This is a genomic window from Klebsiella sp. CN_Kp106 (assembly GCF_040064575.1).
GTDB classification, from domain to species: domain Bacteria; phylum Pseudomonadota; class Gammaproteobacteria; order Enterobacterales; family Enterobacteriaceae; genus Klebsiella; species Klebsiella michiganensis.
In genome coordinates, this window is record NZ_JBEAIG010000044.1 from 1 (window position 1) to 57,671 (window position 57,671).

At 56.6% G+C, this 57,671-nt stretch carries 52 protein-coding genes and 1 other RNA gene (1 of these 53 running past the window's edge); 33 read left to right on the top strand and 20 right to left on the bottom strand.

Going from position 1 to position 57,671, the window contains the following annotated elements; all coding sequences use genetic code 11:
• The first annotated feature begins 214 nt into the window (after positions 1-214).
• The 6 genes from ebgA (at position 215) to ygjK (ending at position 10,413) form a co-directional block, all read left to right on the top strand.
• On the top strand, positions 215-3,307 hold the full coding sequence (gene ebgA / locus ABLU96_RS11555) for a beta-galactosidase subunit alpha (protein WP_064404286.1): 3,093 nt from the start codon (positions 215-217) through the stop codon (positions 3,305-3,307).
• A complete protein-coding gene (locus ABLU96_RS11560) occupies positions 3,304-3,753 on the top strand; it encodes a beta-galactosidase subunit beta (protein WP_014226912.1) in 450 nt (149 codons plus the stop codon). The genes ebgA and ABLU96_RS11560 overlap by 4 nt, the downstream gene beginning before the upstream one ends.
• Positions 3,754-3,846: 93 nt before the next feature.
• Entirely contained in the window at positions 3,847-5,280 is a 1,434-nt protein-coding gene (locus ABLU96_RS11565) for an amino acid permease (protein WP_014226913.1), read from the top strand.
• A 228-nt stretch (positions 5,281-5,508) separates the two neighbouring features.
• Entirely contained in the window at positions 5,509-6,942 is a 1,434-nt protein-coding gene (locus ABLU96_RS11570; protein WP_004854403.1) for an amino acid permease, read from the top strand.
• A 46-nt stretch (positions 6,943-6,988) separates the two neighbouring features.
• Positions 6,989-8,047, top strand: a complete 1,059-nt coding sequence (ygjJ, locus tag ABLU96_RS11575) for a protein YgjJ (RefSeq protein WP_064404288.1) — start codon at positions 6,989-6,991, stop codon at positions 8,045-8,047.
• 17 nt (positions 8,048-8,064) lie between these two features.
• Positions 8,065-10,413, top strand: coding sequence for an alpha-glucosidase (ygjK, locus tag ABLU96_RS11580; protein ID WP_032751967.1), 2,349 nt, complete (start codon positions 8,065-8,067; stop codon positions 10,411-10,413).
• Positions 10,414-10,452: 39 nt separating this feature from the next.
• On the opposite strand, the gene lsrG is transcribed toward ygjK, so the two are convergent.
• The 6 genes from lsrG to lsrA are packed head-to-tail and all read right to left on the bottom strand — an operon-like array spanning position 10,453 to position 16,159.
• Entirely contained in the window at positions 10,453-10,749 is a 297-nt protein-coding gene (lsrG, locus tag ABLU96_RS11585) for a (4S)-4-hydroxy-5-phosphonooxypentane-2,3-dione isomerase (protein ID WP_004854408.1), read from the bottom strand.
• Positions 10,746-11,633, bottom strand: a complete 888-nt coding sequence (gene lsrF / locus ABLU96_RS11590) for a 3-hydroxy-5-phosphonooxypentane-2,4-dione thiolase (protein WP_004125444.1) — start codon at positions 11,631-11,633, stop codon at positions 10,746-10,748. The genes lsrG and lsrF overlap by 4 nt, the downstream gene beginning before the upstream one ends.
• A gap of 11 nt (positions 11,634-11,644) precedes the next feature.
• Positions 11,645-12,646: an autoinducer 2 ABC transporter substrate-binding protein LsrB gene (gene lsrB / locus ABLU96_RS11595; protein WP_064404290.1), complete on the bottom strand. Its 1,002-nt coding sequence runs from the start codon at positions 12,644-12,646 to the stop codon at positions 11,645-11,647.
• 1 nt (position 12,647) lies between these two features.
• Positions 12,648-13,640 (bottom strand): autoinducer 2 ABC transporter permease LsrD, encoded by a 993-nt coding sequence (lsrD, locus tag ABLU96_RS11600; RefSeq protein ID WP_064404294.1) that lies wholly within the window; start codon positions 13,638-13,640, stop codon positions 12,648-12,650.
• A complete protein-coding gene (gene lsrC / locus ABLU96_RS11605) occupies positions 13,641-14,675 on the bottom strand; it encodes an autoinducer 2 ABC transporter permease LsrC (protein ID WP_014226924.1) in 1,035 nt (344 codons plus the stop codon). It lies immediately after the preceding gene.
• Positions 14,672-16,159, bottom strand: coding sequence for an autoinducer 2 ABC transporter ATP-binding protein LsrA (gene lsrA, locus ABLU96_RS11610; protein ID WP_014226925.1), 1,488 nt, complete (start codon positions 16,157-16,159; stop codon positions 14,672-14,674). Before lsrA ends, lsrC begins: the two co-directional genes overlap by 4 nt.
• Before the next feature lie 219 nt (positions 16,160-16,378).
• On the opposite strand from lsrA, the gene lsrR reads away from it, so the two are divergent.
• The 3 genes from lsrR to ABLU96_RS11625 all read left to right on the top strand — a co-directional run bounded on the left by lsrR (position 16,379) and on the right by ABLU96_RS11625 (position 21,225).
• Entirely contained in the window at positions 16,379-17,350 is a 972-nt protein-coding gene (gene lsrR / locus ABLU96_RS11615; RefSeq protein ID WP_004105944.1) for a transcriptional regulator LsrR, read from the top strand.
• A 37-nt stretch (positions 17,351-17,387) separates the two neighbouring features.
• Positions 17,388-18,980, top strand: a complete 1,593-nt coding sequence (gene lsrK / locus ABLU96_RS11620) for an autoinducer-2 kinase (protein ID WP_064404296.1) — start codon at positions 17,388-17,390, stop codon at positions 18,978-18,980.
• 223 nt (positions 18,981-19,203) lie between these two features.
• Positions 19,204-21,225, top strand: a complete 2,022-nt coding sequence (locus ABLU96_RS11625) for an NADPH-dependent 2,4-dienoyl-CoA reductase (protein WP_064404298.1) — start codon at positions 19,204-19,206, stop codon at positions 21,223-21,225.
• A gap of 50 nt (positions 21,226-21,275) precedes the next feature.
• Here ABLU96_RS11625 and rlmG read toward each other — a convergent pair whose 3' ends face one another.
• Complete coding sequence (gene rlmG, locus ABLU96_RS11630) at positions 21,276-22,406, bottom strand: 23S rRNA (guanine(1835)-N(2))-methyltransferase RlmG (RefSeq protein WP_014839608.1); 1,131 nt, start codon at positions 22,404-22,406, stop codon at positions 21,276-21,278.
• A gap of 104 nt (positions 22,407-22,510) precedes the next feature.
• Positions 22,511-23,854, bottom strand: coding sequence for a glycoside-pentoside-hexuronide (GPH):cation symporter (locus ABLU96_RS11635; protein ID WP_046878299.1), 1,344 nt, complete (start codon positions 23,852-23,854; stop codon positions 22,511-22,513).
• A gap of 107 nt (positions 23,855-23,961) precedes the next feature.
• On the opposite strand from ABLU96_RS11635, the gene ABLU96_RS11640 reads away from it, so the two are divergent.
• From ABLU96_RS11640 to sstT, 6 genes are all read left to right on the top strand, one after another.
• The gene (locus tag ABLU96_RS11640; RefSeq protein WP_048260480.1) at positions 23,962-24,828 is read left to right on the top strand and encodes a helix-turn-helix transcriptional regulator; all 867 of its coding nucleotides are present in this window, start codon (positions 23,962-23,964) and stop codon (positions 24,826-24,828) included.
• A 128-nt stretch (positions 24,829-24,956) separates the two neighbouring features.
• Complete coding sequence (locus ABLU96_RS11645; protein ID WP_064404300.1) at positions 24,957-26,600, top strand: glycoside hydrolase family 43 protein; 1,644 nt, start codon at positions 24,957-24,959, stop codon at positions 26,598-26,600.
• A 78-nt stretch (positions 26,601-26,678) separates the two neighbouring features.
• Positions 26,679-27,182: a M48 family metallopeptidase gene (locus tag ABLU96_RS11650; protein ID WP_014839612.1), complete on the top strand. Its 504-nt coding sequence runs from the start codon at positions 26,679-26,681 to the stop codon at positions 27,180-27,182.
• A gap of 69 nt (positions 27,183-27,251) precedes the next feature.
• Positions 27,252-28,241: a Gfo/Idh/MocA family oxidoreductase gene (locus ABLU96_RS11655; RefSeq protein ID WP_064404302.1), complete on the top strand. Its 990-nt coding sequence runs from the start codon at positions 27,252-27,254 to the stop codon at positions 28,239-28,241.
• Positions 28,242-28,491: 250 nt separating this feature from the next.
• A complete protein-coding gene (locus ABLU96_RS11660; RefSeq protein ID WP_048260487.1) occupies positions 28,492-29,460 on the top strand; it encodes a TerC family protein in 969 nt (322 codons plus the stop codon).
• Positions 29,461-29,714: 254 nt separating this feature from the next.
• Positions 29,715-30,962, top strand: coding sequence for a serine/threonine transporter SstT (gene sstT, locus ABLU96_RS11665; RefSeq protein WP_004105963.1), 1,248 nt, complete (start codon positions 29,715-29,717; stop codon positions 30,960-30,962).
• An 18-nt stretch (positions 30,963-30,980) separates the two neighbouring features.
• On the opposite strand, the gene ABLU96_RS11670 is transcribed toward sstT, so the two are convergent.
• The 3 genes from ABLU96_RS11670 to uxaC all read right to left on the bottom strand — a co-directional run bounded on the left by ABLU96_RS11670 (position 30,981) and on the right by uxaC (position 34,698).
• On the bottom strand, positions 30,981-31,535 hold the full coding sequence (locus ABLU96_RS11670) for a YgjV family protein (protein ID WP_014226934.1): 555 nt from the start codon (positions 31,533-31,535) through the stop codon (positions 30,981-30,983).
• Positions 31,536-31,779: 244 nt separating this feature from the next.
• Positions 31,780-33,267 (bottom strand): altronate dehydratase family protein, encoded by a 1,488-nt coding sequence (locus ABLU96_RS11675; RefSeq protein WP_014226935.1) that lies wholly within the window; start codon positions 33,265-33,267, stop codon positions 31,780-31,782.
• A gap of 18 nt (positions 33,268-33,285) precedes the next feature.
• Entirely contained in the window at positions 33,286-34,698 is a 1,413-nt protein-coding gene (uxaC, locus tag ABLU96_RS11680; protein ID WP_348862529.1) for a glucuronate isomerase, read from the bottom strand.
• 481 nt (positions 34,699-35,179) lie between these two features.
• Between uxaC and ABLU96_RS11685 the strand changes: the two genes are divergently transcribed.
• The 11 genes from ABLU96_RS11685 to ABLU96_RS11735 all read left to right on the top strand — a co-directional run bounded on the left by ABLU96_RS11685 (position 35,180) and on the right by ABLU96_RS11735 (position 42,624).
• Entirely contained in the window at positions 35,180-36,481 is a 1,302-nt protein-coding gene (locus tag ABLU96_RS11685) for an MFS transporter (protein WP_004854445.1), read from the top strand.
• Between the two features lie 127 nt (positions 36,482-36,608).
• Positions 36,609-37,385, top strand: coding sequence for a transcriptional regulator ExuR (gene exuR / locus ABLU96_RS11690; RefSeq protein ID WP_004854448.1), 777 nt, complete (start codon positions 36,609-36,611; stop codon positions 37,383-37,385).
• A gap of 336 nt (positions 37,386-37,721) precedes the next feature.
• Complete coding sequence (yqjA, locus tag ABLU96_RS11695; RefSeq protein WP_004125499.1) at positions 37,722-38,384, top strand: DedA family general envelope maintenance protein YqjA; 663 nt, start codon at positions 37,722-37,724, stop codon at positions 38,382-38,384.
• Between the two features lie 8 nt (positions 38,385-38,392).
• Positions 38,393-38,770 (top strand): EnvZ/OmpR regulon moderator MzrA, encoded by a 378-nt coding sequence (gene mzrA / locus ABLU96_RS11700; protein ID WP_161506366.1) that lies wholly within the window; start codon positions 38,393-38,395, stop codon positions 38,768-38,770.
• Positions 38,771-38,919: 149 nt separating this feature from the next.
• The gene (locus tag ABLU96_RS11705) at positions 38,920-39,288 is read left to right on the top strand and encodes a DUF1090 domain-containing protein (protein ID WP_014226939.1); all 369 of its coding nucleotides are present in this window, start codon (positions 38,920-38,922) and stop codon (positions 39,286-39,288) included.
• A gap of 45 nt (positions 39,289-39,333) precedes the next feature.
• A complete protein-coding gene (locus ABLU96_RS11710; protein WP_004854453.1) occupies positions 39,334-39,639 on the top strand; it encodes a YqjD family protein in 306 nt (101 codons plus the stop codon).
• Positions 39,640-39,641: 2 nt separating this feature from the next.
• Positions 39,642-40,040: a phage holin family protein gene (locus ABLU96_RS11715; RefSeq protein ID WP_004854455.1), complete on the top strand. Its 399-nt coding sequence runs from the start codon at positions 39,642-39,644 to the stop codon at positions 40,038-40,040.
• Positions 40,037-40,336, top strand: coding sequence for a YqjK family protein (locus tag ABLU96_RS11720; RefSeq protein WP_004854457.1), 300 nt, complete (start codon positions 40,037-40,039; stop codon positions 40,334-40,336). The genes ABLU96_RS11715 and ABLU96_RS11720 overlap by 4 nt, the downstream gene beginning before the upstream one ends.
• A 344-nt stretch (positions 40,337-40,680) precedes the next feature.
• Positions 40,681-41,073 carry a DoxX family protein gene (locus tag ABLU96_RS11725; protein ID WP_004125512.1) on the top strand — a complete coding sequence of 131 codons (393 nt, stop codon included), beginning with the start codon at positions 40,681-40,683 and terminating at the stop codon, positions 41,071-41,073.
• Between the two features lie 69 nt (positions 41,074-41,142).
• A complete protein-coding gene (locus ABLU96_RS11730; protein WP_064404304.1) occupies positions 41,143-42,129 on the top strand; it encodes a glutathione S-transferase family protein in 987 nt (328 codons plus the stop codon).
• Positions 42,130-42,255: 126 nt separating this feature from the next.
• Positions 42,256-42,624 carry a DUF805 domain-containing protein gene (locus ABLU96_RS11735; protein ID WP_004105984.1) on the top strand — a complete coding sequence of 123 codons (369 nt, stop codon included), beginning with the start codon at positions 42,256-42,258 and terminating at the stop codon, positions 42,622-42,624.
• A gap of 36 nt (positions 42,625-42,660) precedes the next feature.
• Here the strand turns inward: ABLU96_RS11735 and ABLU96_RS11740 are convergent, their stop codons facing one another.
• Positions 42,661-43,557, bottom strand: a complete 897-nt coding sequence (locus ABLU96_RS11740) for a LysR family transcriptional regulator (protein ID WP_014226944.1) — start codon at positions 43,555-43,557, stop codon at positions 42,661-42,663.
• 104 nt (positions 43,558-43,661) lie between these two features.
• Between ABLU96_RS11740 and ABLU96_RS11745 the strand changes: the two genes are divergently transcribed.
• Both ABLU96_RS11745 and ABLU96_RS11750 read left to right on the top strand, forming a co-directional pair.
• Positions 43,662-44,363: a pirin family protein gene (locus ABLU96_RS11745; RefSeq protein ID WP_064404305.1), complete on the top strand. Its 702-nt coding sequence runs from the start codon at positions 43,662-43,664 to the stop codon at positions 44,361-44,363.
• 24 nt (positions 44,364-44,387) lie between these two features.
• Complete coding sequence (locus ABLU96_RS11750; RefSeq protein ID WP_162934508.1) at positions 44,388-44,549, top strand: hypothetical protein; 162 nt, start codon at positions 44,388-44,390, stop codon at positions 44,547-44,549.
• Between the two features lie 33 nt (positions 44,550-44,582).
• Here ABLU96_RS11750 and ABLU96_RS11755 read toward each other — a convergent pair whose 3' ends face one another.
• From ABLU96_RS11755 to garP, 6 genes are all read right to left on the bottom strand, one after another.
• Positions 44,583-44,993, bottom strand: coding sequence for a Spy/CpxP family protein refolding chaperone (locus ABLU96_RS11755; protein ID WP_014226947.1), 411 nt, complete (start codon positions 44,991-44,993; stop codon positions 44,583-44,585).
• Positions 44,994-45,463: 470 nt separating this feature from the next.
• Positions 45,464-45,842: RNase P RNA component class A (rnpB, locus tag ABLU96_RS11760), an RNA gene on the bottom strand.
• A gap of 32 nt (positions 45,843-45,874) precedes the next feature.
• Positions 45,875-47,020: a glycerate 2-kinase gene (garK, locus tag ABLU96_RS11765; protein ID WP_025108329.1), complete on the bottom strand. Its 1,146-nt coding sequence runs from the start codon at positions 47,018-47,020 to the stop codon at positions 45,875-45,877.
• Positions 47,021-47,085: 65 nt separating this feature from the next.
• The gene (gene garR / locus ABLU96_RS11770) at positions 47,086-47,976 is read right to left on the bottom strand and encodes a 2-hydroxy-3-oxopropionate reductase (RefSeq protein ID WP_004105999.1); all 891 of its coding nucleotides are present in this window, start codon (positions 47,974-47,976) and stop codon (positions 47,086-47,088) included.
• A 28-nt stretch (positions 47,977-48,004) separates the two neighbouring features.
• Positions 48,005-48,775: a 2-dehydro-3-deoxyglucarate aldolase gene (garL, locus tag ABLU96_RS11775; protein ID WP_025108328.1), complete on the bottom strand. Its 771-nt coding sequence runs from the start codon at positions 48,773-48,775 to the stop codon at positions 48,005-48,007.
• A 28-nt stretch (positions 48,776-48,803) separates the two neighbouring features.
• Positions 48,804-50,138: a galactarate/glucarate/glycerate transporter GarP gene (garP, locus tag ABLU96_RS11780; RefSeq protein WP_032751391.1), complete on the bottom strand. Its 1,335-nt coding sequence runs from the start codon at positions 50,136-50,138 to the stop codon at positions 48,804-48,806.
• A gap of 518 nt (positions 50,139-50,656) precedes the next feature.
• Here garP and garD point away from each other — a divergent pair.
• On the top strand, positions 50,657-52,228 hold the full coding sequence (garD, locus tag ABLU96_RS11785) for a galactarate dehydratase (protein WP_014226951.1): 1,572 nt from the start codon (positions 50,657-50,659) through the stop codon (positions 52,226-52,228).
• Between the two features lie 51 nt (positions 52,229-52,279).
• Here garD and ABLU96_RS11790 read toward each other — a convergent pair whose 3' ends face one another.
• Both ABLU96_RS11790 and ABLU96_RS11795 read right to left on the bottom strand, forming a co-directional pair.
• A complete protein-coding gene (locus tag ABLU96_RS11790; protein ID WP_064380295.1) occupies positions 52,280-53,227 on the bottom strand; it encodes a sugar kinase in 948 nt (315 codons plus the stop codon).
• 10 nt (positions 53,228-53,237) lie between these two features.
• Positions 53,238-54,032 carry a DeoR/GlpR family DNA-binding transcription regulator gene (locus tag ABLU96_RS11795; RefSeq protein ID WP_162097181.1) on the bottom strand — a complete coding sequence of 265 codons (795 nt, stop codon included), beginning with the start codon at positions 54,030-54,032 and terminating at the stop codon, positions 53,238-53,240.
• A gap of 352 nt (positions 54,033-54,384) precedes the next feature.
• Between ABLU96_RS11795 and ABLU96_RS11800 the strand changes: the two genes are divergently transcribed.
• The 4 genes in view from ABLU96_RS11800 to ABLU96_RS11815 are tightly spaced (at most 24 nt apart) and all read left to right on the top strand, a layout consistent with a single transcriptional unit that may run on beyond the window.
• Positions 54,385-55,239: a tagatose bisphosphate family class II aldolase gene (locus tag ABLU96_RS11800; protein ID WP_014839619.1), complete on the top strand. Its 855-nt coding sequence runs from the start codon at positions 54,385-54,387 to the stop codon at positions 55,237-55,239.
• Between the two features lie 24 nt (positions 55,240-55,263).
• Positions 55,264-56,178, top strand: coding sequence for a 1-phosphofructokinase (pfkB, locus tag ABLU96_RS11805; RefSeq protein ID WP_064404307.1), 915 nt, complete (start codon positions 55,264-55,266; stop codon positions 56,176-56,178).
• A 10-nt stretch (positions 56,179-56,188) separates the two neighbouring features.
• Positions 56,189-57,601, top strand: a complete 1,413-nt coding sequence (locus ABLU96_RS11810) for a PTS fructose transporter subunit IIBC (protein WP_032720221.1) — start codon at positions 56,189-56,191, stop codon at positions 57,599-57,601.
• A 10-nt stretch (positions 57,602-57,611) separates the two neighbouring features.
• Positions 57,612-57,671, top strand: partial view of an HPr family phosphocarrier protein gene (locus ABLU96_RS11815; RefSeq protein WP_064404309.1) — the 5' end (the start) only. Its footprint extends 756 nt past the window's final position; 60 of the gene's 816 nt are visible here — the first part of the coding sequence; the start codon lies at positions 57,612-57,614; its stop codon lies off the right edge, out of view.

Genomic DNA, 57,671 nt, shown 5'->3' on the forward strand with positions numbered 1-57,671 from the left:
TGCCCGGGCTACGGGTTCACCGCCGTCTGCCAAACGGTAGCCCGGACAGATGCGCAGCATCGCCTCCGGGAATGTCCCCTTCCCGACGCTAACCGCAGGCGTCCGGTAACGCTCATTTTGTGATCGAGTTAAAGTAAATCGCTCCCGGCGGTTTTATTTAGTAAAAGTTTTACTAAAATAAACTCCATCCGTTTAGTCCGTTCAGGGAGGCGATATGAATCGCTGGGAAAATCTTCAACTCACTCATGAAAACCGGCTGCCTCCGCGCGCCTATTTCTTCTCTTACGATTCGCAGGCCCAGGCGCGAACCTTCGCCCGTGAAACCAGCAGCCGCTTTTTGTCCCTTAGCGGACAGTGGAACTTCTGCTTCTTTAACAACCCGCTGCGGGTGCCGGAAGCGTTCACCTCGCAATACATGAGCGACTGGGGGCCGATTACCGTACCGGGAATGTGGCAGATGGAAGGCCACGGCCAGCTACAGTACACCGACGAAGGCTTTCCTTTCCCGATTGACGTTCCCTACGTGCCGACCGACAACCCTACCGGCGCCTATCAGCGTATCTTCACCCTCAGCGAGGGCTGGCAGGGCCAGCAGACCCTGATTAAATTTGATGGCGTCGAAACCTATTTTGAAGTGTACGTTAACGGTCAGTACATCGGTTTCAGCAAAGGCAGCCGCCTGACGGCGGAGTTTGATATTAGTCACGCGGTAAAAACCGGCGACAACCTGCTTTGCGTGCGCGTCATGCAGTGGGCGGACTCCACCTATATAGAAGATCAGGATATGTGGTGGTCGGCGGGTATCTTCCGCGACGTGTATCTGATGGGCAAAAACCCGCTTCACGTCCAGGACTTCACTCTGCGCACCGATTTTAACGATGACTACGTCGACGCCACGCTCTCCTGCCAGCTGGTGCTGGAAAATCTCGCCGCGCAGCCGGACGCAGCGACGCTGGAATACGCACTGTTCGACGGCGAAAAGGCGCTGTATGAAGGCGCAACGCCGCGCCTGAGCGTCAGCCAGCTGCTGAACGTCGACTTTGCGATCGACGTGAAGGCGCCGCAGCAGTGGTCGGTGGAAAACCCGTACCTCTATCACCTGGTGATGACGCTGAAAAACGCCGCCGGGGAGATTATCGAAGTTATCCCGCAGCGCGTCGGTTTTCGCGATATCAAAGTGCGCAACGGCCTGTTCTATATCAATAACCGCTACGTGATGCTCCACGGCGTTAACCGTCACGACAACGACCATCTGAAGGGCCGCGCCGTAGGGATGGATCGCGTTGAGAAAGATCTGCTGCTGATGAAGCAGCACAATATCAACTCGGTACGTACCGCCCACTACCCCAACGACCCGCGTTTCTATGAGATGTGCGACATTTACGGCCTGTTCGTGATGGCGGAAACCGATGTCGAATCCCACGGCTTCGCCAACGTCGGCAACCTGAGCGCCATCACCGATGACCCGGCATGGGAGCATATTTACGTTGAGCGGATCGTGCGCCACGTCCACGCGCAGAAAAACCATCCGTCGATCGTCATCTGGTCGCTGGGCAACGAGTCCGGCTACGGCTGCAACATTCGCGCGATGTATCACGCCGCTAAGGCGATCGATGATACCCGGCTGGTGCATTACGAAGAGGATCGCGACGCGGAGGTGGTGGATATCATCTCCACCATGTATACCCGCGTGCCGCTGATGAACGAATTCGGGGAATATCCGCATGCCAAGCCGCGGATTATCTGCGAATACGCCCATGCGATGGGCAACGGTCCCGGCGGGCTGAGCGAATACCAGAACGTGTTCTATCAGCATGACAGTATTCAGGGCCACTACGTATGGGAGTGGTGCGATCACGGAATCCAGGCCACCGACGACAGCGGCGCGGTATGGTACAAATTCGGCGGCGACTACGGCGACTATCCCAATAACTACAACTTCTGCCTCGACGGGCTGATTTTCTCCGACCAGACGCCTGGACCCGGGCTCAGAGAGTACAAGCAGGTTATCGCCCCGGTAAAAGTTCAGGCGATCGACATCACCCGCGGCGAGCTGCGCATCGACAATAAGCTCTGGTTCTCGACGCTGGATGACTACACCCTGCGCGTGGAAGTGCGCGCCGAAGGGACTACGCTTGCCAGCCAGCAGCTTAAGGTGCGCGATCTTGCGCCAAACAGCGGCCGCGATATCACTATCGACCTGCCGGAGCTGGACGATCGCGAAACCTTCGTCAACATCATGGTAACCAAAGATTCCCGTACGCCGTACAGCGAGGCTAACCATCCGATCGCCATTTACCAGTTCCGGCTAAAAGAACAGACGGCAACGAAATCGCCGCTGATAAATGCCAGCGCAACCCCGCTACGGATAGTTGATGAACGACTGAGCTACAGCATCACCGGGCATAACTTCCGCGTGGTGTTCTCGAAAGTCAGCGGCAAACTGAGCGAATGGCAGGTGAACGGCGTAGACCAGGTGACCCGTGAGCCGAAGATTAACTTCTTCAAGCCAATGATTGATAACCACAAGCAGGAATACGAAGGGCTGTGGCAGCCAAATCATCTGCAAATCATGCAGGAGCATCTGCGCGAATTCAGCGCCGAGCAGCGCGGCGATACGGTGATTATCACCGCCCGCAGCATCATCGCCCCGCCGGTTTTCGATTTCGGCATGCGCTGCACCTACCGCTGGCAGATTACCCCACAGGGGCATATTAACGTTGAGCTTGCGGGCGAACGTTACGGCGACTATCCGCACATCGTGCCGTGCATCGGTTTTATGCTGGGCATTAACGGCCAGTTTGAACAGGTGGATTACTACGGGCGCGGTCCCGGCGAAAACTACGCCGACAGCCAGCAGAGCAACATCATTGACCTCTGGCGCACCACCGTGGACGACATGTTCGTGAACTATCCGTTCCCACAGAACAACGGCAACCGCCAGCACGTCCGCTGGGCCGCGTTTACCGACCGTCACGGCAGCGGTCTGATGGTGGTCCCGCGCGATCCGCTCAACATCAGCGCCTGGCACTATACGGCGGAGAATCTGCACGCCGCGCAGCACTGTAACGAACTGCGTCGCAGCGATGACATCACCCTGAATATCGACGCCCAACTGCTCGGCCTGGGCTCTAACTCCTGGGGGAGCGAGGTGCTGGATAGCTGGCGGGTGTGGCTCAAACCGTTCAACTATGGCTTTACGCTGCTGCCGCTGGAAGGCGGGAGCGCTTCCTCGCAGACGCTGGCGAATCATAGCTTTGGCGCCGGTTTCTTTTCCTCCGATTCACACAGCGAGGCTGAAAAATGAGAATTCTCGATAACTTAGAACAGTTTAAGCAAATTTATCACAGTGGGCGTAAATGGCAGCGCTGCGTAGAAGCGATTAATAACATCGACAATATTCGGCCCGGGGTGGCCCACTCTATCGGCGATTCGCTCTCCTATCGCGTGGCAAGCGACAGCACCACGGATGCGCTGTTCGTTGGCAACCGCCGCTATTTCGAGGTGCATTACTACCTTCAGGGTCAGCAAAAAATTGAGTTTGCCGCCAAAGAGCAGCTGCAGACCGTGGCCTGCTATCGCGATGAAACCGACCGTGAATATTTGAAAGGCATTGGTGAAACCGTGCAGGTTCACGAAGGACAAATGGTGATTTGCGACACCCATGAAGCCTATCGCTTTATCTGCGACTCGCCGGTCAAAAAGGTGGTGCTCAGAGTAACTATCGAAGACGGCTACTTCCTGAATAAGTAAGCCCGCGTGAAGCAAGATGAGGCCAGCGGATCGACTCGCTGGCCTTCCCGGCCCTAACCCTCAATGCGGGCCAGATAATTTTTCGGAGGACTTATGTCCGAATCAGTTCGCGCCAAAATAGGTAAATTCGCCCTGCTGTCGATGGCGTTTGCCGCCGTATTTAACGTACGAAATATTGTTAATAACAACATCGAGTTAGGGCTCAGCTCCGCCCCTATCTTTCTGTTTGCGACGGTGGTCTATTTTATTCCGTTTGTGTTTATCATCGCCGAATTCGTGTCAGCGAATAAGAATTCCGAATCAGGTATGTACGCCTGGCTGAAGCAGCCTTTAGGTACCCGCGCGGCCTATCTCGGCTCGTTCCTGTACTGGTTTGTGAACCTGTTCTTTTTCCTGTCGCTGCTGCCGAACGTGGTGGCCTACGCCTCGTACGCCATTATGGGTTACGCCATTCCTTTCTCGCCGATGGTCACGTCGCTGATCTCTATCGTCCTGTTCGCCATGGCCACCCACATTTCCACTAAAGGCGCGACCTGGCTGGGGAAAATCTCCGAATGCGTGGCGTATGGCGTCTTCGCGCTATTTGCGATTTACGTGGTCGGCGCTTTTACCGCGCTGGGCGCGGGCCATGTCCCCGCGCAGCCGATTACGCTGCACGCCATGGCGCCTACCATCAACTGGGCGACGCTGGGGATCATGTGCTGGATTTTCCAGGCGGCAGGCGGGGCTGAAACCGTCGCCGCGTACCTGAACGACACCAAAGGTGGGCAGAAATCGTTTATTAAAGTCATCATCACCGCCGGGATCCTGATTGGCGGCATGTACGCGCTGGGCTCTTTGCTGGTCAACGTCTTTGTGGCACGTGAAGATCTGACCTATGCGGCCGGCATGGTGGAAATCTTCACCGGCCTCGGCGCCTATTTCCATATTTCAGAAGCGCTGATGGGCCGCTTCGTCGGCATCATTCTGTTTATCGCCATTTTCGGCAGCATGATGATGTGGACCGCCGCACCGGTAAAAATTCACTTCTCTGAAATTCCTGCCGGCATCTATGGCAAAAAAACCACCGAGCTGAACGTCCACGGCGTGCCGGTGCGCGCCGCCTGGTGGCAATTTGTCTTCGTCTTTCTGATGCTCATCGTGAACGGTTTCGGCTCCGCCAGCGTTCAGCAAATGATGAACACCGCTATCAACCTGACCGCGGGTACCGCGATGCTACCGCCGCTGTTTATCATGGCCGCCTACTTTGTTTTCCGCTGGAAACACGACGACACGCCGCGCGACTTCCGCATGGGGTCACGAAAGGTTGGGATGGCCGTGGTGTCGATGCTAATGGTGATTTTCCTGGTCAGCATGACCGCCTCGGCTTTCCCACCGGGGGTCGATCTGGTGAATGCCTTCTTCATTAACGTCTTTATGACCGCAGTCTTCTCCGGACTCGCGTGGTGGTGGATAACCCGCTTTGAGAAAAAACAGCGCAAGAGCCAACCATCGGTGCTGAAATCAGCGGTAAATCCGGTGAAATAAGCGACCGTTCCTCCCGCCAGCGTTAAATCGCCCGGCGGGATTTTTTTACCCGCCAGCCAGGATCTCGCGCTCAACCATTTTCGTGATCGAGTTAAAGCAATTCATTTTTACCGCTTTTATTTACTAAAATTTTTACTAAAATTAACCGCAATACTTAACTACCTCTACCCTACAAACAACACAATCCCCTTCTGCCATTCTCTGAAGGACAATGTGTGGAGATGTGTTATGTCTGATATCAAACGTAATACCATCGGCAAGTTTGGCCTGCTGTCGCTAACCTTCGCCGCCGTCTTCAGTTTTAATAACGTGATCAATAACAATATTGAGTTGGGACTAGCGTCGGCGCCGATGTTCTTCCTTGCAACCCTGCTCTACTTTGTTCCTTTCTGTCTGATCATCGCGGAATTCGTTTCGCTGAATAAAAACTCCGAAGCGGGCGTTTATGCCTGGGTGAAAAGCTCGCTAGGGGGGCGCTGGGCCTTTATTACCGCCTATACCTACTGGTTCGTGAATCTGTTCTTTTTCACCTCGCTGCTGCCGAGAGTCATCGCGTATGCCTCCTACGCCTTCCTCGGCTACGAGTACATTCTGACGCCCGTCGCTACCACGATGTTGAGCATGGCGCTGTTCGCCCTGTCGACCTGGGTGTCCACCAACGGCGCAAAAATGCTGGGTCCAATCACCTCGGTCACTTCATCGTTAATGCTGCTGCTGACGCTCTCCTACATTCTGCTTTCCGGCAGCGCGCTGGTGGGCGGTATTCAGCCAGCGGATCCGATTACCGTGGATGCAATGATCCCGAACTTTAACTGGGCGTTCCTCGGCATCACCACCTGGATCTTTATGGCGGCCGGCGGGGCCGAGTCCGTCGCGGTGTACGTCAATGACGTGAAAGGCGGATCGAAATCATTCGTTAAGGTCATTATCCTCGCCGGGATCGTGATTGGCGTGCTGTACTCCATTTCCTCGGTGCTGATTAACGTGTTTATCAGCAGTAAAGAGCTGAAATATACCGGCGGATCGGTACAGGTCTTCCACGGCATGGCGGTCTGGTTTGGCCTGCCGGAAATCGTGGTCAACCGTTTTGTCGGCCTGGTCTCCTTTACCGCCATGTTTGGTTCGTTATTAATGTGGACCGCGACGCCGGTCAAAATCTTTTTCTCCGAAATCCCGGCCGGCATATTTGGTAAAAAAACCGTCGAGCTCAATCAAAACGGCGTACCGGCGCGCGCGGCGTGGATCCAGTTCCTGATTGTGATTCCGCTGATGATTATCCCTATGATGGGCTCCAGCACCGTGCAGGATTTAATGAACACCATCATCAATATGACCGCCGCCGCCTCGATGCTGCCGCCGCTGTTTATCATGCTGGCGTATCTCAACCTGCGCCGCAGGCTCGATCATCTGCCGCGCGATTTTAAAATGGGCTCACGCACCACCGGTATTACGGTGGTCTCGATGCTGATTGTTATTTTCGCTATCGGCTTCGTCGCCTCAACCTTTCCCACCGGCGGCAATATTCTGACCATTATTTTCTATAACGTCGGCGGCATTGTTATCTTCCTCGGATTTGCGTGGTGGAAATACAGCAAATACGTGAAGGGATTAACGGTAGAAGAAAAAAGAATTGAAGCGGCGCCGGCTTCCGACGCGTCATAAGCCATTTTCCCTAAAATAATAAATTACAATATCTCTTAATAATGCGATGAAAAAGAATAACTTGATTTACGGGGCGCTTGCCGCCCTGGCCTTCTGCACACCTGCCGTAGCGGCTGATGTTGCTCATCCGGCGGAACATGATGACATGAAAACGCCTCAACTGAGCGCCACTTCCTATCGTTTTTACGGTGAACTGGGGGTCGGCGGATATATGGATTTAGAAGGCGAGGATAAACATAAATATAGCGATGGCACCTATATTGAAGGCGGGCTGGAAATAAAGCACGGCAGCTGGTTTGGCTTAATTTATGGCGAAGGCTGGACGGTTCAGGCCGATCGTCAGGGGAATGCCTGGGTACCGGATCACGGCTGGGGCGGATTCGAAGGTGGAATAAACCGCCTCTACGGCGGATATAAAACCGATAGCAGCACCGAGATTATGCTCAGCCTGCGCCAGGATTCATCGCTCGACGATCTGCAGTGGTGGGGCGATTTCACACCCGACCTCGGCTACGTGATCCCCAATACGCGCGATATTATGTACGCGCTCAAGGTGCAGAACCTGGCGGGAGATTTTCGCTACAGCGTGACCGCCACGCCCGCCGGGCACCACGATGAAAGCAAAGCGTGGCTCCATTTCGGCAAATACGACCGCTACGACGATAAATATACCTACCCGGCGATGATCAACGGCTACGTCCAGTACGATATTGCCGAAAAGGTCACCTGGATGAACGGTCTTGAGCTGACCGACGGTACCGGTCAGCTCTTGTTAACCGGTATTCTCACCCCCAACCTCGCCGCCCGCGCCTGGCACCATACCGGGCGCGCCAGGGGGCAAAACGTGCCGGGAACGGAGACCGGCTTTATGGCCAGCGCCATGTATGAAGCGCTCAAGGGCGTGTATCTCTCTACCGCCTATAGCTACGCCAAACACCGCCCGGATCGCGCCGCCGAGGAAACCACCTCGTTTATGCAGTTCGGCATCTGGTACGAATATGGCGGCGGACGGTTCGCGACCGCCGCGGACAGCCGCTTCTACATGAAAAACGCCTCCGGAGACCCGAGCGACCAGGTTTTCCTGATGCAATATTTCTATTGGTAAAAAGGGATATCAATACCGTGAAAATCATCACCACTCTGACGCCGCTGGCCTGCGCCCTGCTGCTAAGCTTTTCCGCTCACGCGCTGACCGCGGATGACTTTAAAAATGTTATCAACCGCAGCGGCGCGCCGCAGGCGATGCAGGATTTCGATGGCGACGACCACCAGCGTTTCAACCCGTTTTTCGATTTGGGCGCATGGCATGGGCATCTGCTGCCGGACGGTCCAGCCACCATGGGCAGCTTTCCGGGGCCCGCGCTGCTCACCGAGGAGTACATCAACTTTATGGCGACCCATTTCGATCGCCTGACGGTGTACCAGAACGGCAAAAAAGTCGCCTTCACCATGCAGGCCTGGAGCCTGCCCGGGGCGCTGGTGCAAACGCTCTCCGCGCCCGGCGTACAGATCGAGATGACCCTGCGTTTTGCCAGCGCGCACACGTCTTTACTGGAGACTAAAATCACCAGCAGCGGTCCGCTTAAGCTGGTCTGGGACGGCGAGCTGCTGGAGACGCTCTCCGCCAAAGAGGGGAAACCGCAGTCAACGCAAACCATCGACCAGGCCTTCCCGGACTATCATCGCCGCCTGAGCGCGACCCACGACGGAGTGACGGTCAGCTTCGGTAAAGTCCGTTCCGCATCGGATTTAATGACCTCCGGCGAATCGCAGTATCAGATCCATCGCTCCCTGCCGACGGTCACCCAAATCGATGGCCATCGATTCACCAGCAGCGCGCAAATCAACGGCTCGACCACGCTCTATACCACCTATTCGCACCTGCTGAACGCCGAGCAGGTGCGCCTTGAGAAAGCGCAAATCCGCGATATTCTGGCGCGACCGGCGCACTATCTGCGCGCTTCCGAGGCGCGCTGGAACGGCTATCTGCAAAAGGGGCTGACCAATCCTGATGCCACGGCGCAGCAAACCCGGGTGGCGGTGAAAGCGATCGAAACCCTTAACGGCAACTGGCGCGCGCCGGGCGGCGCCGTTAAGCACAACACAGTCACGCCGTCGGTAACCGGGCGCTGGTTCTCCGGCAACCAGACCTGGCCGTGGGATACCTGGAAGCAGGCCTACGCCATGGCCCACTTCAACCCGGAGATCGCGAAAGAGAACATCCGCGCCGTCTTCTCCTGGCAGATTGCCGCCGACGATAAAGTGCGGCCGCAGGATGCCGGGTTCATTCCGGATCTGATCGCCTGGAACCTGAGCCCGGAGCGCGGCGGCGACGGCAGCAACTGGAACGAGCGGAATACCAAACCGAGCCTGGCGGCCTGGTCGGTGATGGAAGTCTATAACGTCACGAAAGATAAAGCCTGGCTGGCGGAAATGTACCCGAAGCTGGTGGCCTACCATGACTGGTGGCTGCGCAACCGCGACCACAACGGTAACGGCGTGCCGGAGTACGGTGCGACCCGCGATAAAGCGCACAACACCGCCGATGGCGCGATGCTGTTTACCGTGAAAAAGGGCGATAAAGAACGGACGCTTTCCGGCCTGAAAACCTACGAGCAGGTGACGGCGAAGGGCGATTACGACAGCCTGGAGATCCCGGCACAGGTGGCCGCCTCCTGGGAGTCGGGGCGCGACGACGCGGCGGTCTTCGGCTTTATCGATAAAGATCAGCTGGATAAATACATCGCCGACGGCGGCAAACGCAGCGACTGGACGGTGAAATTTGCTGAAAACCGGGATAAAAGCGGCAATCTGCTCGGCTATTCGCTGCTGCAGGAGTCGGTCGATCAGGCCAGCTATATGTACAGCGACAACCACTATCTGGCGGAAATGGCGACCCTTCTCGGCAAGCCGGAGGAGGCAAAACGCTACCGGGCGCTGGCGCAAAAGCTCGCCGACTATATCAACACCTGCATGTTCGACCCGCAGAGCAAATTCTATTACGACATTCGCATTGAAGCACAGCCGCTGGCAAACGGCTGTGCCGGTAAGCCGATCGTCGAGCGCGGCAAAGGGCCGGAGGGCTGGTCGCCGCTGTTCAACGGCGCGGCCACTCAGGCGCATGCCGATGACGTCATTTCGGTGATGCTGGACAACAAAGAGTTCAATACTTTCGTACCGCTGGGTACCGCCGCATTAACGAATCCGGCGTTTGGCGCGGATATTTACTGGCGCGGCCGCGTGTGGGTGGACCAGTTCTGGTTCGGCCTGAAAGGGATGGAGCGCTACGGCCACCGCGAAGAGGCGCTGCAGCTGGCGGACGCCTTCTTCAGGCACGCCCGGGGGTTAACCTCCGATGGCCCGATTCAGGAGAATTACAATCCGCTCACCGGCGCTCAGCAGGGCGCACCGAACTTCTCCTGGAGCGCGGCGCATCTGTACATGCTGTATAACGAGTTTTTCCGTAAGTAGTTACGATGTCCCATCACCCCGCCGGGGTGAGGGCTCGTCTTACACCTCCGGCAGCAGGCCGATAAAGCTGCGCTTCTGCCGCGGCTGCGACATCAACGCCTCCAGCTTCGCCACGCAGGCCAGATAGTGCGGGGTTTTCTTGTGCGCCAGCACCGCGTCATCGTCGATATAGGCTTCATAGATAAAAAAGCGCGTCTTCACCTCCGGGTCCTGCAGGACGTCAAAGCGCAGATTGCCCGGCTCCTGCAGCGCCCCTTCGTGGTTGGCGCGGAACACCTCAAGAAACTCGTCGACCCGTTCCGGTTTGATATTGATTTCTACCAGCGTTACGTTCATTGCAGCTCTCCCTGTTTTTCCTCCTGCCAGAACTGATACGCCTCGCGGGCGCTCAGGTTCTCATGCACCACTTTTTTCACCGCCTTCAGCATCGCGCGCGGCGCGCTGGACTGGAAGATATTCCGCCCCATATCCACGCCGGAAGCCCCCTGGTCGATCGCCCGCCAGCACATCTCCAGCGCCTCCTGCTCCGGCAGCTTTTTGCCCCCGGCGATGACGATCGGCACCGGGCAGCTGGCGGTGACTTTCTCAAAGCCTTCCTCAACAAAGTAGGTTTTCACGAACTGCGCCCCCATTTCGGCGGCAATGCGGCTGGCCAGCGAGAAGTAGCGGGCGTCGCGGGTCATCTCTTTGCCCACGCCGGTTACCGCCAGCACCGGCATACCGTAGCGGTTGCCGGCGTCCACCAGCTTGATAATGTTGTTGATCGACTGATGCTCATGCTCGCTGCCGATATAGACCTGCGCCGCCACCGCGCAGACGTTCAGGCGCAGCGCGTCCTCCATCGCCACCGCCACGCACTCGTTGGAAAGCTCGCTAAGGATCGAGTTGCCGCCGGAAGCGCGCAGCACCACCGGTTTGTTGGTCGCCGCCGGCACCTGACTGCGCAGCACGCCGCGGGTGCACATCAGCACGTCGGTCTCTTCGAACAGCGGCGCAATAGAGAGATCGATACGCTCCAGCCCGGTGGTCGGCCCCTGAAAATAGCCGTGGTCGAACGCCAGCATCACCGTACGGTTGCTCTGCGGGTTGAAGATACGCGCCAGCCGCGACTGCATCCCCCACTCCAGCGACCCGCAGCCCTTCAGCGTATAGAGCGTATTCTGCTGCGGACGGTCTAAGCCGAAGTTTTTTCCCTCTTTGATATCGTCTAAATCAGCCATCTCATTCTCCATCAGAAATCGTAGTTATTGATATTCTCTTTGGTGAACACCACCCGCTCCGGCAGCAGCACGATGCCGTTGCCTTTCGCTTCATACTGATAGCCCTGTACGCTGTTGGGCTCGACTTTCAGGACGCCGAGATCTTTCACATCAACGCTGTCGCCGACGTTAAGATCGCCCTTTTTCAGCAGACGATCGGCGACGTTAACCGCGATCTTGCCCTGCTGCACCACGTCCCACAGGCCGAAGGCTTTTACCGTGCCGCGCTCCACGTAGGGGCGCATCACGTTCGGAGTACTAAAGCCGACAATCGCCACGCCCTGGCGCTTGAGGTTCTCTGCCGCCTGGGCGGCCGCCGGAAGCGCGTTGGCGTCCGGGGCGATAATGGCGTCGAGATCCGGGTACGCTTTTAAGATCCCCTCGGCGGTTTGCAGCGATTTAGTGGCGTCGTTATAGCCAAACTGCGTGGTCACCACTTCCCACTGCGGATGCGCTTTTTCGATTTTGGCCTTCGCCTCTTTTACCCACTGGTTCTGGTCGGTCACCGTCGGGCTGGAGTAGAAAAACGCCACTTTGGCGGCAGGCTTCGTCACCTGCTTTTCCGCCATCTCCACCAGCAGGCCGCCGAGCTGCTGCGGCGTCCCTTGGTTGATATAAATGCTGCGGCACTCTGGTTTGGTATCGGAGTCCCAGGTCAGGACCTTCACCCCGCGCTGCATCGCCCGCTTCAGCGCCGGGCACAGCCCGTCCGGCGATACGGCGGAGACGATAATCGCGTTGTAGCCCTGGTTGACGAAGTTGTTGATCAGCTGCACCTGGCCGGAGACGCTCGGTTCGGTCGGGCCGTCGTAGGTGACGTCCACGCCGAGCGCTTTGCCCGCCTCTTTCGCGCCGTTACCGCCGCTGGTAAAGAAGCCGACGCCAACCAGCTTAGGAATAAAGGCGATACGGTCCGCCGCCTGGGCCGATGCCATACCCAGCGCCATCGCCAGCACGATCAGTTTTGTTTTCATTTTATGCTCCGATTGTTTTACGCGAGAAAAGACGCCGCCAGCTCATCCGCACCCATTCACGGTGCAGGCTCAGCGAACGCCCCATCACCACCACAACCAACAGCGCCCCTGACAGCGCGCTCGACACCTGGTTGGGGATGCCGACCATTTGCAAACCTTGTTGTAAATAGCCCACCAGCAGCGCGGCCAGCGCCGTGCCGACGATCGAGCCGGAACCGCCGTAGATATTGGCCCCGCCGAGCACCGCGGCGGTCAACGCCGGCATCAGCAGGTCGCGGCCTAAGTCCGAGCGCGCCGAGCCGAAATAGGAGACCATCACCAGCGCCGCTACCGCCGACGTCACGCCCACCAGGCCATACAGCGCGTAGGGCATCCCGTTAACGGAAAGCGCGGCGTAGCGCGCGGCGCGCGGGTTCTGCCCGAGCAGAAAAAGATGCCGCCCAAAGCGCCCGCGGTGGGCCAGCAGCCAGAAGAAAAAGGTGATAACGGCGAACAGCACCAGCGGTATCGGCAGGCCGAACAGGGTCAGGTTGGCGAAGGCGGTAAAGCTATCCGGGAATCCGCCGATGCCTTCGTAGCCGGTTGCCCCGGCCATGCCAGAAAGCAGCAGCGCGCCGCCGCCGTAGAGGTACAGGGTGCCGAGCGTAATCACCAGCGGGCTAATGCCGGTGTAATGAATCAGCGCCGCGTTCAGCAACCCGCACAGCAGGCCGAGCAGCAGCGTCAGGGGGATCGCGAGGCTCATGGGCCAGCCCGCCTGCATCATCACCCCCAGCGCGATGGCGCACAGGCCGATGGTGGAACCGAGCGAAATATCAATCCCGCCGCTGATAATTACCAGCGTCAGCGGCAGCGCCACGATGCCAATGCAGATAAAGTCGCTGGTGCTGAACAGCAGCATATTGAGATCCAGCATGCGCGGATTCAGGGCGCCAAACAGCAGGATCTCCAGCACCAGTAGCGCCAGCAGCGCGCTTTCCCAGTTGAGCTTCATTTACGCCACCTCTTTGTTTTTGCGTTCGGGAAACGGGGCCACTCGCTTGCCCCCTTTATTACCGGGCTGAAAGCGGCTGTACTTCAGCGCCCGCTGATGGCGGGCCAGCGCCTGACGCAGCCGCCCGTCGAGCACCAGTACGCCGAGCAGCACCAGGCCGGCGATGAAGTCGTTCCACCACGCCGGGAGACGGAACAGCACCAGCACGGTGTCAATTTGGGTGAGGAAGAAGGCGCCGAGAAAAGCGCCCAGCAGCGTGCCGGTACCGCCAAGCAGCGAGATCCCGCCGAGCACGCAGGCGGCGATGGCCTTCATCTCCAGGCCGCTGCCGGTCTGATTGGGCACAAAGCCAATCTGCGCGGCGAACACAATCCCGGCGCAGGCCGCCAGCATGCCGTTAAGGGTAAATGCCAGCATCCGCGTGCGGTTCACCGCCACCCCGAGCTGGCGGGCCGCGGCGAGGTTATCGCCGACGGCGTAAAAATCACGGCCAAAGGCGGTGCGCGACAGTATCCAGCCGCCCGCCAGCAGCAGCGCCAGCACCAGCCAGCCCAGCGGCGAAATACCGATGAACGCCGGCTCCGACAGCGCCTTCAGGCTGTTCGGTAAACCTTCAATCCACTTACCGCCGGTCCACAGCAGCATCACCCCGCGATAGAGCCCGAGGGTGCCGAGGGTGGCGACAATCGCCGGGATGCGCAGCCCCACCACCAGCAGGCCGTTAAAGGCGCCGGCCAGCGCGCCGATCGCCAGCGCGAAGGCGATGGCGGTCATCAGGCCATACCCGCTATTCAGCGCCACGCCTGTCGCGATAGCGCTCAGGCCGACGGTGGAGCCTACCGAAACGTCGATATTGCGAGTGAGCATCACCAGCGTTGCCCCCAGCGCCAGCAGGCAAAGGATTTGCGCGCTGGCAAAGATCATGGCCAGGGTTTGCAAACTGAAATAAGCCGGGTTGAGCGCCACCAGCCCGGCAAACAGCACCACGATGGCGAGAAAGGCGCTCAGTTCACGATTCTTTAATAACGTTTTCATGCCTGTCCTCCGAAGGCCAGGGTCATCATCCGGTCAACGCTGACCGCCTGCTGCGCCAGCTCGCCGCTCTGCCTGCCCTGATGCATCACCAGCACCCGATCGGCCAGGCCAACGAACTCGTCGAGATCGCTGGAGATCATCAATACCGCCACGTTCTGCGCGGCGACGCTTTTCAACAGCTGATAGATGTCGGCGCGGGCGGAAACGTCCACGCCGCGGGTCGGCTCATCGACGATCAGCAGCAGCGGGTTAGCCTCCAGGCAGCGCGCCAGCAGTACCTTCTGCTGGTTACCGCCGGAGAGCGTGCGCACCGGGCGATCGCCATCGGCCATTTTGATCCCCAGCGCCCGGTGATAGCGCTCCACCACCGCCGCTTCGCGCCTGTTCTGCTGCCACAGCGACGGCTGGTTAAACATCACCGTGTTCCAGCGCACCGGCGCATCGAGAAACAGCCCGGAAACCTGCCTGTCCTCCGGCAGATAGACCAGCCCGCAGGCCAGCCTGGCGCGCGTACTGTCGCGGCTGATATCGCGGTTTTCCAGCCATACCCGCCCGGCGCGCGCCGGTCGCAGACCGTAGAGCGTTTCGGCAAATTCGGTGCGCCCGGATCCGACCAGCCCGGCGAGGCCGACGATCTCCCCGGCGCGGATCTCCAGGTTGAGATCGATAAAACCTTCTCCGGTCAGATCTTCAACCCTAAGGACCGGGAAATCCTGCGCCTGAGTGCGGCGATTGCCCGGCAGCGCCAGCCACAGCTTTTGCGTGTCGCTCAGCGCACGATCGCGGCTGACGGGCGTCATTGCGCCGATCAGCTGATTGTCGCCGTAGTGCGCGGTTTCCCCGCTCAGCACCACCGCGCCGTCGCGCATCACCGAGACGTGGCTGGCGACCTGGCGGATCTCCGGCAGCTTGTGCGAGATAAACACGATCCCGACGCCGAGCGCCTGCAAAGAGCGGATCTGGCGAAACAGGCGCTCGGTTTCCCCCGGCGTCAATGAGGCGGTGGGTTCATCGAGGATCAGGATCTGCGCGTCGCGCATCAGCCCGCGCAGGATCTCCACCATTTGTTGGTCGGCGACTTCCAGGGTGCTGGCCGCCGCCTCAAGGTTAAGCTGGCAGCTAAGCTGCTGAAGCTTTTCCTGCAGGCGGGCCTCGGTATCCGCCCGCTTTGGCAGACGAAAAAGAATATTTTCCCGCACCGTCAGATTGGGGAATAACATCGGTTCCTGCGGCACCAGATACACGCCCTGCTGATGGGCCTGGGCGGGAGTAAGGCGCGCAAATGTACGTTCGCCGAGGATGAGCTCACCGCTGTCGGGGGTCTCTACCCCGGCGATAATCTTCATCAGCGTCGATTTTCCGGCGCCGTTACCGCCCATCAGCGCGTGCACCTGGCCGGAAAGCAGCGTGAAATCAATCTGCTTCAGCACGGTGACGCCGGAGAACTGTTTGCCGATTTGGCGAGCTTCAAGCAGTGGCTTCATCATCGCGCCTCATTTTGAACAAAAGATTTTTTAAATTAATAATGTTCAAAAGCGTAGACGGTGAACTATATTTACAACCGTGCAACGATCACAGTTTTATGCTTTCGATCGTTTGAAGAAAACCAGCGGACAACGAAAGATCCGTTTTGCCAGTCGGCTCACATTTTCCGACCGCGCAATAACGAACATATGATCTAAATTTTTATAAGAGTTCAATTTATGAGCGAAAAACGCATTACGGAAGAGAGCCGCTACGCCGGGCTGGCGTTAGCCGAGGAGGAGCTGGTGGCGCGGGTGGCGTGGTGTTACTACCACGACGGCCTGACGCAGAACGACATCGGCGAGCGTTTAGGGCTGCCGCGGTTAAAGATCTCCCGCCTGCTGGAGAAGGGCCGCCAGTCGGGGGTGATCCGCGTCCAGATTAATTCGCGCTATGAGGGCTGCCTGGCGCTGGAAACCGAACTTCAGCAGCGTTTCGGTCTGAAAATTGCCCGCGTGCTGCCGGCGCTGAATACCCCGCCGATGAACACCCGTCTGGGGATTGGCGCGGCGCAATCGTTAATGGGCGTGCTGGAGCCGGGACAGCTGCTGGCGGTGGGCTTTGGCGAAGCCACCATGAGCTGCCTGCAGCATCTGAGCGGGTTTATCGGCTCCCAGCAGGTTCGGCTGGTGACGCTTTCCGGCGGCGTGGGCCCGTATATGACCGGCATTGGCCAGCTGGATGCCGCCTGTAGCGTCAGTATGATCCCCGCGCCGCTGAGGGTGTCATCGGCGGATGTGGCGGAGATCCTGCGCCGGGAATCGAGCGTCCGCGACGTGATCCTCGCCGCGACGGCGGCGGATGCGGCGGTGGTAGGTATCGGCGCCATTGACCAGCGCCGGGACGCCACCATCCTGCGCTCCGGCTATATCAGCGAAGGCGAACAGCTGATGTACGCCCGCAAAGGCGCGGTCGGCGACATTTTAGGTTATTTCCTGCAGGCCGACGGCAAACCGGTTGAAGGGCTGGAGATCCATCGGGAACTGCTCGGCGTCACCCTTGATGAGCTGGCGCAGCTGCCGACCATCGTGGGCGTCGCCGGGGGCACAGAAAAAGCGCAGGCGATTTACGCGGCCCTTATCGGCAAGCGGATTAATGGCCTGGTAACGGAAGAGACAACAGCACGCGCGGTGCTGACGCTGGCCTCATAACGGCCCTGCGCCGCGCAACACGAGCGAGGCGCATGTCATGAGTTACCTGTTAGCGTTAGATGCCGGGACCGGCAGCATTCGGGCGGTCGTATTCGATCTCCAGGGCCGCCAGATAGCGGTCGGCCAGGCCGAATGGAAGCACCTGAGCGTGGACAATGTCCCCGGCTCGATGGAGTTCGACCTTGGCACCAACTGGCAGCTGGCCTGTCAGTGTATCCGTCAGGCGCTGGCCGCCGCCCATCTCTCTGCGGCGGATATTCAGTCCGTGGCCTGCTGCTCGATGCGTGAAGGCATCGTGCTTTACGACCGCAACGGCGAGGCCATCTGGGCCTGCGCCAACGTTGACGCCCGCGCCAGCCGCGAGGTGGCGGAGCTCAAAGAGATCCACGACGACCGTTTTGAATCCGAAGTGTACGGCGTGTCCGGGCAGACCCTGGCACTGAGCGCCATGCCGCGCCTGCTGTGGCTGGCCCATCATCGCCCGGATATCTACCGCAAAGCGGCGACCATCACCATGATCAGCGACTGGCTGGCGGCAAAGCTTTCCGGCGAACTGGCGGTTGACCCTTCTAACGCCGGAACCACCGGGATGCTCGACCTCTTCAGCCGCGATTGGCGCCCGGCGCTGCTGGATATGGCCGGGCTGCGGGCCGATATTCTCTCGCCGGTCAAAGAGACCGGCAGCGTACTGGGAGCGGTGACCGACGCGGCGGCGGCGCAAAGCGGGCTGCGCGCGGGCACGCCGGTGGTGATGGGCGGCGGCGACGTCCAGCTCGGCTGCCTGGGCCTCGGCGTGGTGCGCGCCGGGCAGACGGCGGTGCTCGGCGGCACTTTCTGGCAGCAGGTGGTTAATCTGCCGGAAGTCCGAACTGATCCGGAGATGAATATTCGCGTTAACCCGCACGTCATTCCCGGCATGGCGCAGGCGGAATCCATCAGCTTCTTCACCGGCCTGACCATGCGCTGGTTCCGCGACGCGTTCTGCGCGGAAGAGAAGCTGATTGCCGGGCGCCTCGGCGTCGACGCCTATAGCCTGCTCGAAGAGATGGCCAGCCGCGTGCCGGCGGGTTCCCACGGGGTGATGCCGATCTTCTCTGACGCCATGCACTTTAAGCAGTGGTACCACGCCGCGCCGTCGTTTATTAACCTCTCCATCGACCCGGAAAAATGCAATAAGGCCACCCTCTTCCGCGCGCTGGAAGAGAACGCGGCGATTGTCTCTGCCTGTAATCTGGCGCAAATTTCGCAGTTTTCCGGCGTGCGGTTTGACAGCCTGGTCTTTGCGGGCGGGGGCTCAAAAGGCGCGCTGTGGAGCCAGATCCTCAGCGATGTCACCGGCCTCCCGGTGCGGGTGCCGGAGGTCCGCGAGGCGACGGCGCTGGGCTGCGCGATCGCCGCCGGCGCCGGCGCCGGGCTGTACGGCGATATGGCGGCGACGGGCGAGAAGCTGGTGAGCTGGCACCGGGAATTTACGCCTAATCCGGCGCATCGCGAGCTGTATCACGAGATGATGATCAAATGGCAGTCGGTGTACGCCGAGCAGCTCGGTCTGGTGGACAGCGGATTAACGACCTCGATGTGGCAGGCGCCGGGGCTGACGCGCCGTGCCCCTGTTGCCCCCTCACCCTAAGCCTCTCCCCTACAGGAGAAGAAACCGTCCGGGCATAACTGGCCCCAGCGCCATTCCGCCCTTCTCCCTCTCCCGGAGGGAGAGGGCCGGGGTAAGGGAGAACCTTCCGCCGTTCTTTGAATCCCATCACAATCGCCGCACTCCCCTTTTCCCTTTTCGCCCGCGGCGGCTAAATTAGTAACTCATCCGACCACATAACAATAATTTTACACTGGAAGAGATTATGAGCCGCTACCCGTCGCTTTTCGCCCCGCTTGACCTGGGGTTCACAACGCTCAAAAACCGCGTGTTGATGGGCTCGATGCACACTGGCCTGGAGGAGCTGCCGGACGGCGCACAGCGGCTGGCGGCGTTTTACGCCGAGCGCGCCCGCCACGGGGTGGCGCTGATCGTCACCGGCGGGATTGCCCCGGCGCCTTCCGGCGTCACCATGGCGGGCGGCGCGGTGCTTAACGACGCCAGCCATCTCGCTCATCACCGCCATATCACCGATGCGGTACACGAGGAGGGCGGCAAAATCGCGCTGCAGATCCTGCATACCGGGCGCTACAGCTACCAGCCGCAGCTGGTGGCCCCTTCCGCGCTGCAGGCGCCGATCAACCCCTTTACGCCTCACGAACTGAGCCACGAAGAGATCTTACAGCTGATCGATGATTTTGCCCGCTGCGCCCAGCTGGCGCGGGAAGCCGGGTACGACGGCGTCGAAGTGATGGGCTCGGAAGGCTATCTGATTAACGAATTTCTTGCCGCGCGCACCAACCTGCGCGACGACCAGTGGGGCGGCGACTACGCCCGACGCATGCGTTTTGCCGTAGAGGTGGTCAGAGCCGTGCGGGAGCGCGCGGGCAGCGATTTTATTATTGTCTACCGCCTGTCGATGCTCGACCTGGTCAGCGGCGGCAGCACCCTGGCGGAGGTCACCGCGCTGGCGAAAGCGATTGAGGCCGCCGGGGCCACGATTATCAATACCGGCATCGGCTGGCACGAGGCGCGCATTCCCACCATCGCCACTCCGGTACCGCGCGGCGCGTTTAGCTGGGTCACCCGCAAGCTGAAAGGCGCGGTGTCGATCCCGCTGGTCACCACCAACCGGATTAACGATCCCGCCGTGGCGGAGGCGATCCTGGCCCGCGGAGACGCCGACATGGTATCGATGGCCCGCCCTTTCCTCGCCGACAGCGAATTTCTCTCTAAAGCACAGAGCGGGCGGGCGGATGAGATCAATACCTGTATTGGCTGCAACCAGGCCTGCCTCGATCGGATCTTCGCCGGTAAAGTCACCTCGTGTCTGGTCAACCCGCGCGCCTGCCATGAAACCCTGATGCCGATAGCGCCCGCGACCGCACCGAAGCGGCTGGCGGTAGTCGGCGCCGGTCCTGCCGGCCTGGCCTTTGCAGTTAACGCCGCCTCGCGCGGGCATCAGGTGACGCTCTTTGACGGGCACCATGAGATTGGCGGCCAGTTTACTATCGCCAAACAGATCCCCGGCAAAGAGGAGTTCCATGAAACTCTGCGTTATTACCGCCGGATGCTGGATCTTACCGGCGTCGCGCTGCGGCTTGAAACCCGGGTGACGGCCGACGATCTGCGGGCATTTGATGAGATTATCCTCGCCACCGGGATCGCCCCGCGGATGCCGGATATCGCCGGGATCGATCATCCGAAGGTGCTGAGCTACCTCGATGTCCTGCGTGATAAAGCGCCGGTCGGCGAGAAGGTGGCGATTATCGGCTGCGGCGGGATCGGCTTTGATACCGCCATGTACCTCAGCCAGTCCGGCGTCGCCACCAGCCAGAATATCGACGAGTTCTGTGCGGAATGGGGGATCGATACCAGCCTGCAGAGCGCGGGCGGATTACGCCCGGAAGGGATGCTGCTGGCTAAAAGCCCGCGCCAGATCGTGATGCTGCAGCGCAAAACCAGCAAGCCCGGCGACGGGCTGGGGAAAACCACCGGCTGGATCCACCGCGCCACCCTGCTGGCCCGCGGCGTCAAAATGATCCCCGGCGTCAGCTATCAACGGATCGATGATGCCGGCCTACATGTGACGATCGGCGGCGAATCTCAGGTGCTTAACGTTGATCATGTGATTATCTGCGCCGGTCAGGTTCCCCGCCGCGAGCTGGCCGATCCGCTGCAGGCGGCGGGTAAAACGGTGCATTTGATTGGCGGCTGCGACGTGGCGATGGAGCTGGACGCCCGGCGGGCAATCGCTCAGGGCACCCGGCTGGCGCTGTCGATTTAGGGAAAGGAAACCCGGCCGGTAGCCGGGGAAACCGGGAAAGCCGATAACGCTCAGCGCTGTTTGCGCACCTTTGTCGCTTTCAACACCACAAATTTATTATTGGTGGCGATCGTCGTGCAGTTACCGAACGCGCGTTTCAGCTTGCGGAAATAATCGAGATGGCGGTTGCCGACGACATACAGCTCGCCGCCGTACTTCAGACTGCGGCGGGCGTCGTTAAACATCTGCCAGGCAATATGATCGGTGATCGCATGCTGCTGATGAAACGGCGGGTTGCAGAGGATGGCGGCGAAGCGGTCCGGCTCAATATCGGACAGCGCGTTATTCACCACAAACTCGCAGCGCTCGAGGTCATCCGGCATATTGGTTTCGACGTTCAGCCGGCTGGAAGCGACCGCCATATAGGACTCATCGGTAAACATCACCCGGGCGTCCGGGTTTAAAGCCAGCGCTTTCAGGCCAATCACGCCGTTGCCGCAGCCAAGATCGGCGATCTCGCCTTCAATATTTGCCGGCAGATGCTCCAGGAAGAAGCGTGCGCCAATATCCAGGCCGCTGCGGGCGAACACGTTGGCGTGGTTGTGAATCGTCCACGGCGTACCGTCCAGCGGCCAGCTGTAGGTTTGCGGCGCATCGGCCACCTCAGGCGCGGTAAAGGTACAGAAAATCAGCCGCGCCTTTTTCCATGCCAGCGATGTGGTGGTGGTGCCGAGGATCTTCTCAAACAGCGCCAGGGTGGAATTGTGGACATCCCGCGCTTTCGCGGCGGCGATGATGCGGGTTTCCGGCGTGACAACCTCGCGCAGCGCACGCAGCTGCTGCTCCAGCAGCGCCAGCTGCTTCGGAACCTTAATGAGCACCAGCGCCGGCGCGGCAGGCAGTTCGCTCAGGGGATCCTGAAAACGTACGCTCTCTTCATCAATGCCGTTCATCCGCAGGTTGTAGCGGGTCGCCAGCTCAGATACGTAGGAATCGTTGATGCTGACCGGGTTGCGTTCCGCCAGCGCGCAGCCCAGCGCGCCAAAGCTGTCATTGAAAATGAGCGTCAGGCCGTCGACGTCATTCACCTGTTGCAGCAGATATTCATCCGCCGCTTCCCACGCCTGAAGCGCTTCCTCTTCAGCATTCGGCGGGAACCGCTCTAATGTGAATAACTCACCGTTTAACTCTACCTGGCTCATCGCCTTTGTGCCTCCGGAACACTAAAACCCGCGAGTTTATACGCAAACTTCGCCCAGTAGAATAGAGATGCGCCGATTATCTCCATCTGCCGGGCGACAGTCCGTTACGCCGGGAGGTCGTCCTGCGCCAGGCGCGACAGGCGTTTATCGTCCAGGCTGTACTTGCTCATGATAACAATCAGCAGCGCCACCAGCACCCCGGGGAAGACGGTGAACAGCAGCTTGATCATCTGCAGCGCGGAGTCGGTTTGCTGCGCTGCGCCGCCAACGTAGTCGCCCCATGCCAGCATATAGCCCACCAGCGCGCCGCCGATGGCGATCCCCAGCTTGATGGCAAACAGGTTCGTTGAAAAAACGATCCCGCTGAGCTTTTTACCGCTGCGTTTCTCTTCCGCATCGATAATATCGGACAGCATGCTCCACTGCAGCGGCGTGGCGGCCAGCTGAATAATATTGATGATAATCACCAGCGCAAAGATAGCGGCCACGTTCCCCGCCGGGACGAAGTACATGCCTATCAGCAGCGCCGCCTCAATGGCCATCGAGATTTTAAACCCTTTCACTTTATCAATATTTTTAAAGATAAACGGGGAGAGCATCGCCCCCAGCACGCCGGAAGCCAGGGTGGTGGTCAGCAGCAGACTGCCCAGATCCGCCCGCCCCATAATGTTGTTGACGTAATAGAGCGTGGTCCCGCCTTTAAACAGCACCGCAATCAGGTTAACGACGTTGAGCGCGAAGAGAATGCGCCAGTCCTTGTTGGCGAGCAGGGTTTTCAGATCGTCAAGAATGCTGCTTTGATTGTTGACCGCGATATCCGTGGTGTAGCGCTCTTTCGTCAGGCCGAAGCAGATAAAGAACAGAATGATGCTCAGGCACCCCATCACAATCATGGTGTAAAAATAGCCGTTTTGCACATTACCCTGACCCAGCCAGGCCACCAGCGGCAGCGCGGTCAGCGAGACAATCAGACCGCCGAGCGTACTGAGCGCAAAGCGCCAGGACTGAAGCGAAACGCGCTCGCGGGAATCGTTAGAGATATTATTGATCATCGCGCAATACGGAACGTTAATCGCCGTATAGACCAGCGATAATAAGGTATAAGAAACATAGGCGTAAATCAGCTTACCGGTATAGCCGAAATCCGGCGTATAAAACGTTAAGCAGCAAAGTACGCCAAAAGGAATTGCGAACCATAAAATATAAGGGCGGAATTGCCCATATTTAGTCCGGGTACGATCCGCCACCGCCCCCATTAATACATCGGTGACCGCGTCTAACACCCTGACTGCGAGAAACATGGTCCCCATATGCGCCGGACTTAAACCAAATACGTCGGTATAAAACCAGGCCATAAACAGCATCACCGTCTGCCAGACTAAATTACAGCCGGTATCCCCTAACCCATAGCTAAATTTTTCTTTAATACTGATACGGGCAGTGTTCATCGCGCCTCTGCCAGAAAGATCGTTAATATTTGTCCTCTGTACGTTATTGCTTAGGGCTTACCGATTATGTATAAATCATCCTGTTAAATATAAGAAGAGTGTACCCGATGAGTGACGAATCTCCCGTTTTCGAAAAGATCCCCGTGGGCGCCGGCGAGCTATTTACCTTACGGGTAGATAACATAAATGATTTCAATGGCATAAACGTAGTCCCCCATTTTCATATGATGGACGAACTGATGTGGTTCAGAGAGTCGGCAGGCAGCTATTCGATTGGTGATGAGAAATTTACGATAAAAAACAATACCCTGGTTTTCGTGCCTGCCTTATTGATCCATGAAATGACGCTGCCGGCCGCTGCCAGCCACAAGCGTTATCTTATGCAATTCGAAAAAGAGTGGCTTGAGGGATATGACCTGTCGCTACCCGCCGCGCACTGCGGCGCAGTCGCTTACCTTTCCGGCGAGGAAGCCGAGCGTCTGGAGCTGCTCCTGAGCTGGTGCGGCGAGTTCAGCGACTTTGCCGATTCGCTGTTCCGTTCCCTGATGCAGAGCGTGCTGCTGCATGCCTTTAACAGCCTGAAAGATTCCGTCCCCATTACCGAACGGACCAACCACCACTACCTCAGCGAGCTGATTGAACTTCTGCAATCCATTGATGAAAATGAAAATTTTGAGATGACAACCGAAGAAGCCGCCCGCCGCTGCCGGTGGTCGAAATCCTGGTTTTCCCGCACCTTTAAATCCGCCTTCGGCATCAGCTTCAAAAAATTTATGCTGCTGCGCAAACTGAATATCGCTATCAATCTACTGACCAACACCGACCTGAAGATTAGCGATATCTCGCAAAGCGCCGGCTTCACCGACAGCGCCTACTTCTGCCTCAAGTTTAAAGAGATGATGAACGACACCCCGCTGGCCTTCCGTCACAAAGTCAGAAGCACCGATGCCGTAGGGCGTCAGGCGGAGAAATAACGCGTTTTTGTGAGCCGCATCACCGGAGAAGTAGACGTTTATTATATAAATAGCCAGAGTCTATATATCCCCGTCGCCATCGCCTATTTACAATCATCGCTATATTTTGCGCATTAAGGGTAAATACGATGATTCAGAATCCTGTGTTTAAAGGTTTTAATCCTGACCCCAGTATCTGTCGGCGCGGCGATGATTATTATGTGGCGGTCTCTTCCTTTGAATGGTTTCCCGGTCTGCCGGTTTACCATTCGAGGGATTTAAAACATTGGCAATTACTTACCCACGTTCTTACCGATGATAATAATCCGGATTTAAAAAAGCTGCCCTCCGCCAAAGGCATTTGGGCACCGAGCCTGACCTGGTGTGAAGAGGAAAAGCTGTTCTACGTTATTTATGGCGTGATGAATTCCATGAATTCACGTTATTTCGATGTAGATAACTATCTAATTACCGCCAGTGAAATCACCGGCCCGTGGAGTGAGCCGGTTTATCTCCACTCTGCCGGGTTCGATGCCTCCATTTTGCACGACACCGACGGAAAAAAATGGATCGTTTCCCTGGAGTGGGAAACCCGCGAAGGTTACGAAAAACCGGGCGCCATTTGCCTGGTGGAGTATTCGCCGCAAACGCGAAGCGTTGTCGGCTATCCGCAGCGGATCTGGCGCGGCGGTACCGATCGCGGCTGTATTGAAGCACCGCATTTGACGCGCCGCGGCGACTATTACTACCTGATGGTCGCCGAAGGCGGCACCGGCTACGGCCATGCGGTCACCATGGCGCGCGCAACGCAGGTCGCCGGCCCCTATGAAGGCGATCCGCAAAACCCCATCGTCACCTCCTGGCCGGAGAACTTTAACGCGCGCCACGACGCAGACCATCTCAAACCACACTACTTCAATCCGCAAACCTATCTGCAAAAAGCCGGGCACGGCAGCTACGTCGAGACCCCGACGGGCGAAGTCTGGTTAACCCATCTTTGCAGCAGACCCTTCCGCCAGGCGCTGCGCTGCCCGCTGGGCCGCGAGACGGCGATACAAAAGATGGTATGGAGCGACGATGGCTGGCTGCGCATGGCGGACGGGGGGAACCTCGCTCAGCACCAGGTGGAAGAGTCTAATCTGCCTTCTCAGCCGTTTCCGGCTAAACCAGACAGGGATGATTTTGATGGGCAGACGCTGGATAACGCCTTCTATGCGCCGCGGATCCGCTTTCAGCGCTTTACCAGCCTTGAACGTAAAGCGGGCTACCTTGCCTTACGCGGCCAGGAGTCGCTGAGCTCGCTCAATAAAGTCAGTCTGCTGGCGAAAAAGCTCACCTCGGTATACGCCACCATCGTCACGAAGATGGATTTCAGCCCGGAGATTTATCAGCACAGCGCCGGCCTGACGCTCTACTACGACAACATGAACTATCTGTTTTTGCATAAAACCTGGGATGAAGCCTCCGGCGCAGCGCAGCTGGCCATCATTTATATGGATAACGGCGAGCGTCACGACGACCCGCAGAAAATCCGCCTTGCGGAGGGAGAAGTCTATCTGGCGATGGCGATTAACGGCCGGGAGATACGGTGCTCGTGGTCCGCGGATGGCGAAAAATACCAAAACATCGGCGCGGTCTACGACACCTCGCATTTTTCCGATGAATACAGCCGCTACGGCGAGTTTACCGGCGCGTTTGTCGGCATGGCCTGCGTGGATAGCATGCTGCATCGTAAAGAGGCGCTGTTTGACTTCTTTAGCTACCGGGCGGTAGAAGACGCGATAATCGAGTAACGCCGCCTTTCTGGCATCCTGCCCGCGCGGGGTGCTAGAATCCCCGGCAGTTGTCGCTGAATGACCCAAACAGGCTGCATGAGCACTTTAACCTATCTCCAGGGCTACCCTGAATCCCTGCTGGCGCAGGTCACCGCGTTAATCGAACAGAACCGTCTCGGCGAGGTGCTGAAAAAGCGCTATCCGCAGGGTCACGATATCAACAACGATAAAGCGCTGTACCAGTACACCCAGGATCTGAAGTCGCGCTATCTGCGCGGCGCGGCGCCGATCAATAAGGTGATGTACGACAACAAGATCCACGTGCTCAACAACGCGCTCGGCCTGCATACCGCCATCTCCCGCGTTCAGGGCGGCAAGCTGAAGGCGAAAGCCGAAATTCGCGTCGCCACCGTCTTTCGCGATGCGCCGGAGGATTTTCTGCGGATGATCGTGGTGCACGAGCTGGCGCACCTGAAGGAAAAAGAGCACAACAAAGCGTTCTATCAGCTGTGCTGCCATATGGAGCCGCAGTACCATCAGCTGGAGTTTGATACCCGCCTGTGGCTGACCCAGCTTTCGTTAGAGCGTTCTGCGCCATAGCGCACTGGTTTTGTCATGATGGCGTGCTACAGTGACGAAAGGTCCCTTTTACGGAGTTCGTCAACGTTTATGATACGTTTCGCAGTTGTTGGCACAAACTGGATAACCAAGCAGTTTGTCGATGCCGCCCATGAAACCGGCAAATATAAACTCACCGCCATCTACTCCCGCAGCCTTGAGCAAGCCCAGGCCTTCGCCAGCGACTATCCCGTCGAACATCTGTTCACTTCGCTGGAAGATTTAGCGCAAAGCCCTGACGTTGACGCGGTCTATATCGCCAGCCCAAACTCGCTGCACTTCCCGCAAACCCGCCTGTTTCTGCGCCATAAAAAGCACGTGATTTGCGAAAAACCGCTGGCCTCTAACCTGCAGGAAGTTGAAGCCGCGATCAAAACGGCGCGGGAAAATAACGTGGTGCTCTTCGAAGCGTTCAAAACCGCCAGCCTGCCAAACTTCCAGCTGCTTAAACAGTCGTTCGACAAGATCGGCAAGCTGCGCAAAGCCTTTATTAACTACTGCCAGTACTCTTCCCGTTATCAGCGCTATCTCGACGGTGAAAATCCCAATACCTTCAATCCGGCCTTCTCTAACGGCTCGATTATGGACATCGGCTTTTACTGTCTGGCCTCCGCGGTGGCGCTGTGGGGCGAGCCTCGCGCGGTGCACGCAACCGCCAGCCTGCTGGAAAGCGGCGTCGATGGCCAGGGCACGGTCGTTCTCAGCTACGGAGATTTCGATGTCACCCTGCACCACTCGAAGGTCAGCGATTCCGCCATCCCCAGCGAAATTCAGGGCGAAGCCGGCGCGCTGGTGATCGAAAAAATCTCCGAATGCCAGAAAGTGTGCTTCGTGCCGCGCGGCGGCAAGTCTCAGGATCTCACCCAGCCGCAGCATATCAATACGATGCTGTATGAAGCGGAGGAGTTCGCTCGTCTGGTCGAAGCCAACGAGGTGGCTCATCCGGGTCTGGAAGTGAGCCGCATCACGGCGAAGCTGCTGAGCGAAATTCGTCGCCAGACCGGCGTGGTCTTCCCGGCGGATAGTCAACCGGTGGCGTAAAGCTGTGTAAATGGTCCGTCGGCCTCCATTGACGCCATTTATAACCTGTAATACTTTGTTACGCGCAAAGGGGAGTAACTTCCTTGCCGGCCGATCGTCATTACGATGCGTGAAAAACCGCATCCGGTCGCCGGGCAACAGATTCTTGTTGTAAGTGAGACCTTGCCGGAAGGCGAGGTCTATGCATAAAAGCGCAGCGGCTGCCGTCTTCCGACGTCAGCCGTTTTGTTTTTATGTAAGGAAAATAGTAATGAATACTGTCGGCACACCGTTGTTATGGGGCGGATTCGCAGTGGTCGTGGTCATCATGCTGGCTATCGATCTGCTGCTGCAGGGACGGCGTGGTGCGCATAGCATGACCATGAAGCAGGCCGCTGGCTGGTCCATTCTCTGGGTTACCCTCTCGCTGCTGTTTAACGCCGCTTTCTGGTGGTATCTGGTGCAGACCGAAGGTCGCGCCGTGGCCGACCCGCAAGCGCTGGCGTTCCTCACCGGCTACCTGATCGAGAAAGCGCTGGCCGTGGATAACGTCTTCGTCTGGCTGATGCTGTTCAGCTACTTTGCCGTTCCGCCTGCGCTACAGCGCAGAGTGCTGGTTTACGGCGTACTGGGCGCGATCGTGCTGCGTACGATCATGATCTTCGCCGGCAGCTGGCTGATTTCTCAGTTTGAATGGCTGCTCTACGTCTTCGGCGCATTCCTGCTGTTTACCGGCGTGAAGATGGCGCTGGCGAAAGAGGACGATTCCGGGATCGGCGATAAACCGCTGGTACGCTGGATCCGCAATCATCTGCGCATGACGGATAAAATCGAAGGTGAACGCTTCTTTACCCGCAAAAACGGCGTTATCTACGCCACGCCGCTGCTGCTGGTGCTGATTCTGGTCGAGCTAAGCGACGTTATCTTTGCCGTCGACAGCATTCCGGCCATCTTCGCCGTGACCACCGATCCGTTTATCGTGCTGACCTCAAACCTGTTCGCGATTCTCGGCCTGCGCGCGATGTATTTCCTGCTGGCGGGCGTCGCGGAGCGTTTCTCCATGCTGAAGTACGGCCTGTCGGTGATTCTGGTGTTTATCGGCATCAAGATGCTGATTGTCGATTTTTACCATATTCCCATCGGCATTTCGCTGGGCGTGGTCGGCGGTATTCTGGCGTTGACGCTGCTTATCAACGCCTGGGTCAATAAGCAGAACGATCGGAAAAAACAGCTGCAGTAAGACGTAAACGGCCGGGTGAAGACCCGTTTCACCCGGTCGGCAACGTTTGCCGCGCATTATTCTTACTCATGTCACAAAATAGTTAATACATAGTTAAAAAATAAGATCTCAGCGCGATAAACAGCATTTTACCCTTCCCCAGAAGCGTTCTTTCCGTATACTCAACCAGGCAAACATCTATTTACATCCGGACATAAACGTTACAAATAATACGTAGCCGGGACGGACAGCGACATCACTGGAAGGAATGAATTATGGCAACCCCATCACCCCGATCGACCCTGCTACGGCGACTGGCTCAGGGCAGTCTGGTCAAACAAATTTTAATTGGTCTGGTACTCGGCGTGCTGCTGGCGACGGTCTCAAAACCGGCCGCCGTGGCGGTTGGACTGCTGGGTACGCTGTTCGTCGGCGCGCTGAAAGCGGTGGCGCCGGTGCTGGTACTGATGCTGGTCATGGCCTCTATCGCCAACCATCAGCAGGGGCAGAAAACCAGCATCCGCCCGATTCTGTTCCTCTATCTGCTGGGGACTTTTGCCGCCGCGTTAACCGCGGTGCTGTTCAGCTTCCTCTTTCCGTCAACGCTGCACCTGAACGCGGCGGCAGAGAGCATCACCCCACCGTCGGGTATCGTCGAAGTCCTGCGCGGGCTGCTGATGAGCATGGTTTCTAACCCCATTGACGCGCTGCTGAACGCCAACTATATCGGGATTCTGGTATGGGCCGTCGGTTTAGGATTCGCGCTGCGCCACGGCAATGAAACCACCAAAAATCTGATTAACGACATGTCCCACGCGGTTACCTTTATCGTTAAAGTGGTGATTCGCTTTGCGCCGCTGGGTATCTTCGGCCTGGTCGCTTCCACGCTGGCGACGACCGGTTTTGAAACCCTGTGGGGCTATGCCCAGCTGCTGCTGGTGCTGGTTGGCTGTATGCTGCTGGTGGCGCTGGTGATTAACCCGCTGCTGGTGTTCTGGAAAATCCGCCGCAACCCGTATCCGCTAGTGATGACCTGCCTGCGCGAAAGCGGCGTATACGCCTTCTTTACCCGCAGCTCCGCCGCCAACATTCCGGTGAATATGGCGCTGTGCGAAAAGCTGAATCTGGATCGCGATACCTATTCGGTCTCTATTCCGCTGGGCGCGACCATAAACATGGCCGGCGCGGCGATTACCATCACGGTTCTGACCCTGGCGGCCGTACACACGCTTAATGTTCCGGTCGATCTGCCGACCGCGCTGCTGCTGAGCGTGGTCGCCTCGCTGTGCGCCTGCGGCGCCTCCGGCGTGGCGGGCGGGTCGCTGCTGCTGATCCCGCTGGCCTGTAATATGTTTGGTATCCCGAACGATATCGCCATGCAGGTGGTCGCCGTGGGCTTCATCATCGGCGTTCTGCAGGACTCCTGCGAAACCGCGCTGAACTCCTCGACCGATGCGCTGTTCACCGCCGCCGCCTGTATCGCTGAAGACGAACAGCTGGCGAAAAACGCCCTGCGCAGTTAATCTCACCTCTCCCCTCCGCTAACGCGCGGAGGGGTTCTCTTTCTGCCCCGCCTTTTCCGCTTTAAACGGATCGATACCGCGCTTTTGCATCCGCCGGAATCGGATGATATTCAGACCGTTCATCAACAGGAAGCTGCCTTCAATCAGGGTGCCGCCGATCGAGCCCAGCCAAAAGTTGTGGATCACCCAGCAGGCGGTCGAACACCACATGACGCAGCGGACGGTTAGACCCGAGCAGCGAAAGAGCGCCCAGGTACTGGCCAGGGTGCCAATAATCGGCAGCAGCTCCATGGCGTGCTGCAGCTTCGCCAGCCCCAGCACCAGGGTGAGCACGATAAACAGGGCCATCACCCACAGCCTGCGGGTGCGCATGGAGATCAGGGTGCGGACGGTATTCAGCTCGGCGCTCATTCCCGCCGGCCAGGCGCCCATCAAAAAGAAATGCACGCCAATGGTGGCGCTATAGACGGCCAGCTGTAGCTTAAAGCGACGCTCATCGCGGTTGAAAAAGGTCGTAATACCGATCAGAAAGGCGATAACGCCGACGCCCTGGGCAAGCCAGTATGCGGTCATGAAAAGTCCTTATATACCCGTCATACTTCAAGTTGCATGTGCGTTAGCTGCATTCGTTCACCCCGGTCACTTACTTCAGTAAGCTCCCGGGGATTCGCTCACTTGCCGCCTTCCTGCAACTCGAATTATTTAGGGTATAAGACAAAACGGCGCATCATACTCTGAAACGCCGCTTTTGAAACGACTCCCTTTATTACTCAACAAGGTTTCACGCCGCAGCTGTGGCGTGAAAGATGACGAGTAATTAAAGGGTGACGCCGCTTTTGAATATCGCCAGCTCGCGGAAATCATTACGCTCATTGCAGGTCTGCTTACCGTTCGCAAAGGCCACAATGGTATCGACAAACTCCTCCAGCAGCTGCGGCATCGCTTTACCGTGAATCAGCTGACCGGCATCGAAGTCGATCCAGTGTTTTTTCTTCGCCGCCAGTTCACTGTTGGTGGCAATTTTCACCGTTGGCACAAAACCGCCGTACGGCGTGCCGCGACCGGTGCTGAAGAGCACCATATGGCAGCCCGCGCCGGCCAGGGCGCTGGTCGCAACCGCATCGTTGCCCGGGGCGCTCAGCAGGTTCAGGCCGTGCACTTTTAGCCGCTCGCCATAGCGCAGGACGTCGACCACCTGGCTGGAGCCCGCTTTCTGCGTGCAGCCCAGCGACTTATCCTCCAGCGTCGTGATACCGCCCGCTTTGTTGCCCGGCGATGGATTCTCATAAATCGGCTGGTCATGAGCGATAAAGTACTGTTTGAAATCATTAACCATCGTCACCAGCTTGCCAAACGTCTCTTCATCGCGACAGTGGCTCATCAGCAGCTGCTCGGCGCCGAACATTTCCGGCACTTCGGTCAGCACGGTGGTGCCGCCGTTGGCAATCAGATAATCCGAGAAGCGGCCCAGCATCGGGTTTGCGGTGATGCCGGACAAACCGTCAGAGCCGCCGCACTCAAGACCAAACTTCAGTTCGCTCAGCTTACCCGGCTCGCGCTTGTCGTGGCGCATCACTTCATATAGCTGGCGCAGATGCTCCAGCCCGGCTTCCACTTCGTCATCCTGGTGCTGGCAGATCATAAAGTGGACGCGGTCAGGGTCGAACTCGCCCAGCGTTTCGCGGAAGGCATCAACCTGATTGTTTTCGCAGCCCAGGCCGACCACCAGTACCGCCCCGGCGTTCGGGTGGCGCACCATATTTTGCAGCATGGTACGGGTGTTGATGTGATCGTCACCGAGCTGTGAGCAGCCGTAGGTATGGCTGAAGAGATGAACGCCGTCGATACCTTCCGCGTCGTTGGTTTCCTTCAGAAAACGGTTCTGCATCTGGCGCGCCATGGCGTTAACGCAGCCGACGGTCGGCAGGATCCACAGCTCGTTGCGCACCCCGACTTCACCATTGGCGCGACGATAAATCTGGATGTCGCGATCCGCCGGCTGCGCGGCGGGTTCGATCAGATCCGGTTGATAGCTGTACGCGTCGAGATCGCTTAAGTTAGTACGCGTATTATGGGAGTGGATATGTTCCCCCGGCGCAATATCCGCCAGCGCATGCCCTATCGGCAGACCATACTTAATGACGTTGTCTCCCTTCGCAATGCCGCGCAGCGTAAACTTATGCCCGCGCGCAATATCCTGCGCCAACGTGACCGTATCGCCGTCAATGGTGACTACCGTGCCTGCCGCCATATCCGCCAACGCTACCGCGACGTTATCGTGCGAATGGATTTTAATGTATTGCATATCAACCGACCTCTGGTCTTAGTTCAGTTCAATGGCGAAGTAGTCACGCGCATTGTTAAAGCAAATGTTTTTCACCATCTCGCCCAGCAGCTGAATATCCGCCGGCGCTTCTCCCGCTTCAACCCAGCGGCCAATCATCTGGCACAGGATGCGGCGGAAGTATTCATGACGGGTGTAGGAGAGGAAGCTGCGGCTATCGGTCAGCATCCCGACAAAGCGGCTCAGCAGGCCAAGCTGCGCCAGCTGGGTCATCTGACGTTCCATACCGTCTTTCTGATCGTTGAACCACCAGCCGGAACCGAACTGCATCTTGCCCGGCATGCCTTCGCCCTGGAAATTGCCGATCATGGTACCCAGCACTTCGTTGTCGCGCGGGTTCAGGCAGTAGAGGATCGTTTTCGGCAGCAGGTTTTCTTCGTTCTGTTTGCTGAGCAGTTTGGACAGCTCTTCCGCCATCGGGCGGTCGTTAATGGAATCAAACCCTACATCCGGCCCTAACAGTTTGAACTGGCGCAGGTTGTTGTTGCGCAGCGCGCCGATGTGATACTGCTGCACCCAGCCGCGGCGGGCGTATTCCGCGCCGAGGAAGACCAGTACCGCCGTTTTGAACTGCGCGACTTCATGCTCGCTGAGGGCTTCACCCGCCAGACGACGCGCCAGGATGCTATCCAGTTCGCTTTCGTTGGCTTCGGCGAACAGCGCCACGTCGAGCGCGTGGTCAGACACTTTACAACCGTGAGCGGCGAAGTGATCCAGACGTTTGGTCAGCGCGGACTGGAGGTCGGCAAAGCGGCGAATATCGGTGTCAGACACTTCACCCAGCTTCACCATGTAGTCGTTGAAGGTGGCCTGTTCGATGTTGAAGGCTTTGTCCGGGCGCCAGCTCGGCAGTACTTTCACGGAGAATGAACTGTCTTTAGCGACGGCGGCGTGATGTTCCAGCGAATCGACCGGATCGTCGGTGGTGCCGACCATTTTCACGTTCATCTGCTGCATGATGCCGCGAGCGGAAAAGCTGTCCTGCGCCAGCAGATCGTTGCACTGATTCCAGATTTCATCCGCCGTCGCCGGCGAGAGAACCTTACCTGTAATACCAAAAGGACGGCGCAGCTCAAGATGCGTCCAGTGGTATAACGGGTTACCGATGGTATGCGGTACGGTGGCCGCCCAGGCGTCAAATTTCTCGCGATCGGAAGCATCGCCGGTGCACAAACGCTCGGCTACGCCGTTAGTACGCATCGCGCGCCATTTATAGTGATCGCCTTTCAGCCAGATGTCATACAGATTTTTGAAACGATAATTCTCCGCGATCTGCTGCGGCGGCAGGTGGCAGTGATAGTCAAAAATCGGCTGGTCTTTCGCGTAATCGTGGTACAGGCGGCGGGAAAACTCGGTATCAAGCAGAAAATCTTCGGTCATAAACGGTGTCATTTTCGTGTCCTCTTCGCCCCCTGGGGAGCCCATCAGATGATTGACTATAATGCTGACAAAGTTATCACACCAATTTCCACAGGCCGAAGTATTTTTCGTGAGTTAGATCAATAAACGATGACAAAAAAAGTACCATCAAAGGAGTAAACGCCCCGCCAGAGCGCGCCAACTCTGGCCTTTTTCGCATGAACGAATGCCCACACAAACTTTCCCACTTTTGTGACGTCACTCAACTTTTGAAGTTGTATGACAAGTTATCTTGCTGCCGTCGAAACATATAAACCGACGGAATGCATTACCGACGAACTATCACGTCGGATTTACCGGTATGGACACCGAATTAGACACAACAGTTAATGGCAAGGTTCGGGCCATACGAGGTTTCCTCTCCTGAACCCTCCGTTTCACCTTCTTCGCCTCAGTTACAGGGCTGGAAGATAGCCGCACCCGCTGCGGATATATAACAAACGATGAGGTTTACATGCGTAAAATTAAAGGGTTACGTTGGTACATGATCGCACTGGTGACGTTAGGTACCGTGCTGGGGTACCTGACGCGTAACACTGTGGCGGCAGCTGCGCCGACTCTGATGGAAGAGTTACACATCTCCACCCAACAGTATTCCTATATCATCGCGGCCTATTCCGCTGCCTATACCGTTATGCAACCCGTTGCCGGCTACGTGCTGGATGTTTTAGGCACTAAAATCGGCTATGCCTTCTTTGCTATCGCATGGGCAGTGTTCTGCGGCTCTACGGCGCTGGCGGGAAGCTGGGGCGGTCTGGCGCTGGCGCGCGGCGCGGTGGGTGCCGCCGAAGCGGCAATGATCCCTGCGGGCCTGAAAGCCAGCTCCGAATGGTTCCCGGCAAAAGAGCGTTCTATCGCCGTTGGCTACTTCAACGTCGGCTCCTCGATCGGCGCCATGATTGCCCCACCGCTGGTGGTTTGGGCCATCGTGATGCACAGCTGGCAGATGGCGTTTATTATCTCCGGCGTTCTGAGCTTTGCCTGGGCGATGGCGTGGCTGATTTTCTACAAACACCCGCGCGATCAGAAAAAATTAACTGAAGAAGAACGCGACTACATTATCGGCGGCCAGGAATCTCAGCATCAGACCAACAACGGCAAGAAAATGTCGCCGTGGCAGATTCTGCGCAACCGTCAGTTCTGGGGTATCGCCCTGCCGCGTTTCCTTGCCGAGCCGGCGTGGGGGACCTTCAACGCCTGGATCCCGCTGTTCATGTTTAAAGTCTACGGCTTTAACCTGAAAGAGATCGCGATGTTTGCATGGATGCCGATGCTGTTTGCCGATCTTGGCTGTATCGTTGGGGGCTATCTGCCGCCGCTGTTCCAGCGCTGGTTTGGCGTAAACCTCATCGTTTCGCGCAAAATGGTCGTCACCCTGGGCGCGGTGCTGATGATTGGCCCTGGGATGATCGGTCTGTTCACCAGCCCATTTGTCGCTATCGCCCTGCTGTGCGTCGGCGGCTTTGCTCACCAGGCGCTGTCCGGTGCGTTAATTACCCTCTCTTCCGACGTGTTTGGGCGTAACGAAGTAGCGACGGCGAACGGCATGACCGGTATGGCCGCCTGGCTGGCGAGCACGATGTTTGCCCTGGTGGTTGGCGCACTGGCGGACACTATCGGCTTTAGCCCGCTGTTCGCCGTGCTGGCGGTTTTCGATGTGCTGGGCGCCGTGGTTATCTGGACCGTGCTGAAAAATAAATCGGCGGATGACGACACGACACCGCTGGAAACGAGTAAACCCGCCACGCAAAGCTAGAGGCACGCGAGTTATCCCCTCCGAAAGCCGCCTTGATTAAGGCGGCTTTTTCGTCTCTTCTTATGGTGAGAAGCGCGTAAAAGTGGTATAACAAATCCAATATTGTCGCCATCTCCCGGGAGCGAATATGGAAATCACTGAATCGCGTCGTCTGTATCAGCAGCTTGCTGCTGAGCTTAAAACGCGCATTGAACAAGGTGTCTACCTTGTGGGCGATAAGCTACCCGCAGAGCGGTTTATCGCTGATGAAAAAAGCGTAAGTCGTACCGTGGTTCGCGAAGCCATCATTATGCTGGAAGTTGAAGGCTACGTTGAGGTCCGCAAAGGCTCCGGCATCCACGTCATCTCTAATCATCCAAAACATCAGCAAATTGCCGACGAATCGCTGGAATTTGCCAATTATGGTCCTTTTGAGCTGTTGCAGGCCCGTCAGCTGATAGAAAGCAATATTGCCGAATTCGCGGCGACTCAGGTGACCAAGCAGGACATCATGAAGCTGATGGAAATCCAGGAAAAAGCGCGTAAAGAGAAGTGCTTCCGCGATTCCGAATGGGATCTTCAGTTCCATGTCCAGGTCGCGCTGGCGACGCAAAATACGGCGTTAGCCGCTATCGTAGAAAAAATGTGGACCCAGCGCGTGCATAACCCGTACTGGAAAAAACTGCACGACCATATCGACTCACGTACCGTCGATAACTGGTGCGACGATCATGACCAAATTCTTAAAGCGCTGATTCGCAAAGATCCACATGCGGCTAAGCTGGCGATGTGGCAGCATCTGGAAAATACCAAGCTGATGTTGTTCAACGAAACCAGCGACGACTTTGAATTCAATGCCGATCGCTACCTGTTTGCCGATAATCCCGTGGTTCATCTCGATACGGCCGCCAACGGCGTAAAATAGACGTTCTCCTTCTGCAGGGCAGCGATTCCTCCGCTGCCCGTAAAGCCTCAGGGTAAGCAAAGCATATATAGTGTCAGCCTGTGTAAATACACTCGCCACCCTCCTTCGCAATCAGCAAAATCAGAATGCAACAAACTGCAATTTCTATGACGTAAAGTCAGCGGGTTTGTTACAATTAGATGCATTTTGTCGTTCTGAGAGTTAGCTTTGGCTTACTTCACTTTTAAACAGGGAACCGTTCAGAGCGCAGTAGCGACCATAATCTAATAAAAAGCTATGTCGCCGTGCATATACCGCGTTCAGACGTGCCGTTAACCGATGTACCAGGAATCGTGAATGGAACTATTAACCCAATTATTGAACGCCTTGTGGGCTCAGGATTACGAAACTCTCGCTAATCCCTCCATGATTGGCATGCTGTACTTTGTCTTATTTATGATTTTGTTCCTTGAGAACGGTTTGCTACCCGCCGCCTTTTTGCCCGGCGATAGCCTGCTTGTGCTGGTCGGCGTCCTGATAGCCAAAGGCGCGATGGGCTTTCCGGAAACGCTGCTGCTGCTCACCGCGGCGGCAAGTCTCGGCTGCTGGCTGAGCTATATTCAGGGCCGATGGCTTGGCAATACGCGAATCGTACAAAACTGGCTATCGCACCTCCCTTCGCACTATCATCAGCGCGCGCATCACCTGTTCCATAAGCACGGGCTTTCCGCACTGCTGATTGGCCGCTTTATCGCTTTCGTTCGTACGCTGCTGCCGACCATCGCCGGGCTATCAGGCCTGAGCAGCGCACGCTTCCAGTTTTTTAACTGGATGAGCGGGCTGCTGTGGGTTCTGATCCTGACCTCGCTGGGATACCTGCTGGGGAAAACGCCGGTATTCCTGAAGTATGAAGATCAGCTGATGTCCTGCCTGATGCTGCTGCCCGTCGCGCTGCTGGTGTTTGGCCTGATAGGTTCGCTGATTGTCCTGTGGAAGAAAAAATACAGAAGCCGGGGCTAACAATGGAGATGACACGCTCCTCTCTGCGTCAGATAAGCTGGGTGCTGGGCGGTTCGCTACTCCTGTGCGGCCTGTTCTGGCTCTGGCTCACCGTGCAACAGCAGGAATCCACGCTGGCTATTCGTCCCGTTAGTCAGGGTATCAGCATGCCGGACGGTTTTTCCGTCTGGCACCATCTCGACGCTAACGGTATCCGTTTTAAAAGCATTACGCCGCAGAATGACGGTTTGCTTATCAAGTTTGACTCCAGCGCTCAGGGCGCCGCGGCAAAAGAAGTTTTGGGCCGCGCTCTACCGCATGGTTATATTATCGCTTTAGTGGAAGACGATGATTCGCCTACCGCCTGGATTTCGCGCCTGCGCGATACGCCGCACAGATTCGGGTAATCCACGAAAATTCCGAATATATTCACCCTGTTTGGTGATTTCCCGGTTTACTTACTATCATTAAGTTTGCGGGCGTCACCAGACTCACGTTACTCAACTGGATAGGGGATATCCTGAGATATTCCCCCACACAATGGAAGGTCGTATCCATGAAACACCGCATCGCTTTGATCCTGGTTCTGTCATCACTGAGCGCCAGCGCCTTTGCCATCTCCCCTTGCCAGGAAAAAGAGCAGGATATCCAGCGGGAGATCAGCTACGCAGAAAAGCATCATAACCAGCACCGTATTGACGGTCTGAAAAAGGCGCTGAGCGAAGTAAAAGCGCACTGCAGCGACAGCCAGCTCAAAGCCGATCACCAGAAAAAAATCGCCAAACAGCAGGAAGAAATTACCGAACGTCGGAACGACCTGCGCGAAGCCGAACAGAAAGGCGATGCTGACAAAATCAGCAAGCGTCAACGTAAACTTGATGAAGCGCAGCAGGAACTGAAAGAGCTGCAGTCTCGCGAGTACTAATCGATTAAGCAAGACCAATATGGACCACTTTAACAGGAGATAAACATGGCTAAAGATAACGTTGCAGAAGACCTGCGTGCGGAACTGAAGACGCTGGCTGATACCCTGGAAGAAGTGCTGAACTCCTCCACGGATAAGTCGAAAGAAGAGATTGGTAAGCTGCGCAGTAAAGCCGAAAGCGCGCTGAAGGAAAGCCGTGTTCGCCTGGGTGAAACCAGCGATGCTCTCCTGAAGCAAACGCGAGAAACCGCTGCGCGTGCAGATGAATACGTCCGTGAAAACCCCTGGACCGGCGTGGGAATTGGTGCTGCCGTCGGGCTGGTACTGGGTGTCCTGCTGACGCGTCGTTAATTATGGCGAACTCTAAAAGCACGCAAGGGCCTGGGCAAAGCGTTTTCGGCATCGGACAGCGAATAGTCACTTTGCTGGTCGAGATGGTGGAAACGCGCCTGCGCCTGGTCGTCGTGGAGCTGGAAGAGGAGAAAGCCAATCTCTTCCAGCTGTTCCTGATGCTCGGGCTGACGCTGCTGTTTGCCGCGTTCGGGCTGATGAGCATGCTGGTGCTCATCATCTGGGCCGTCGATGCGCAGTATCGGCTCAACGTGATGATCGCCACCACCGCTATCCTGCTGCTGGCAGCGCTCATTGGTGGTATCTGGACCTTACGCAAAGCCCGACGTTCAACGTTCCTGCGCTTCACGCGTCAGGAGCTGGCTAACGACCGCGCATTGCTGGAGGACGATAAGCCATGAGCCGCGAACAGCAGGAACGCGAACGACAAAAAGCGCTTTTGCTGCGCCTGATCCAACAGCAGCGGCTGGACCTTAGCGCCAGCCACCGCCACTGGATTGAAGCGACCGCGCCCATTGATCGCGGCTGGAACACCTTCCTCAATCTGCGTTCATGGGCAATGGTCGGCAGCGGCATCGTGGCAATATGGTCCGTTCGCCATCCGCGCTTTTTGATGCGCTGGGCAAAGCGCAGCCTCGGTATCTGGAGCACCTGGCGGATGGCACGCAATCTGCTGCGTCAGTCCACCTCGCGCTAAGGCTAATGACCGGGTCCGGCGCCAGCCGCCGCCCGGCATCCCTCTCGCCCCGCTGTCCCCGTCAGGTTTGCCTCTCTTCTTGCTCACCAGCAGACCGCTTTCGCCTTTCAGCGTCTGCCGTCATTTTGCGCAGCACCGCCTGTACGACCCGCTACAGCCCCACTTACATTCATGTCCTTTATCAAAAATTACTCAGAAACTTTGAAGAAGATCTACAGTTTTCCTTGCTAACAATCACATCTCATCCTCGCTAATATCCTCTCCATCGACAGCAAGCCCGCGTAACTACGCAGGATTGCACCAAAAAACAAAATCGCCGCCCTTTGGGTTTTCTGGAGTAAGAAATGAAAAAATTAGAAGATGTTGGTGTACTGGTAGCGCGCATTCTGATGCCCATTCTGTTTATCACCGCAGGTTGGGGAAAAATCACCGGTTATGCGGGTACTCAACAATATATGGAAGCCATGGGCGTCCCTGGGTTTATGCTGCCGCTGGTTATCCTGCTTGAATTCGGCGGCGGTCTGGCGATTCTGTTCGGTTTCCTGACCCGCACCACCGCGCTGTTCACCGCAGGCTTCACCGTGCTGACCGCGTTTCTGTTCCACAGCAACTTTGCTGAGGGCGTGAACTCGCTGATGTTCATGAAAAACCTGAGCATCGCAGGCGGCTTCCTGCTGCTGGCTATCACCGGTCCAGGCGCCTTTAGTATTGACCGCGTCCTGAATAAAAAGTGGTAAGCGCACTATACTAGTAAATAAAAAAGCGAGGGGACTTCTCCTCGCTTTTGCTATCTGAAGGAGGAAATAATGGGACAATTAGTTGACGGCGTCTGGCACGATACCTGGTATGACACCAAATCCACCGGAGGGCGATTTAAGCGTTCTGTGTCCGCCTTTCGCAACTGGCTAACCGCCGACGGCGCGCCGGGCCCAAGCGGCGAAGCCGGGTTCGCTGCGGAAAAAGACCGTTACCATCTGTACGTTTCTCTGGCCTGCCCATGGGCGCATCGCACCCTGATCCTGCGCAGCCTGAAAGGACTGGAGCCGTTTATCTCCGTCTCCGTGGTCAACCCCCTGATGTTCGAGAACGGCTGGACTTTCGACGATAGCTTCCCGGCAGCGACGGGCGATACCCTCTACCAGCACGAATTTCTTTATCAGCTTTATCTGCATGCCGATCCCCGCTACAGCGGGCGCGTCACGGTGCCCGTATTGTGGGACAAAAAGCAGCAAACCATCGTCAGCAATGAGTCGGCGGAAATCATCCGCATGTTGAATACCGCATTTGACGGACTGGGTGCCCGCGCTGGAGATTACTACCCGCCTGAGCTGCGCGCGCAAATTGATGAGCTGAACGGCTGGATCTATGACAACGTCAACAACGGGGTCTATAAAGCCGGATTCGCCACCAGCCAGCAGGCCTATGACGAAGCAGTCGATGGGGTATTTACGTCTCTGGAGCGTCTGGAACAAATCCTTGGTCAACACCGCTTCCTGACCGGTAACCAGCTGACGGAGGCCGATATTCGTCTGTGGACCACCCTGGTTCGTTTCGACCCGGTGTATGTGACCCACTTTAAATGCGACAAACGCCGCATCAGCGATTATCTCAATCTTTATGGCTTCCTGCGCGATATCTACCAGATGCCGGGCATCGCGGAAACGGTGGATTTTGCCCATATTCGCAACCATTACTACCGTAGCCATAAGACGATCAACCCAACCGGGATTATCTCCGTCGGCCCGCAGCAGGATCTTAACGAACCGCACGGCCGCGATCTTCGCTTCCGCTAATCCGTTGGGCGCCCTTTACTGCGCCCAACAATTCACAAAACAAATATTTACCAGCATTTCATTCACGTCTATTCTTATTTCGATCGCTTTAAAAACAAGTGATTGACGGTTAATCGAGGCGTAAAAATGGACTGGTATCTTAAAGTATTAAAAAACTACATTGGATTTGGCGGCCGCGCCCGGCGCAAAGAGTACTGGATGTTTATTCTGGTCAACATCATCCTGACCGGCGTACTCAGCATTATTGATAAAATGCTCGGATGGCAGCGCGCCGGAGGGGAAGGCATTCTGACGACCATCTATGGCGTGCTGATATTCTTACCGTGGTGGGCGGTGCAGTTTCGTCGATTGCACGACACCGACCGCTCGGCATGGTGGCTGTTATTACTGCTGATCCCCGTGATCGGCTGGCTGGTGATCCTGGTCTTCAATTGCCAGAACGGCACTCCCGGCAATAACCGCTTCGGGCCGGACCCGAAACCGACCTCTTACTGACCATGCGCCCCTCGTCAAAAAGGGGCGCATTTTGTTTTATCTTGCCATAAATAGCTTCGGGATTTCCCGCAGACACCATGATTTTGCCTCACCCATGCTGTCCCGGCGCCAGGCCATAATAATGTCGATCTCGTTGCTGTACTCCGGGCTGACCACCCGCAGGCGCCCTTCGGCAATATCCCGCTCAACCAGCGGATAGGGCATCGTGGCGACGCCCAACCCTGCCAGCAGCGCCTGGCGTTTATCTTCGATCGAGCTCACGGTTAATCGCGGCTGTTTATCAAGCAGCTGCACCGTCAGCACCGGACGTTCGCGGGCGGTGTCCGCCACCGCCACGCCGCGATACTTCACGCGCGTGACTTCAGAAAGCGGCTCAGGCTCGAGGTGAATGGGATGGTCAGGGGCGGCAACGTAGACGCTCATAACCGAATAGAGCTTACGGGAGTTAATTTCCGAGGAGGAACGAAAATGCATATCCGGCGCAACGACAATATCCGCCCGCCCCTGCTCAAGGCGCTCCCATGCCCCGGCCAGCACTTCGGTAATAATCGACAGCTGGGTGTTCGATTTGGTCGCGAGCTTTTCAATTAGCGGAAACAGGTCGGTGGTGGGTACCAGCGCCTCGGTGACGATGGTCAGGTGCGTTTCCCAGCCGCGCGATAGCGCTTCAGCATCGGTTGTCAGCTTATCCGCCGCTTCCAGCAGAACGCGCCCGCGCTCGAGCAGCATTCGGCCAACGTTGGTGAATTTTGTTCGATGACCTGAACGGTCAAACAGAACGACATCCAGCTCTTCTTCCAGCTTTTGCATGGTATAGCTGAGCGCTGAAGGCACTCGACCAAGCTCATCAGCCGCCGCCGCAAAGCTTCCGCGCCGGTCAATCGCATCCATAACGCGTAACGCTTCCAGCGTTAATGCTCTCTCTTTAGCCATCGTTCTCTCATTCAGGAAATTTGAACATACCGGGCAGAATATCTGGCTAACAATACAGCGTCCATACCTTTACCATTGATTTAGTGTAAAGAGAGGTCAAGAAGATGATTACAACCCGAACAGCCAAACAGTGCGGTCAAGCCGACTTCGGCTGGCTGCAGGCCCGCTACACCTTTTCCTTTGGCCACTACTTCGACCCGAAATTGCTAGGTTACGCGTCGCTGCGCGTGCTCAACCAGGAAGTCCTGGCGCCCGGCGCGTCGTTCCAGCCGCGTACCTATCCGAAAGTCGACATTCTGAACCTGATACTGGAAGGTGAAGCGGAATACCGCGACAGCGATGGCAACCATATCCAGGCTAAAGCTGGCGAAGCGCTGCTGATATCCACCCAGCCCGGCGTGAGCTACAGCGAGCACAACCTGAGCAAAGAGAGCTCGCTGACGCGAATCCAGCTGTGGCTGGACGCCTGCCCGCAGCATGAAAACCCGCTGGTGCAAAAAATCGCTATCGCCGAGGGAGCGCAGCAGCTGCTGGCTTCGCCGGACGGCAGCCAGAACAGTCTCCAGCTGCGCCAGCAGGTATGGATCCACCATATCAATCTGGCGAAAGGCGAGCAGCTTAACGTGCAGCTCTACGGCCCGCGCGCCTACCTGCAGTCGATTCACGGCACGGTACATGCGCGAGTGCAGGAAGAAGAGAAACAGGCTTTGACCTGCGGTGATGGCGCGTTTATTCGTGACGAAGCTAACATTACCCTCGTTGCCGATACGCCGCTGCGCGCTTTGCTGATAGATTTACCTGTGTAACAACGGCAGTAAGGGAGTGTGTCAGTGGGCAAGAAGAAAACAAAAAAAGCGGTGCTGGCAGCATCGCAGCCGCAGCCAGAAACCATAACAACGGTTAGCTTTGGTTATGAAGAGATGTTGAGCGAACTGGAGGCGATCGTCGCAGAAGCGGAGATACGGCTCCAGGAAGAAGAAAGCGTCGCCTGACGTCAATATCGGCCCCGGCCGGGGCCGATAGATTTACTCACTCAGCGCCTGAGCTAAATCTTTTTGGACCTGCTTACGCTGTTCTGGCGTCAGGACCTGATTCACATCAAAATAGTACTTCACGCGATAATAGCGGACCTGCTGTTCGACTTTACTAAACGCCGCCAGCTGATCTTTGACCGCTTTTTCATTCCATTTTCCGGAATCAATCACATCAAATAATACGCCGTCTTTAATATCTTTCTGGGAGATCTGCTGAACGTTTTTTTCCAGCTGCTGGTGCAGGCTTTTAATTTTCGTTACCTGATCCTGGGTCAGTTTTAAGTGTTGGACAATCGGATCCTGCGCCGGGGCTGGCGCAGCGTTAACATCCGCAGCCTGTGCCGCCATTGAGAAGCCCGTAGCGAGGACGGTTGTCACTGCAATGCGAGTCATTAATTTCATTTTTTGTTTTATCCTGATTAATTATCACCGATGTGGCTGGCTATTATTTTTCATAAGCCGATGACGAAATGTAAAAAATAGTTCGCATAAATGTAGTTAAATCAGGAGATACATAATAAACATGAATGTCATAATTGAATTCATTTATTTTAAATATATTGATTAAGCGAGAAGGACGCATAACCGTATGAGTCATAATGCGGTTGATGGCAGACCTGTTTCCCCCATTGTGCCGCTTGCTTTTGGGGGCAGCGTCGTGGACAGTCATTCATCTGTCCTGTATTTCAACCTGCCGTATGAAGCAAAAACCCCCGCCATCGCTGGCAGGGGTTTTGTAGAAAGTTGAAGCTGACCGTTAAGCCGCTTTCTTTTGGGGAATAGCGTCGTGGACAGTCATTCATCTGTCCTGTGTTTCAACCTGCCGTATGAAGCAAAAACCCCCGCCATTTCTGACGAGGGTTTTCTTTGAATGAGGAAGCTGACCGTTAAGCCGGGTTCTGTCGTGGACAGTCATTCATCTAGGCCAGCAATCGCTCACTGGCTCAAGCAGCCTACCCGGGTTCAGTACGGGCCGTACCTTATGAACCCCTATTTGGCCTTGCTCCGGGTGGAGTTTACCGTGCCGCGAACTGTTACCAGACGCGCGGTGCGCTCTTACCGCACCCTTTCACCCTTACCTGATCCCACTTACGTGGGCCATCGGCGGTTTGCTCTCTGTTGCACTGGTCGTGGGCTTGCGCCCCCCAGGCGTTACCTGGCACCCTGCCCTATGGAGCCCGGACTTTCCTCCCCTCCGCCCGTCTCCCCCGAAGAGGACGACGACGAAGCGGCGACTGTCTGGTCAGCTTCGGCGCGAAGTATAGAGGGTTTACCGACGGTTGTCATCCTTCTGTCGCCATCCCAACCTGCAATGTCGCCGCAATATTACGCGACGCATGATAAATATTGTCCGCCGCGCCGCGAAACGCCTCTTCGAGCGTCGTTACGCTGGTCAGCACGCTAAACACCGCATCAATCCCATACTGGTGAACCACGCCGACGTCCCGGGTCAGACTACCGGCAATGCCAATTACCGGCTTATGATACTTTTTCGCCACGTTCGCCACGCCAACCGGCACTTTACCGTTAATACTCTGGCTATCCAGCCGGCCTTCACCGGTCACCACCAGCGAACAATCGAGGATATGCTCTTCCAGATTCAGCGCCTGGGTCACGATTTCAATCCCGCTGCGTAATTCAGCGTTCAGGAACGCCATCAGCGCTGCGCCCATGCCGCCCGCCGCGCCCGCGCCGGCAACCTGCTTCACATCGACATGCAGATCGGCCTTAATAACGTCCGCATAGTGCGCCAGGTTGCTGTCAAGCTCGCGGATCATCGCTTCGGTAGCCCCTTTCTGCGGACCAAATATCCTTGATGCGCCAGTATCGCCAGTCAGCGGATTGGTGACATCGCAGGCGACCCGAATAGCGCAATCATGCAGTCGCGCGTCAAGACCGGAGAGATCTATCGAATTGAGGCTACACAGACTACCGCCGCCGTTGCCAATCTCCGCGCCATTGGCATCGCAGAGACGCGCGCCCAGCGCCTGAACCATTCCCGCGCCGCCGTCATTGGTGGCGCTGCCGCCAATGCCAATGATGATATTTTTCGCCCCATGATCCAGCGCCTGCAAAATCAGCTCGCCGGTACCGCGCGACGTCGTCAATAGCGGGTTACGCTGAGCGGGCGGAACCAGCCCCAGCCCGCTGGCCGCAGCCATTTCGATAAACGCGGTTTTGCCGTCTCCGGAAAGCCCCCAGCAGGCATTAACCGGAACACCCAGCGGCCCCGTCACGCAGGCGCTCATTTCGGTTCCCTGCGTCGCGGCAATCATCGCCTCAACGGTACCTTCTCCGCCATCGGCGAGAGGAACCTTCACGTAGAGCGCATCGGGGAAAATTTCCCGAAAACCTTTTTCTATAGCCTGAGCAACCTCGGTGGCCGAGAGGCTTTCTTTATAAGAGTCTGGGGCGATTACGATTTTCATAGTTATGTAGCCTGACAGTGCCGCGCGAGGCAAGAATTACAGGGCGCGCATCCGCGCCCTTCTTGTTAGCGAGTGACTTCCACTTTCGCCAGTTTTTCGTAGTAGCATGCAAGCGCGCTGTGGTCGGCGGTACCCAGACCGTCGGCGCGCAGCGCCTGCATCATCTCCATCACCGCGGCGGTCAGCGGCAGCTGGGCGCCCACGCCGTGAGAAGTGTCCAGCGCATTCGCCAGATCTTTGATATGCAGATCGATACGGAAACCCGGCTTGAAGTTGCGGTCCATCACCATTGGCGCTTTGGCATCCAGTACGGTGCTTCCGGCCAGCCCGCCGCGGATGGCCTGATATACCAGATCCGGGTTCACGCCCGCTTTGGTCGCCAACGTCAGCGCTTCGGACATCGCCGCAATGTTCAGCGCCACGATCACCTGGTTGGCCAGCTTGGTCACGTTGCCCGCACCGATCTCGCCGGTATGCACCACCGAACCCGCCATCGCTTTCAGCAGATCGTAATATTTGTCGAAAATCGCTTTATCACCGCCCACCATCACCGACAGCGTACCGTCGATGGCCTTCGGTTCGCCGCCGCTGACCGGCGCATCCAGCATATCGACGCCTTTCGCTTTCAGCGCTTCGCTGATTTCGCGGCTCGCCAGCGGCGCGATGGAGCTCATATCGATCAGCACGGTGCCCGGCTTCGCGCCTTCAATAATGCCGCCTTCACCCAACGCCACCTCTTTCACGTGCGGGGAGTTCGGCAGCATGGTGATGATCACATCGCACTGCTCGGCAATCGCTTTCGCTGACGCGGCGGTTTCTGCGCCTGCGGCAATCACTTCGGCAATCGCTTCCGGGTTACGGTCAGCAACCACCAACGAGTAACCTGCCTTGAGGAGGTTTTTACTCATTGGTTTACCCATGATACCGAGGCCAATAAAACCAACTTTCATTGTCATGTCTTTATCTCTCTAGTTTCGGTGGTGGTTATTTCTTAAAGGAGTCAGCCAGCTTCTGCGTGGCAGAACGGAAAACGCCCAGGTCGCTGCCGACGGCAACAAAGGTCGCGCCCCATTCCAGATAGCGGCGCGCGTCGGCTTCAACCGGCGCCAGAATGCCGCTCGGCTTACCGTGCTTTTTCGCGCTGGCAAAAATGTGCTGAATAGCTTTCTGCACTTCCGGATGGGAAGCATTGCCCAGATGGCCCAGCGCAGCGGCCAGATCGCTTGGGCCGACAAAAATACCGTCAACGCCCGGCGTGGCGGCTATCGCATCAACGTTATCCACGCCCTGCTGGCTCTCAATTTGCACGAGAATGGTGATGTTGTTGTTCGACTGCGCGAAGTAATCCGGCACGGTGCCAAACATATTGGCGCGGTGCGAGACGGATACACCGCGAATGCCTTCTGGCGGATAGCGGGTTGAGGCGACGGCGTTAACCGCCTGCTCTTCCGTTTCGACAAACGGAATCAGGAAGTTATAAAAACCGATATCCAGCAGACGCTTAATAATCACCGGCTCGTTGGTCGGTACGCGAACGACCGGCGCGCTGGCGCTGCCTTTCAGCGCCATCAGCTGCGGGATAAAGGTTGAGATGTCGTTCGGCGCATGTTCGCCGTCCAGTACCAGCCAGTCGAAACCTGCCAGACCTAAAACTTCGGTGCTAATCGGGCTCGCCAGCGCGGACCAGCAGCCGATCTGAACCTGATGCGCCGCCAGGGCCGCCTTAAATTTGTTCGGGAAGATATCGTTGTTCATCGTTTATACCTTGTCACTTAACCGTTAATTATTTCTGCAGTTCCATGCGTTTGATGTCGCCGACCACAAACAGATAGCAAACCATCGCCATCAGGGCCGAGCATCCGACGAAGACCAGCGCTGCGTTGAATGAGTGCAGCTCGCTCACCAGGTAACCGATAACCAGCGGGGTTACGATGGAAGCGACGTTACCAAATACGTTAAAGACGCCGCCGCACAGGCCGACAATCTCTTTCGGCGCGGTATCGGAAATCACCGGCCAGCCCAGCGCGCCGAACCCTTTACCGAAGAAAGCCAGCGCCATCAGGGTCACCACCAGCGCGGTGTTATCGGTGTAGTTACACAGAATGATGGTGGAAGCCAGCAGCATTCCGAGGACGATCGGCAGCTTACGCGCCACGGTGATGGAAAAACCGCGTTTAATCAGATAGTCGGAGAACACCCCGCCCAGCACGCCGCCGGCAAAACCGCACAGCGCCGGAATCGATGCGACCAGACCCACTTTCAGAATCGACATGCCCTTTTCCTGCACCAGATAAATCGGGAACCAGGTGAGGAAGAACCAGGTGATGGTATTGATAAAATATTGGCCGAAGAACACGCCCAGCATCATGCGGTTGGTCAACAGCTGCTTGATATAGTGCAGTTTAGGTCCGCTGGTCGCCGCGCTGCCGGGCTTTTTATGGTCCATATCAACGACGGCGCCGTTCTCGGAGATAAACTTAAGCTCCTCCTGCGTCATGCGCGGATGGTCGGTGGGGTTATGGATCAGTTTTACCCACAGGCCGGTCAGCACAAAGCCAATCACGCCCATGACGGTGAAGACATGCTCCCAACCCCAGGCGAAGGTCAGCCAGCCCAGCAGCGGCGAGAACAGCGCCAGGGAGAAATACTGCGCGGAGTTAAAGATCGCCGATGCGGTCCCGCGCTCTTTCGTCGGAAACCACGCCGCGACGATACGGGCGTTTGCCGGGAAAGATGGCGCTTCAGAGAAACCCAGCATAAAGCGCATAAAAAACATTGAGATACCCGCCCACGCCAGTGGAAACATATCCACAAAGCCTTGCAGGAAGGTAAACAGCGACCAGAAGAACAGGCTGTAAGAGTAGACTTTCTTCGAGCCAAATTTATCGAGCAGCCAGCCGCCGGGGATCTGCATCAGCAGGTAGGCCCAGCCGAAAGCGGAGAAAATATAGCCCATCGAGACCGCGCTCAGCTGCAGCTCTTTCGCCACCTCTGTACCGGCGATCGAGAGCGTCGCCCGGTCGGCATAGTTAACGGCGGTAACAATGAAAATGATCAACAGAATTAAATATCGAGTTGGCACTTCCCTTTTCTGTTCTATCGTTGCATCCAGACTCATCTAATATTCCTCAGGTACAACACACCTTCCATTATTTATTTTGGCGTGATTCTTCATTATTCAGAAATCAATATCAGGAGGTATCGATTTACTTATCCGGCGCATTGCAAGCATGACTCAGTATAATCAGCTTGCGAGCGTTAAACACTGTGCATATAACCTGTAAATGGCGTTTAATTATCGTTATTGTTGTGCAAATGCAATAATCAGTGGGCGCTGTTCCACAGTTCCAGCGATTTCCCTCTTTAACGTATTCGCCCGCGCAGCAATGGGTGATTTAGATCACACTTTCAGATTCAAACACCTGACATTCTCTATTTCATAAATTTGCACATCAGAAATTGAATATACCCTAAATATTTCGAGTTGCATGACGGCGGCAGCGCAGGGAATCCCCAGGAGCTTACTAAAGTAAGTGACTGGGGTGAGCGAGGAAAGCCAACGCACATGCAGCTTGAAATATGATGGGTATAAACGTTTTATTTTATTATTCGCACCTTGCTGGAGAATACTGGACAATGGCTGATATTGAAATTAGACAAGAATCGCCAACGGCGTTTTATATAAAAGTAGACGAAACGGATAACGTGGCGATTATTGTTAACGATCGAGGTTTAAAGGCCGGAACGCGTTTCCCTGACGGGCTCACGCTCGTTGAACATATCCCGCAAGGCCATAAAGTCGCGCTGGTCGATATTCCCGTCCACGGTGAAATCATCCGCTATGGCGAAGTGATTGGCTATGCGGTACGCGATATTCCGCAGGGCAGCTGGATTGACGAATCGCTGGTCGAACTACCGAAAGCGCCGCCGCTGCATACCCTACCGCTGGCGACCAAAGTCCCGGCGCCGCTGCCGCCGCTGGAAGGCTATACCTTCGAAGGCTATCGCAACGCCGACGGTAGCGTGGGCACCAAAAACCTGCTCGGCATTAGCACCAGCGTGCACTGCGTGGCGGGCGTCGTCGATTATGTGGTGAAAATTATCGAACGCGATCTGCTGCCGAAGTATCCCAACGTCGATGGCGTTGTGGGTCTCAACCACCTGTATGGCTGCGGCGTGGCGATTAACGCTCCGGCGGCGGTCGTCCCGATCCGCACCATTCATAACCTGGCGCTCAATCCAAACTTCGGCGGCGAAGTGATGGTGATTGGCCTTGGCTGCGAAAAACTGCAGCCGGAGCGCCTGCTGGAAGGCACCGACGATGTGAAAAGTATCCCCGTGGATAGCGCCAGCATCGTCAGCCTGCAGGATGAGAAGCACGTCGGTTTTAAATCAATGGTAGATGACATTCTGCAGGTCGCCGAGCGCCACCTGGAGAAGCTGAACCAGCGCCAGCGTGAAACCTGCCCGGCCTCCGAGCTGGTTGTCGGTATGCAGTGCGGCGGCAGCGATGCGTTTTCTGGCGTCACCGCCAACCCGGCGGTGGGCTACGCGTCCGATCTGCTGGTGCGCTGCGGGGCGACCGTTATGTTCTCGGAAGTCACCGAAGTGCGCGATGCGATCCATTTGCTGACGCCGCGCGCCATCAACGAAGAAGTCGGAAAACGCCTGCTGGAGGAGATGGCCTGGTACGATAACTATCTCGATATGGGCAAAACCGACCGCAGCGCCAACCCCTCCCCGGGCAACAAGAAAGGCGGCCTGGCGAACGTCGTCGAGAAAGCGCTGGGCTCTATCGCTAAATCCGGGAAGAGCGCGATTGCCGAAGTGCTCTCTCCGGGGCAGCGCCCGACCAAACGCGGGCTGATTTACGCCGCGACGCCGGCGAGCGACTTTGTCTGCGGTACTCAGCAGGTGGCTTCCGGGATCACGGTGCAGGTCTTTACTACCGGTCGCGGTACGCCGTACGGCCTGGTCGCCGTGCCGGTCATAAAAATGGCGACGCGTACCGAGCTGGCAAACCGCTGGTACGACTTAATGGATATCAACGCGGGAACCATCGCCACCGGAGAAGAAACCATCGAAGAGGTAGGGCTGAAGCTGTTTGAATTTATTCTTGATGTCGCCAGCGGCCGCAAGAAGACCTTCTCGGATCAGTGGGGATTGCACAATCAGCTGGCGGTGTTTAACCCGGCGCCGGTGACGTGATGGATTAAAGCACATTATCCCGCTCGTGATGCTTCGGGCGGGATACCTCTGCTATTGATGCGCGTTAAGAAAGTCCTCTATCTGCGCCTTCGTGGACGTTCCCTCCATCGGGCCACGGCGGGAAATCGCCAGAGAGCCGCTGGCGTTGGCCCATCTCAGTGCCTCATGCGGCGATGCGCCGGACAGGAACAGGCTGACAAAGGTCGCGCCGAAGCAGTCGCCAGCTCCCGTTGGGTCCACGACCGGGACATGAAAACCGGCAACATGATGCGTTTCCCGGGCGCTGAAATAGCTCGCTCCGCGCGGGCCGCGTTTAATCACCACGTGCTTAACGCCGCGCTTTAAAAGCTTATCCACCAGCACCCGTTCATCGCGCCCCGGGTTGAGGCCAAAATAATCCAGTTCGCCATCGCTGGGCAAAAAGATATCGGTGTAATCAAGGATATACTCAAAGGCCTGCGACATTTCAGGGATATTCAGCATCTCTTTACGGATATTCGGATCGAACGAAACCGTGCCGTTGCGCGCTTTGATATTTTCAATCGCTTTACGCATCGCGTCGATCATGCGAAACGAAAACAGCGAAGAGCCCATAATGTGAAAATGGTTGCACTGGCTAAGCAGAGTGTCGTCAATATGGTCCGCGGTTAGCAGACCGCAGGCGCTGTTTGGCATGTTAAAAATAAAATCGCGCTGCGCCTGGCTGCGGTAGCTCACAAAAGCGCTGCCGGTGGTCGCCTTTTGCAGTATGGCGATGCCATTAATATTCACGCCGTCGCTTTCCAGCCGCGCGATATTCATTTCACCAAACGCATCGTTGCCAACGCAGCTAAAAAGCACCGACCCTAACCCCAGCTTTGCCACCTGATCGGCGAAAATTGCCGGCGCGCCGCTGGGATATGGCCCCCAAAACTCTCCCGGGCGCGAAAAGCCCTGGTTCTCTTCTTTTGCCAGAAACTCCACCAGTAGTTCGCCGATGGTGCAAATGGTCACATTCATCATCGCTCCTTTACTTTGCCTTTTGCAAAGCAGGGTTGAGCCATGTCAGGCACTCGTTATTGGTATAGCTGTTAGTCAGGCCAGCGGCGAGAAGGCGGGCATGATACTCCGCGGCGACAATCTGCGGCGTCACGATGCCGCTAATTTGCTGCAAATCGCCAATCGGGTAGCGCTTGTCGCCATAGACCGGACGATGCGCGACGACCGCAATCGCCCTCTCACTTTGCGCCACCGCTTCGCTCAGCAGGCGGGCGCTGGCTTCCTGTCTGACGCTTAAGGTGCCATCTTCAGCAATGTGGTCGACAGCGATCAGCGCTCGCGAGGGACGATAATGACCCAGCGCGCTCAGCGCCAGATCGCCTTCGACTATTTTGCCGCTACTCCCCAACACACCGCCGAGCAGCACGGTTTCTCCATTCAGGAACTCCTGCGCCAGCGGCACATGCGCCAGGTCGTTTAATAGCAGGCAGAGCTCGTCATAACCGGCAAGGAAAGGGATCACTTTGCGTAAGATTGATCCCTGCCCCAGGAACAGCGTTTCGCTATCTTCGATCTGTGCGGCGATCTGGCGCGCCATTTCGGTCTCCAGCGCTTTGTCCGTGGCAACCGGGGCTTCCTGAGCCAGGGCGACCGGAGCGCCGGCCTGGGAAGTATAGATTGCGCCGCCAAACGAGCGCTTCAGGTAGCCCTGCTGTTCAAGGTAGTTCAGGTCGTTACGGATCGTTACCCCTGAAACAGCCAGCATTTCAGCCAGGTCGTCGACTTTGATCTCTCCGTTCTTGCGCACGATCTCCGCGATGTCCAGGCGCCTTTTCAGCAGACTTGTAGACGGTTTTGCCACAGTGTTGTGCCTTCTTATTTTCTCCCAGAATAACTTTCATTTTTAAATTTCCCCGCTGCATTGTCAAACGCAAGGCCTTCCATACCTGTTTCACATCGATTTAAAAACATTTAATTCAGTAAGTTACATAAGACATCGTCGTTTAAGATACTTTTAAAAAAGAAAACAAACAAGACTATATAACTTTCATTTTTAAAATTATATCACTGTTGTGTGCGATTGATCACAACAATACGTCGAGACGATCGCTACATTACTTTCAAAATGAAGATTAAAAACACAAAAGTACTTACAACATGAAAGTAAAGGAGAACGAATGTACATTATTTCGAGTAAAAACATGCTGTTGAAAGCTCAGCGCCACGGCTATGCCGTTCCCGCCTTTAATATCCACAACCTGGAAACGATGCAGGTGGTGGTAGAAACCGCCGCCGAACTGCGTTCTCCGCTGATCCTTGCCGGCACCCCGGGAACTTATAGCTATGCAGGAACCGGGAACGTGGTGGCGATCGCTCGCGATCTGGCTAAATACTGGGATCTTCCCTTAGCGGTCCACCTCGATCACCATGAAGATCTGACCGATATCACGCATAAAGTGCAGGCCGGTATCCGCTCGGTCATGATCGACGGTTCACACTCGCCTTTTGAAGAAAACGTCGCGTTAGTCAAGAGCGTGGTTGAACTGAGCCATCGCTATGATGCCAGCGTTGAAGCCGAACTCGGCCGTCTGGGCGGCGTGGAGGATGATTTAGTGGTCGATGCAAAAGATGCGCTGTATACCAACCCGGAACAGGCGCGCGAATTTGTCACCCGCACCGGCATCGACTCGCTGGCGGTGGCTATCGGTACGGCGCACGGCATGTACGCCGCAGAACCCAAACTCGATTTTGAGCGCCTCGCCGCCATTCGCGATCGCGTTGACGTCCCTCTGGTTCTTCATGGCGCATCCGGGCTGGCCGATAGCGATATCCGCCGGGCAATCTCTCTGGGCGTGTGCAAAGTCAACGTCGCTACCGAGCTGAAAATCGCGTTCTCCGATGCCCTGAAGCAGTACTTCGAGGAAAATCCGGACGCTAACGATCCGCGTCATTACATGAAACCGGCCAAAGCGGCGATGAAGGATATCGTACGCAAAGTCATTCACGTTTGTGGCTGTGAAGGACAACTGTAATTTTCGGATCGAAGGAGCAATGTCGTGATCCATACCCTGACACTCAATACGGCAATCGATATGAATATCTTTTGCGATCCGCTGAAGCCGTCGGCAGTGAACCGAACCCGGCACACCGAATATTGCCCGAATGGCAAAGGAGTGAACGTTTCGCTGATATTAAATCACTATCAGCAACCCACTCACATTATGGGTATTTTCGGTGGTTTCACTGGCCGTTATATCGTGGAAGAGTTACGTCAGAAAAAAATTAAAGTGACGCCGACATGGGTATCTGAGCCAACCCGAATTAATATTTTTATAAATGACGGCGCAGAGGAATATAAGCTCGTTAACCCCGGTGCAAAAATTGATGACGAGTGTAAACAGCAGGTTATTCATCATCTGCAATGCGTCACCTCCGGGGATTATTTAGCGATCAGCGGCAGCCTGCCGCCGGGAATTGAAAGCCGGTTCTATAGCGAGATCATTGAATTATGTCAGCAGAAAGGCTGCGAGGTTATCCTCGATATCAGCCATCCGGTTCTGCGCCAGCTGCTGGAATTACGGCCATTGTTGATCAAACCCAACGATGACGAGCTGCGGGAAATATTTGGTCTCGACGTCAGCAACCATCAGCAGGTACGCGAAGCTATGCGTACCCTGCATCAGTTGGGCGCTCGCAACGTGCTGCTGACGATGGGCGCGGAGGGCCTTTACTTTTCCGATGGCGCAAGCGTGTGGTTTTGCTCCGCACCGAAAATTGACCTGGTCAGCTCCGCCTGCGCCGGCGACGCCGCGCTGGGCGCCTTTCTCAGTAAATGGCTTAACGAAGAAGATGTCGCTCACGCCCTGGCACTAGCCAGCGCGACCGGCGCCGACGTCGCCGGTTCCGCCGGATTAGGAAATTTACAACGCACAGAAGAATTATTACAGCAAATTCAGGTCGTTCAATTATAAAGGTCCGATTATGAAAAAAATTATTGCAGTTACCGGCTGCCCTACGGGTATTGCACATACTTTTATGGCTGAAGAAGCCTTAAAAACCGCAGCGAAGAAATTAAATGTCGACATTAAAGTGGAAACCAACGGAGCTTCCGGCGTTGAAAATGCCATTACCCCCGCAGATTTAGAAGATATTTATGGTGTAATTATTGCCGCCGATAAAGACGTTAACGCCGAGCGATTTAATGGTCTGCCGGTCATTGAGGTTCCGGTTAAAGAAGCCATTCATCATCCGGTCGATTTAATTAATAAAGTGATCGGCGGCCAGGCGTCGCGCCGTCAGGGTATTTCTTCCTCGCCGGAGTCACCGGAGAAATACGCACAAGAGTCTTTCGGACGCCAGGTTTATAAGCACCTGATGAGCGGCGTATCCAACATGCTGCCGTTTGTGGTCGCCGGGGGGATTTTAATTGCCATCTCCTTCCTGTGGGGTATCTACTCAGCCGATCCGAACTCGCCGCAGTATAACGTTATTGCCGCGACGCTGATGAAAGTAGGCCAGCAGGCCTTCTCAATCATGGTGCCGATTTTTACCGCTTATATCGCCTGGTCTATTTCCGGCCGCCCCGGTATGGTTGCGGGCTTCGTCGGCGGCTTACTGGCCAACGCGACCGGCGCAGGCTTTCTCGGCGGGATTATCGCTGGTTTCGCCGCCGGTTATTTTATGTTGCTGATCCGCAATATGCTCAACGGCCTGCCGCGTCAGTATGAAGGGCTGAAATCGATCTTCATTATGCCGCTCGTTGGCGTGCTGGTAATAGGCGTGATGATGGTGCTGCTGGGCCAACCTGTCGCCGCCATCAACAACGCAATGATGAACTGGCTGAGTTCATTACAGGAAGCAAACCCGATTCTGCTGGGTATTGTGGTAGGCGCGATGTGCTCCTTCGACTTCGGCGGTCCGGTGAATAAAGCCGCCTACGTCACCGGTACGCTGCTGCTTGGCCAGGGGAACTACTTCTTTATGGCCGGGGTTTCCGCCGCCTGCATTACGCCGCCGCTGGTTATCGCGCTGGCGACAACCTTCTTCCCGAAAGGCTTCAGTGAAGAAGAGCGCGCCGCCGGGATGGTCAACTATATCCTCGGCTGCACCCATATTACTGAAGGCGCTATTCCGTTCGCCGCGAAAGATCCTTTACGCGTCATCCCCATGATGATGATCGCCTCTTCCATCTCTGCGGTTCTCAGCTATAGCCTGCAAATCCAGGTTCCTGCTCCGCACGGCGGCTTCCTGATCCTGCCGCTGGTAAGTAAACCGCTAATGTGGGTGCTGTGTATTCTCGCCGGTTCTGCCTGCGGCGCGGTCATGCTGGGATGCTGGAGGCTATGGCAAAAACGGACCCAGGAAGCAGCGACGCTTGCCGGTGCCATTAAATAAGGAGCTATTTATGCAACTGACTTGCGCAGATATCCATTTCGATCGCGCGATCAAAACGAAAGATGAAGCG

Excerpts from the sequence above, each read along its gene's own strand:
- ABLU96_RS11640 (WP_048260480.1), top strand. The coding sequence starts at position 23,962 with ATGAGTGACGAATCTCCCGTTTTCGAAAAGATCCCCGTGGGCGCCGGC.
- yqjA (WP_004125499.1), top strand. The coding sequence starts at position 37,722 with ATGGAACTATTAACCCAATTATTGAACGCCTTGTGGGCTCAGGATTAC.
- uxaC (WP_348862529.1), bottom strand. The coding sequence starts at position 34,698 with ATGACACCGTTTATGACCGAAGATTTTCTGCTTGATACCGAGTTTTCC.
- ABLU96_RS11565 (WP_014226913.1), top strand. The coding sequence starts at position 3,847 with ATGTCCGAATCAGTTCGCGCCAAAATAGGTAAATTCGCCCTGCTGTCG.
- ABLU96_RS11730 (WP_064404304.1), top strand. The coding sequence starts at position 41,143 with ATGGGACAATTAGTTGACGGCGTCTGGCACGATACCTGGTATGACACC.
- garD (WP_014226951.1), top strand. The coding sequence starts at position 50,657 with ATGGCTGATATTGAAATTAGACAAGAATCGCCAACGGCGTTTTATATA.
- lsrG (WP_004854408.1), bottom strand. The coding sequence starts at position 10,749 with ATGAACGTAACGCTGGTAGAAATCAATATCAAACCGGAACGGGTCGAC.
- ABLU96_RS11745 (WP_064404305.1), top strand. The coding sequence starts at position 43,662 with ATGATTACAACCCGAACAGCCAAACAGTGCGGTCAAGCCGACTTCGGC.
- lsrK (WP_064404296.1), top strand. The coding sequence starts at position 17,388 with ATGAGTTACCTGTTAGCGTTAGATGCCGGGACCGGCAGCATTCGGGCG.
- ABLU96_RS11740 (WP_014226944.1), bottom strand. The coding sequence starts at position 43,557 with ATGGCTAAAGAGAGAGCATTAACGCTGGAAGCGTTACGCGTTATGGAT.
- ABLU96_RS11710 (WP_004854453.1), top strand. The coding sequence starts at position 39,334 with ATGGCTAAAGATAACGTTGCAGAAGACCTGCGTGCGGAACTGAAGACG.
- lsrB (WP_064404290.1), bottom strand. The coding sequence starts at position 12,646 with ATGAAAACAAAACTGATCGTGCTGGCGATGGCGCTGGGTATGGCATCG.
- ABLU96_RS11715 (WP_004854455.1), top strand. The coding sequence starts at position 39,642 with ATGGCGAACTCTAAAAGCACGCAAGGGCCTGGGCAAAGCGTTTTCGGC.
- exuR (WP_004854448.1), top strand. The coding sequence starts at position 36,609 with ATGGAAATCACTGAATCGCGTCGTCTGTATCAGCAGCTTGCTGCTGAG.
- ABLU96_RS11810 (WP_032720221.1), top strand. The coding sequence starts at position 56,189 with ATGAAAAAAATTATTGCAGTTACCGGCTGCCCTACGGGTATTGCACAT.
- ABLU96_RS11650 (WP_014839612.1), top strand. The coding sequence starts at position 26,679 with ATGAGCACTTTAACCTATCTCCAGGGCTACCCTGAATCCCTGCTGGCG.
- lsrC (WP_014226924.1), bottom strand. The coding sequence starts at position 14,675 with ATGAAAACGTTATTAAAGAATCGTGAACTGAGCGCCTTTCTCGCCATC.
- ygjJ (WP_064404288.1), top strand. The coding sequence starts at position 6,989 with ATGAAAAAGAATAACTTGATTTACGGGGCGCTTGCCGCCCTGGCCTTC.
- lsrF (WP_004125444.1), bottom strand. The coding sequence starts at position 11,633 with ATGGCTGATTTAGACGATATCAAAGAGGGAAAAAACTTCGGCTTAGAC.
- ABLU96_RS11645 (WP_064404300.1), top strand. The coding sequence starts at position 24,957 with ATGATTCAGAATCCTGTGTTTAAAGGTTTTAATCCTGACCCCAGTATC.
- ABLU96_RS11705 (WP_014226939.1), top strand. The coding sequence starts at position 38,920 with ATGAAACACCGCATCGCTTTGATCCTGGTTCTGTCATCACTGAGCGCC.
- ABLU96_RS11800 (WP_014839619.1), top strand. The coding sequence starts at position 54,385 with ATGTACATTATTTCGAGTAAAAACATGCTGTTGAAAGCTCAGCGCCAC.
- ABLU96_RS11685 (WP_004854445.1), top strand. The coding sequence starts at position 35,180 with ATGCGTAAAATTAAAGGGTTACGTTGGTACATGATCGCACTGGTGACG.
- ABLU96_RS11670 (WP_014226934.1), bottom strand. The coding sequence starts at position 31,535 with ATGACCGCATACTGGCTTGCCCAGGGCGTCGGCGTTATCGCCTTTCTG.
- ABLU96_RS11675 (WP_014226935.1), bottom strand. The coding sequence starts at position 33,267 with ATGCAATACATTAAAATCCATTCGCACGATAACGTCGCGGTAGCGTTG.
- garK (WP_025108329.1), bottom strand. The coding sequence starts at position 47,020 with ATGAAAATCGTAATCGCCCCAGACTCTTATAAAGAAAGCCTCTCGGCC.
- sstT (WP_004105963.1), top strand. The coding sequence starts at position 29,715 with ATGGCAACCCCATCACCCCGATCGACCCTGCTACGGCGACTGGCTCAG.
- mzrA (WP_161506366.1), top strand. The coding sequence starts at position 38,393 with ATGACACGCTCCTCTCTGCGTCAGATAAGCTGGGTGCTGGGCGGTTCG.
- garR (WP_004105999.1), bottom strand. The coding sequence starts at position 47,976 with ATGACAATGAAAGTTGGTTTTATTGGCCTCGGTATCATGGGTAAACCA.
- ABLU96_RS11790 (WP_064380295.1), bottom strand. The coding sequence starts at position 53,227 with ATGAATGTGACCATTTGCACCATCGGCGAACTACTGGTGGAGTTTCTG.
- garP (WP_032751391.1), bottom strand. The coding sequence starts at position 50,138 with ATGAGTCTGGATGCAACGATAGAACAGAAAAGGGAAGTGCCAACTCGA.
- ABLU96_RS11655 (WP_064404302.1), top strand. The coding sequence starts at position 27,252 with ATGATACGTTTCGCAGTTGTTGGCACAAACTGGATAACCAAGCAGTTT.
- ABLU96_RS11560 (WP_014226912.1), top strand. The coding sequence starts at position 3,304 with ATGAGAATTCTCGATAACTTAGAACAGTTTAAGCAAATTTATCACAGT.
- ABLU96_RS11660 (WP_048260487.1), top strand. The coding sequence starts at position 28,492 with ATGAATACTGTCGGCACACCGTTGTTATGGGGCGGATTCGCAGTGGTC.
- ABLU96_RS11625 (WP_064404298.1), top strand. The coding sequence starts at position 19,204 with ATGAGCCGCTACCCGTCGCTTTTCGCCCCGCTTGACCTGGGGTTCACA.
- ABLU96_RS11725 (WP_004125512.1), top strand. The coding sequence starts at position 40,681 with ATGAAAAAATTAGAAGATGTTGGTGTACTGGTAGCGCGCATTCTGATG.
- ebgA (WP_064404286.1), top strand. The coding sequence starts at position 215 with ATGAATCGCTGGGAAAATCTTCAACTCACTCATGAAAACCGGCTGCCT.
- ABLU96_RS11755 (WP_014226947.1), bottom strand. The coding sequence starts at position 44,993 with ATGAAATTAATGACTCGCATTGCAGTGACAACCGTCCTCGCTACGGGC.
- lsrR (WP_004105944.1), top strand. The coding sequence starts at position 16,379 with ATGAGCGAAAAACGCATTACGGAAGAGAGCCGCTACGCCGGGCTGGCG.
- garL (WP_025108328.1), bottom strand. The coding sequence starts at position 48,775 with ATGAACAACGATATCTTCCCGAACAAATTTAAGGCGGCCCTGGCGGCG.
- ABLU96_RS11735 (WP_004105984.1), top strand. The coding sequence starts at position 42,256 with ATGGACTGGTATCTTAAAGTATTAAAAAACTACATTGGATTTGGCGGC.
- ABLU96_RS11720 (WP_004854457.1), top strand. The coding sequence starts at position 40,037 with ATGAGCCGCGAACAGCAGGAACGCGAACGACAAAAAGCGCTTTTGCTG.
- lsrD (WP_064404294.1), bottom strand. The coding sequence starts at position 13,640 with ATGAAGCTCAACTGGGAAAGCGCGCTGCTGGCGCTACTGGTGCTGGAG.
- lsrA (WP_014226925.1), bottom strand. The coding sequence starts at position 16,159 with ATGAAGCCACTGCTTGAAGCTCGCCAAATCGGCAAACAGTTCTCCGGC.
- ABLU96_RS11635 (WP_046878299.1), bottom strand. The coding sequence starts at position 23,854 with ATGAACACTGCCCGTATCAGTATTAAAGAAAAATTTAGCTATGGGTTA.
- ABLU96_RS11570 (WP_004854403.1), top strand. The coding sequence starts at position 5,509 with ATGTCTGATATCAAACGTAATACCATCGGCAAGTTTGGCCTGCTGTCG.
- rlmG (WP_014839608.1), bottom strand. The coding sequence starts at position 22,406 with ATGAGCCAGGTAGAGTTAAACGGTGAGTTATTCACATTAGAGCGGTTC.